Annotated in this window: 53 protein-coding genes, 2 tRNA genes and 1 pseudogene (2 of these 56 running past the window's edge); 48 read left to right on the plus strand and 8 right to left on the minus strand. The window is 36.2% G+C overall.

Annotated elements, in window-relative coordinates:
- Nucleotides 1-1,003, plus strand: the 3' portion of a protein-coding gene (locus tag F5ESL0263_RS02260) for a nucleoside transporter C-terminal domain-containing protein (protein WP_074425675.1). Its footprint begins 170 nt before the window's first position; 1,003 of the gene's 1,173 nt are visible here — the last part of the coding sequence; its start codon lies off the left edge, out of view; its stop codon occupies nucleotides 1,001-1,003.
- A gap of 178 nt (nucleotides 1,004-1,181) precedes the next feature.
- Nucleotides 1,182-3,851 carry a calcium-translocating P-type ATPase, PMCA-type gene (locus tag F5ESL0263_RS02265; RefSeq protein ID WP_122034515.1) on the plus strand — a complete coding sequence of 890 codons (2,670 nt, stop codon included), beginning with the start codon at nucleotides 1,182-1,184 and terminating at the stop codon, nucleotides 3,849-3,851.
- 97 nt (nucleotides 3,852-3,948) lie between these two features.
- Here the strand turns inward: F5ESL0263_RS02265 and F5ESL0263_RS02270 are convergent, their stop codons facing one another.
- Nucleotides 3,949-4,392, minus strand: a complete 444-nt coding sequence (locus F5ESL0263_RS02270) for a GAF domain-containing protein (RefSeq protein WP_122034517.1) — start codon at nucleotides 4,390-4,392, stop codon at nucleotides 3,949-3,951.
- A 329-nt stretch (nucleotides 4,393-4,721) separates the two neighbouring features.
- Between F5ESL0263_RS02270 and F5ESL0263_RS02275 the strand changes: the two genes are divergently transcribed.
- The 9 genes from F5ESL0263_RS02275 (at nucleotide 4,722) to F5ESL0263_RS02315 (ending at nucleotide 11,474) form a co-directional block, all read left to right on the plus strand.
- Complete coding sequence (locus F5ESL0263_RS02275) at nucleotides 4,722-5,459, plus strand: amino acid ABC transporter ATP-binding protein (RefSeq protein ID WP_046306293.1); 738 nt, start codon at nucleotides 4,722-4,724, stop codon at nucleotides 5,457-5,459.
- A gap of 11 nt (nucleotides 5,460-5,470) precedes the next feature.
- Entirely contained in the window at nucleotides 5,471-6,286 is an 816-nt protein-coding gene (locus F5ESL0263_RS02280) for a glutamate ABC transporter substrate-binding protein (protein ID WP_122034519.1), read from the plus strand.
- Nucleotides 6,283-6,921, plus strand: coding sequence for an amino acid ABC transporter permease (locus tag F5ESL0263_RS02285; protein ID WP_046306299.1), 639 nt, complete (start codon nucleotides 6,283-6,285; stop codon nucleotides 6,919-6,921). The genes F5ESL0263_RS02280 and F5ESL0263_RS02285 overlap by 4 nt, the downstream gene beginning before the upstream one ends.
- A 16-nt stretch (nucleotides 6,922-6,937) precedes the next feature.
- A complete protein-coding gene (locus F5ESL0263_RS02290) occupies nucleotides 6,938-7,591 on the plus strand; it encodes an amino acid ABC transporter permease (protein ID WP_046306301.1) in 654 nt (217 codons plus the stop codon).
- A 216-nt stretch (nucleotides 7,592-7,807) separates the two neighbouring features.
- Nucleotides 7,808-8,785, plus strand: coding sequence for an SIS domain-containing protein (locus F5ESL0263_RS02295; RefSeq protein WP_122034522.1), 978 nt, complete (start codon nucleotides 7,808-7,810; stop codon nucleotides 8,783-8,785).
- A gap of 10 nt (nucleotides 8,786-8,795) precedes the next feature.
- Nucleotides 8,796-9,611, plus strand: coding sequence for a PfkB family carbohydrate kinase (locus F5ESL0263_RS02300; protein ID WP_122034525.1), 816 nt, complete (start codon nucleotides 8,796-8,798; stop codon nucleotides 9,609-9,611).
- Between the two features lie 15 nt (nucleotides 9,612-9,626).
- Nucleotides 9,627-9,962 (plus strand): hypothetical protein, encoded by a 336-nt coding sequence (locus tag F5ESL0263_RS02305; RefSeq protein WP_233558440.1) that lies wholly within the window; start codon nucleotides 9,627-9,629, stop codon nucleotides 9,960-9,962.
- 91 nt (nucleotides 9,963-10,053) lie between these two features.
- On the plus strand, nucleotides 10,054-10,587 hold the full coding sequence (locus F5ESL0263_RS02310) for a ClbS/DfsB family four-helix bundle protein (protein WP_122034529.1): 534 nt from the start codon (nucleotides 10,054-10,056) through the stop codon (nucleotides 10,585-10,587).
- Between the two features lie 125 nt (nucleotides 10,588-10,712).
- Nucleotides 10,713-11,474, plus strand: coding sequence for a GntR family transcriptional regulator (locus F5ESL0263_RS02315; protein ID WP_122034532.1), 762 nt, complete (start codon nucleotides 10,713-10,715; stop codon nucleotides 11,472-11,474).
- A 77-nt stretch (nucleotides 11,475-11,551) separates the two neighbouring features.
- On the opposite strand, the gene F5ESL0263_RS02320 is transcribed toward F5ESL0263_RS02315, so the two are convergent.
- Nucleotides 11,552-12,298: a CPBP family intramembrane glutamic endopeptidase gene (locus tag F5ESL0263_RS02320; protein ID WP_122034534.1), complete on the minus strand. Its 747-nt coding sequence runs from the start codon at nucleotides 12,296-12,298 to the stop codon at nucleotides 11,552-11,554.
- A 207-nt stretch (nucleotides 12,299-12,505) separates the two neighbouring features.
- Here F5ESL0263_RS02320 and F5ESL0263_RS02325 point away from each other — a divergent pair, with 207 nt between their 5' ends.
- The 16 genes from F5ESL0263_RS02325 (at nucleotide 12,506) to F5ESL0263_RS02400 (ending at nucleotide 30,545) form a co-directional block, all read left to right on the plus strand.
- Nucleotides 12,506-13,354: an aldo/keto reductase gene (locus F5ESL0263_RS02325; protein WP_122034537.1), complete on the plus strand. Its 849-nt coding sequence runs from the start codon at nucleotides 12,506-12,508 to the stop codon at nucleotides 13,352-13,354.
- A 197-nt stretch (nucleotides 13,355-13,551) separates the two neighbouring features.
- Entirely contained in the window at nucleotides 13,552-14,697 is a 1,146-nt protein-coding gene (locus F5ESL0263_RS02330) for a CDP-glycerol glycerophosphotransferase family protein (RefSeq protein WP_122034539.1), read from the plus strand.
- Between the two features lie 3 nt (nucleotides 14,698-14,700).
- Entirely contained in the window at nucleotides 14,701-16,131 is a 1,431-nt protein-coding gene (locus tag F5ESL0263_RS02335; protein ID WP_122034541.1) for an oligosaccharide flippase family protein, read from the plus strand.
- A gap of 2 nt (nucleotides 16,132-16,133) precedes the next feature.
- Nucleotides 16,134-16,832: a glycosyltransferase family 32 protein gene (locus F5ESL0263_RS02340; RefSeq protein ID WP_122034544.1), complete on the plus strand. Its 699-nt coding sequence runs from the start codon at nucleotides 16,134-16,136 to the stop codon at nucleotides 16,830-16,832.
- Nucleotides 16,813-17,286: a SprT family protein gene (locus F5ESL0263_RS02345; protein WP_122034546.1), complete on the plus strand. Its 474-nt coding sequence runs from the start codon at nucleotides 16,813-16,815 to the stop codon at nucleotides 17,284-17,286. Before F5ESL0263_RS02340 ends, F5ESL0263_RS02345 begins: the two co-directional genes overlap by 20 nt.
- 126 nt (nucleotides 17,287-17,412) lie before the next feature.
- Nucleotides 17,413-18,099 carry a MarR family winged helix-turn-helix transcriptional regulator gene (locus F5ESL0263_RS02350; protein WP_122034548.1) on the plus strand — a complete coding sequence of 229 codons (687 nt, stop codon included), beginning with the start codon at nucleotides 17,413-17,415 and terminating at the stop codon, nucleotides 18,097-18,099.
- Between the two features lie 67 nt (nucleotides 18,100-18,166).
- On the plus strand, nucleotides 18,167-19,918 hold the full coding sequence (locus F5ESL0263_RS02355; protein ID WP_122034550.1) for an ABC transporter ATP-binding protein: 1,752 nt from the start codon (nucleotides 18,167-18,169) through the stop codon (nucleotides 19,916-19,918).
- Nucleotides 19,919-19,981: 63 nt separating this feature from the next.
- Nucleotides 19,982-20,068: transfer RNA gene (locus F5ESL0263_RS02360), tRNA-Leu, on the plus strand.
- A 155-nt stretch (nucleotides 20,069-20,223) separates the two neighbouring features.
- On the plus strand, nucleotides 20,224-20,871 hold the full coding sequence (locus F5ESL0263_RS02365) for a glycoside hydrolase family 73 protein (RefSeq protein ID WP_122034552.1): 648 nt from the start codon (nucleotides 20,224-20,226) through the stop codon (nucleotides 20,869-20,871).
- Between the two features lie 79 nt (nucleotides 20,872-20,950).
- Nucleotides 20,951-23,197: a DNA helicase PcrA gene (pcrA, locus tag F5ESL0263_RS02370; RefSeq protein WP_122034555.1), complete on the plus strand. Its 2,247-nt coding sequence runs from the start codon at nucleotides 20,951-20,953 to the stop codon at nucleotides 23,195-23,197.
- A 43-nt stretch (nucleotides 23,198-23,240) separates the two neighbouring features.
- Nucleotides 23,241-25,253 carry an NAD-dependent DNA ligase LigA gene (ligA, locus tag F5ESL0263_RS02375; protein ID WP_074425650.1) on the plus strand — a complete coding sequence of 671 codons (2,013 nt, stop codon included), beginning with the start codon at nucleotides 23,241-23,243 and terminating at the stop codon, nucleotides 25,251-25,253.
- Nucleotides 25,254-25,266: 13 nt separating this feature from the next.
- Entirely contained in the window at nucleotides 25,267-26,406 is a 1,140-nt protein-coding gene (locus tag F5ESL0263_RS02380) for a CamS family sex pheromone protein (protein WP_122035595.1), read from the plus strand.
- A gap of 12 nt (nucleotides 26,407-26,418) precedes the next feature.
- On the plus strand, nucleotides 26,419-26,721 hold the full coding sequence (gene gatC, locus F5ESL0263_RS02385; protein ID WP_122034557.1) for an Asp-tRNA(Asn)/Glu-tRNA(Gln) amidotransferase subunit GatC: 303 nt from the start codon (nucleotides 26,419-26,421) through the stop codon (nucleotides 26,719-26,721).
- Nucleotides 26,721-28,160 (plus strand): Asp-tRNA(Asn)/Glu-tRNA(Gln) amidotransferase subunit GatA, encoded by a 1,440-nt coding sequence (gene gatA / locus F5ESL0263_RS02390; protein WP_122034559.1) that lies wholly within the window; start codon nucleotides 26,721-26,723, stop codon nucleotides 28,158-28,160. Before gatC ends, gatA begins: the two co-directional genes overlap by 1 nt.
- A gap of 3 nt (nucleotides 28,161-28,163) precedes the next feature.
- The gene (gatB, locus tag F5ESL0263_RS02395) at nucleotides 28,164-29,594 is read left to right on the plus strand and encodes an Asp-tRNA(Asn)/Glu-tRNA(Gln) amidotransferase subunit GatB (RefSeq protein ID WP_046306345.1); all 1,431 of its coding nucleotides are present in this window, start codon (nucleotides 28,164-28,166) and stop codon (nucleotides 29,592-29,594) included.
- 30 nt (nucleotides 29,595-29,624) lie between these two features.
- On the plus strand, nucleotides 29,625-30,545 hold the full coding sequence (locus F5ESL0263_RS02400) for a diacylglycerol kinase family lipid kinase (RefSeq protein ID WP_046306347.1): 921 nt from the start codon (nucleotides 29,625-29,627) through the stop codon (nucleotides 30,543-30,545).
- Nucleotides 30,546-30,605: 60 nt separating this feature from the next.
- Here F5ESL0263_RS02400 and F5ESL0263_RS02405 read toward each other — a convergent pair whose 3' ends face one another.
- Both F5ESL0263_RS02405 and F5ESL0263_RS02410 read right to left on the minus strand, forming a co-directional pair.
- The gene (locus F5ESL0263_RS02405) at nucleotides 30,606-31,613 is read right to left on the minus strand and encodes a choloylglycine hydrolase family protein (protein ID WP_122034562.1); all 1,008 of its coding nucleotides are present in this window, start codon (nucleotides 31,611-31,613) and stop codon (nucleotides 30,606-30,608) included.
- 226 nt (nucleotides 31,614-31,839) lie between these two features.
- On the minus strand, nucleotides 31,840-32,553 hold the full coding sequence (locus tag F5ESL0263_RS02410) for a Bax inhibitor-1/YccA family protein (RefSeq protein WP_122034564.1): 714 nt from the start codon (nucleotides 32,551-32,553) through the stop codon (nucleotides 31,840-31,842).
- A 174-nt stretch (nucleotides 32,554-32,727) separates the two neighbouring features.
- Here F5ESL0263_RS02410 and rlmD point away from each other — a divergent pair, with 174 nt between their 5' ends.
- The 4 genes from rlmD (at nucleotide 32,728) to F5ESL0263_RS02425 (ending at nucleotide 35,764) form a co-directional block, all read left to right on the plus strand.
- Nucleotides 32,728-34,074, plus strand: coding sequence for a 23S rRNA (uracil(1939)-C(5))-methyltransferase RlmD (rlmD, locus tag F5ESL0263_RS02415; protein WP_122034566.1), 1,347 nt, complete (start codon nucleotides 32,728-32,730; stop codon nucleotides 34,072-34,074).
- Between the two features lie 435 nt (nucleotides 34,075-34,509).
- Nucleotides 34,510-34,686 carry a hypothetical protein gene (locus F5ESL0263_RS08670; RefSeq protein WP_158593015.1) on the plus strand — a complete coding sequence of 59 codons (177 nt, stop codon included), beginning with the start codon at nucleotides 34,510-34,512 and terminating at the stop codon, nucleotides 34,684-34,686.
- A gap of 335 nt (nucleotides 34,687-35,021) precedes the next feature.
- On the plus strand, nucleotides 35,022-35,402 hold the full coding sequence (locus tag F5ESL0263_RS02420) for a YbgA family protein (protein WP_122034568.1): 381 nt from the start codon (nucleotides 35,022-35,024) through the stop codon (nucleotides 35,400-35,402).
- Nucleotides 35,399-35,764, plus strand: coding sequence for a TIGR02328 family protein (locus F5ESL0263_RS02425; RefSeq protein ID WP_122034570.1), 366 nt, complete (start codon nucleotides 35,399-35,401; stop codon nucleotides 35,762-35,764). Before F5ESL0263_RS02420 ends, F5ESL0263_RS02425 begins: the two co-directional genes overlap by 4 nt.
- Nucleotides 35,765-35,908: 144 nt before the next feature.
- Here the strand turns inward: F5ESL0263_RS02425 and F5ESL0263_RS02430 are convergent, their stop codons facing one another.
- Nucleotides 35,909-36,367 (minus strand): DUF3021 domain-containing protein, encoded by a 459-nt coding sequence (locus F5ESL0263_RS02430; RefSeq protein ID WP_122034572.1) that lies wholly within the window; start codon nucleotides 36,365-36,367, stop codon nucleotides 35,909-35,911.
- Nucleotides 36,364-36,798, minus strand: a complete 435-nt coding sequence (locus tag F5ESL0263_RS02435) for a LytTR family DNA-binding domain-containing protein (protein ID WP_122034574.1) — start codon at nucleotides 36,796-36,798, stop codon at nucleotides 36,364-36,366. Before F5ESL0263_RS02435 ends, F5ESL0263_RS02430 begins: the two co-directional genes overlap by 4 nt.
- A gap of 226 nt (nucleotides 36,799-37,024) precedes the next feature.
- Here F5ESL0263_RS02435 and F5ESL0263_RS02440 point away from each other — a divergent pair, with 226 nt between their 5' ends.
- The 8 genes and pseudogenes from F5ESL0263_RS02440 to F5ESL0263_RS02475 all read left to right on the plus strand — a co-directional run bounded on the left by F5ESL0263_RS02440 (nucleotide 37,025) and on the right by F5ESL0263_RS02475 (nucleotide 45,694).
- On the plus strand, nucleotides 37,025-37,591 hold the full coding sequence (locus F5ESL0263_RS02440) for a DNA-3-methyladenine glycosylase I (protein WP_122034576.1): 567 nt from the start codon (nucleotides 37,025-37,027) through the stop codon (nucleotides 37,589-37,591).
- 470 nt (nucleotides 37,592-38,061) lie between these two features.
- Nucleotides 38,062-39,468, plus strand: a complete 1,407-nt coding sequence (locus tag F5ESL0263_RS02445; protein ID WP_233558441.1) for a DUF2075 domain-containing protein — start codon at nucleotides 38,062-38,064, stop codon at nucleotides 39,466-39,468.
- A 266-nt stretch (nucleotides 39,469-39,734) separates the two neighbouring features.
- Nucleotides 39,735-40,868 (plus strand): MFS transporter, encoded by a 1,134-nt coding sequence (locus F5ESL0263_RS02450; RefSeq protein WP_255409597.1) that lies wholly within the window; start codon nucleotides 39,735-39,737, stop codon nucleotides 40,866-40,868.
- A gap of 111 nt (nucleotides 40,869-40,979) precedes the next feature.
- Nucleotides 40,980-41,370 (plus strand): annotated as a pseudogene (locus F5ESL0263_RS02455) (YbaK/EbsC family protein).
- 136 nt (nucleotides 41,371-41,506) lie between these two features.
- Nucleotides 41,507-42,418, plus strand: coding sequence for a PRD domain-containing protein (locus F5ESL0263_RS02460; RefSeq protein ID WP_158593016.1), 912 nt, complete (start codon nucleotides 41,507-41,509; stop codon nucleotides 42,416-42,418).
- Nucleotides 42,387-43,772, plus strand: coding sequence for a PTS transporter subunit EIIC (locus F5ESL0263_RS02465; RefSeq protein WP_122034584.1), 1,386 nt, complete (start codon nucleotides 42,387-42,389; stop codon nucleotides 43,770-43,772). Before F5ESL0263_RS02460 ends, F5ESL0263_RS02465 begins: the two co-directional genes overlap by 32 nt.
- Nucleotides 43,772-44,275, plus strand: a complete 504-nt coding sequence (locus F5ESL0263_RS02470; protein WP_122034586.1) for a PTS glucose transporter subunit IIA — start codon at nucleotides 43,772-43,774, stop codon at nucleotides 44,273-44,275. Before F5ESL0263_RS02465 ends, F5ESL0263_RS02470 begins: the two co-directional genes overlap by 1 nt.
- Nucleotides 44,276-44,278: 3 nt before the next feature.
- Complete coding sequence (locus F5ESL0263_RS02475; RefSeq protein WP_122034588.1) at nucleotides 44,279-45,694, plus strand: glycoside hydrolase family 1 protein; 1,416 nt, start codon at nucleotides 44,279-44,281, stop codon at nucleotides 45,692-45,694.
- A 59-nt stretch (nucleotides 45,695-45,753) separates the two neighbouring features.
- Here the strand turns inward: F5ESL0263_RS02475 and F5ESL0263_RS02480 are convergent, their stop codons facing one another.
- Nucleotides 45,754-46,569: a MurR/RpiR family transcriptional regulator gene (locus tag F5ESL0263_RS02480; RefSeq protein ID WP_122034590.1), complete on the minus strand. Its 816-nt coding sequence runs from the start codon at nucleotides 46,567-46,569 to the stop codon at nucleotides 45,754-45,756.
- 140 nt (nucleotides 46,570-46,709) lie between these two features.
- Between F5ESL0263_RS02480 and F5ESL0263_RS02485 the strand changes: the two genes are divergently transcribed.
- From F5ESL0263_RS02485 to F5ESL0263_RS02530, 9 genes are all read left to right on the plus strand, one after another.
- A complete protein-coding gene (locus F5ESL0263_RS02485) occupies nucleotides 46,710-47,402 on the plus strand; it encodes an N-acetylmannosamine-6-phosphate 2-epimerase (RefSeq protein WP_122034592.1) in 693 nt (230 codons plus the stop codon).
- Between the two features lie 16 nt (nucleotides 47,403-47,418).
- Nucleotides 47,419-49,491, plus strand: coding sequence for a PTS transporter subunit IIABC (locus F5ESL0263_RS02490; protein ID WP_233558442.1), 2,073 nt, complete (start codon nucleotides 47,419-47,421; stop codon nucleotides 49,489-49,491).
- 349 nt (nucleotides 49,492-49,840) lie between these two features.
- Nucleotides 49,841-51,025 carry an amidohydrolase family protein gene (locus F5ESL0263_RS02495; protein WP_122034594.1) on the plus strand — a complete coding sequence of 395 codons (1,185 nt, stop codon included), beginning with the start codon at nucleotides 49,841-49,843 and terminating at the stop codon, nucleotides 51,023-51,025.
- Between the two features lie 212 nt (nucleotides 51,026-51,237).
- Nucleotides 51,238-52,239: a D-2-hydroxyacid dehydrogenase gene (locus tag F5ESL0263_RS02500; RefSeq protein ID WP_122034596.1), complete on the plus strand. Its 1,002-nt coding sequence runs from the start codon at nucleotides 51,238-51,240 to the stop codon at nucleotides 52,237-52,239.
- Between the two features lie 120 nt (nucleotides 52,240-52,359).
- Nucleotides 52,360-53,067, plus strand: coding sequence for a GH25 family lysozyme (locus F5ESL0263_RS02505; protein WP_122034598.1), 708 nt, complete (start codon nucleotides 52,360-52,362; stop codon nucleotides 53,065-53,067).
- Entirely contained in the window at nucleotides 53,064-54,305 is a 1,242-nt protein-coding gene (locus F5ESL0263_RS02510; RefSeq protein WP_122034600.1) for a DEAD/DEAH box helicase, read from the plus strand. The genes F5ESL0263_RS02505 and F5ESL0263_RS02510 overlap by 4 nt, the downstream gene beginning before the upstream one ends.
- On the plus strand, nucleotides 54,302-55,630 hold the full coding sequence (locus tag F5ESL0263_RS02515) for a PTS sugar transporter subunit IIC (protein ID WP_122034603.1): 1,329 nt from the start codon (nucleotides 54,302-54,304) through the stop codon (nucleotides 55,628-55,630). Before F5ESL0263_RS02510 ends, F5ESL0263_RS02515 begins: the two co-directional genes overlap by 4 nt.
- Before the next feature lie 51 nt (nucleotides 55,631-55,681).
- Nucleotides 55,682-55,754 (plus strand) — tRNA-Arg (locus F5ESL0263_RS02520).
- 721 nt (nucleotides 55,755-56,475) lie between these two features.
- The gene (locus F5ESL0263_RS02530; RefSeq protein ID WP_122034608.1) at nucleotides 56,476-57,381 is read left to right on the plus strand and encodes an NHL repeat-containing protein; all 906 of its coding nucleotides are present in this window, start codon (nucleotides 56,476-56,478) and stop codon (nucleotides 57,379-57,381) included.
- Nucleotides 57,382-57,603: 222 nt separating this feature from the next.
- Here F5ESL0263_RS02530 and F5ESL0263_RS02535 read toward each other — a convergent pair whose 3' ends face one another.
- On the minus strand, nucleotides 57,604-57,671 hold the 3' portion of the coding sequence (locus F5ESL0263_RS02535) for a DUF2188 domain-containing protein (RefSeq protein WP_046306385.1). The gene runs 169 nt beyond the window's last position; the window shows 68 of its 237 coding nt (coding positions 170-237); its start codon lies off the right edge, out of view; it ends in the stop codon at nucleotides 57,604-57,606.

Below are 57,671 nucleotides of genomic sequence, written 5' to 3' on the forward strand. Positions count from 1 at the left end.
TAGTTTAAACATTATCAGTCAGTCTAGTAGTAAGGGTGTAAACTTCGTTTTCGGTGATTTAAAAAATCCTGGTGCTACTTCACAATTTTTCTTAAATGTCTTATTACCATTGATTTTTATTTGTGCACTGATTGAATTGTTGCAGTATTTGCGTATTTTACCTTTTATTATTAAATATGTTGGTAAAGTTCTGAAAAAGCTGTTCCATATTGATGAAATTAATGCGTTTACGATTTTAAGTTATCCTTTTGTAAGTAATGGTGTTTTTGTTCCTTTTAAGGATCAAATGAAAGACATGTCACCAAACCAATTATTTACACTATCAATTTATACTTTATCAAATACTACAGTAACAATGATTGCTTCATATATGCATATTATTAAATCTGAATTTATTATTGTTGCTTTGATACTTAACCTCTTCACTTCGATTATTGTTGCTAAAATAGTTGCACCATACGATATTTCGCAAGTTAATTATGAAATTTCGACTAAGAACACTAATCAAAAGTCATTGATTACGCGGTTGATTGACAGCATGAACCTTGGATTTAAACTGGCAATTAACATTTCAATCTCAATTATTGGTTTTGTTTCGTTAATTACTTTTGTCAACATTATTTTCAAATCAGTTTGTGGTAAAACCTTAACGGCCTTAATTGGTTATGTTTGTGCTCCTGTAGCTTTTATCATGGGAGTAGATCCACATTCAATTGTTAGTGCTGGTACAGTTCTGGCTACCAAAGCATTTACCAATATCTTTGTCGCGATAAACCAAATTAATATGCACGCAGTTCCGCTTAAGACGCAAGCAATCGTTAGTGTTTTCTTGATTTCTTTTGCTAACTTACCAAACTTGGGTACTACCTTAGGTATCATGCATACAATGGTTGACGAAGAGCATGGTGAAGCTATTGCAAGTCATGCATTAAGACTATTTTTGGTGGCAACAGCAGTCAGCATTCTTAATGGGGCATTGGCTGGTCTATTTTATTCATTTTAATTAGCTTTCTCCTTGTTAATCTGAAGATTTTTATTTATAATAAAAACATCATAAGGGAGTAACAGCAATTACCTGCGATAAGCCCAACAACCGAAGATATACTTCTGGACTTATCTTAATTAGTGAGACTTGTGTGTGTTAAACATATAAGTCTCTTTTTTATTTTTAGGAGGAAAAAATGCCCCAAAATTTTTATAATCAGTCAGTTAAAGATATTGAACAAGAGCTTTCAACATCTTGTGAAAATGGTTTGAATTCGGAGCAAGTAGAGCAGCTTCAGGAAAAATATGGTCCTAATAGTCTTGCTGGTAAGAAGAAAACCAGTATGTTGCAACGTTTTATTGCACAATTTAAGGACTTTATGATCATTGTTTTGATCATTGCTGCGCTTTTATCAGGCTTTGTCGCTCAAGAGTGGACAGACGCTGCGATTATCATGGTTGTTGTTATCCTGAACGCTGTTTTAGGTGTTTTCCAAGAAACTCGTTCTGAAGAAGCAATTAATGCTCTGAAAAAAATGGCCACGCCAAATGCACACGTGCGAAGAAATGGGCAAGTGGTTGAGATTCCAAGTACTGAATTAGTACAAGGTGATATTGTCTTACTTGAAGCTGGTGATGTCGTTCCAGCAGACTTGCGTTTGACAATTACTAAGAGCTTGAAGATTGAGGAGTCTGCATTAACTGGGGAATCAGTACCTGTTGATAAAGAGCACGACCAAATTAATGAGGATAAAGTTGCTTTAGCCGATCAGGATAATATGGCGTTTGCCAACACCAATGTTACCTATGGTCGTGGTGAAGGAATTGTCACTGAAATTGGGATGAATACTGAAGTCGGTAAAATTGCCACCATGCTTAACAATACCGATGAGACGGATACACCACTTAAGCGTAACCTTAACCAATTAGGTAAGACATTAACAATTATGATCTTGCTGATTTGTGCGGTTGTTTTCGTTGTCGGTTTCTTTACCAAGCAGGGTACAGAGCCAACACAAAAATTAGCAATTGATATGTTCTTAGTTGCAGTTTCGTTAGCAGTTGCGGCAATCCCAGAAGGATTACCTGCAATTGTTACAATCATTTTGGCGCTTGGAACGCAAGTAATGGCTAAGCACAATTCGATTGTGCGTAAATTACCTGCAGTTGAAACTTTGGGTGCAACTGATATTATCTGTTCAGATAAAACTGGTACATTAACTCAAAATAAGATGACAGTTGAGCAGGTCTACTATGACAATGAAGCTCATCAAGCAGACCAGAAGATTTCTGAAGATAACCCTACGTTGTTGTCAATGGTTTTAGCTAACGACTCTAAGCTTGATGACACAAATAGATTGTTGGGAGATCCAACTGAGACGGCACTTATTCAATATGCCTTAGATCAAAAGATTGATGTTCATCAGCTACTTGACCAGCACAAACGGGTTCAAGAAGTTCCTTTTGATTCTGGCCGTAAATTAATGAGTACGGTTAATGAAAATGGTGGACAATATTTTGTTGCTGTTAAGGGAGCACCTGACCAATTACTTAAACGAGTTACTAAAATAGAAGTTAATGGCAAGGTAGAACCGATTTCTGCTGAACAAAAAGAAGAAATTTTACTTTCTAACCAAAAAATGGCAAGAAGGGCCTTAAGAGTCTTAGGTTTAGCGTATAAAACAGTTGATCAGCTATACGATGCTCCTTCTACTGATAACGTTGAACAAGATTTAATTTTTGTCGGCTTGGTTGGGATGATTGATCCAGAAAGACCTGAAGCTAAAAAAGCGATTGCAGAAGCACATGATGCAGGAATCAAAACAGTTATGATTACTGGAGATTTCCAAGTGACCGCACAAGCAATCGCTGAGCGACTTGGAATTCTAAAACCAGGCCAGGATGAACGCGTGGTTACTGGTGCTCAACTTGATGAAGTTAGTGATGAATACTTGCAAGAACATGTACCTGATTACAGTGTTTATGCTCGTGTTTCGCCAGAGCACAAGGTTCGAATTGTTAAGGCATGGCAAGCCCGTGGTAAAATTGTTGCGATGACCGGTGATGGTGTTAATGATGCCCCTAGTTTGAAGCAAGCTGATATTGGTATCGGCATGGGTATCACAGGTACTGAAGTTTCCAAGGGTGCCAGCGATATGATTTTGGCCGACGATAACTTTGCCACAATCGTTGAAGCTGTTAAGCAAGGCCGTAAAGTTTTCAGCAATATTCAAAAGGCAATTCTGTACTTGATGAGTTGTAATGTTGGTGAAGTTTTGACAGTGTTCATGATGACAATGCTTGGCTGGGACATTTTAGCACCCGTTCAACTTCTTTGGATCAACCTTGTTACTGATACACTACCAGCTATTGCGCTTGGGCTAGAACCAGTGGAAAAAGGTATCATGAAGAGGGCACCACGTGGTCGGAAATCCAATTTCTTTAGTGGTGGTGTTTCTAGTTCAATCGTCTACCAAGGAATTTTGGAAGGTATTTTAGTTTTAGCAACTTATCAATTAGGCTTGAAATTTGGTCCTCATGTTAACAGTGCTAACTTACAGCATGCAGATGCGTTGACTATGGCATTCTTGACTTTAGGATTAATCCAATTATTCCATGCGATTAACTCAAAATATATCCATCAATCAATCTTTTCTAAGCATACACTTACAAATAAATGGTTTAACTGGGCTATCCTTATTTCAGCAATAGTAATGGCCGCAGTAGAATTACCATTTATGACTAAGTTCTTTGATGTTACAGAATTAAATGGCATGCAATGGTTAATTGTCTTAGGTGCAGGAACTTGTATGATTATCATTGTCGAAATTGTTAAATTCTTCCAACGTCAAGCTGGACAAAAATAAAATAGCAAAAAGAATAACTAAAAAACTGGTAAATTACGCTATAAAAGTAGTAGTTTACCAGTTTTTCTTTGGCATTTATTAATTTTAAAAAGTTAGTTTAAATACAGTAGGCAATTTTAGTTAGGTATTCAGCATCAATATCATCAAAACGTGCAAAGTCCTTGCTATCAAGGTCTAAGACAGCAATCAAATCTTCATTTTTCGTAATTGGTATAACAATTTCTGAATTAGTAGCAGCATCGCAAGCAATATGGCCAGCGAACTCATGAACATTAGGAACAATTTGCGTTTCTCTTGTTTTAGCGGCTGTACCGCAAACACCTTTGCCTATTGGAATGTGCATGCAAGCAACAGGACCCTGAAAAGGTCCCAAAATTAATTCATGATTTTGATAACGATAAAAGCCAGCGTAACTGACATCAGGCAGATTATTAAACAGTAGGGCACTGATATTACTCATATTAGCAATCAAATCGTGCTCATCTTCAAGTAGACTTTGTGCTTGTTTAAGTAGCAGGTGATAACGTTCAAGTTTGTCCATTAGCTTTCTCCTTTTTGACTAAGTCTAAACTAAGTATGTAGCTTTTAAAAGTCAAACAAAGTATTTACTTTTTGATTTCAAATGTGTAAGATTGAACAAGCCGTTATAAAAAAGCTATAATGAAATGTGTAGTAGGGTTAAAATCATTGCTAATATAAGATTTAACAATGATTTGGTACCTAAGATACTTTGTGATTTGTAAGAAATAAATTACAAAATTGTATAAATTTTCATTAAAAAAGGTGTATAATTTTTAAAAATCTTAACGGCTATAGTAAAATGGTCTCAATGACTTATTTTATTGCAAGATAATGAAAGGGGCGATAACAATGTCGATGATAGAGTTCCATGACGTGCAAAAATATTATGGCCATTTTCATGCACTGCACGACATTAATTTGGAAATTGATGAAGGGGAGACGGTGGTTTTAATTGGACCATCAGGTTCAGGTAAGAGTACTTTAGTACGTACCGTGAACGGCCTTGAAACAATCCAAAAAGGTCAGTTGATTGTTAACGGTCATGATTTGTCTGATCCAAAGACTAACCTTAACATTCTTCGAAGTGATGTTGGGATGGTTTTCCAGCACTTTAACCTGTACAAAAATAAAGATGTACTTGAAAATATTATGTTGGCACCAAGAATTGTTAGCCATATTCCAGAAGAAGAAAACAAAAAACGAGCAATGGAACTGCTCGAAATGGTTGGTCTGGAAAAATGGGCACACAATATGCCTTCACAAATTTCAGGTGGTCAAAAACAGCGTGTTGCCATTGCTCGAACATTGGCCATGCGTCCTAAGCTTATTCTTTACGATGAACCAACTAGTGCGCTTGACCCAGAAATGATTGATGATGTTTTGCAAGTTATTAAGAAAGTTACAAATGAGAGCGGAATGACATCCTTGATTGTTACCCACGAAATGGGCTTTGCTAAAGAGGTTGCCAACCGAGTTATCTTCATGGACCAAGGTCAAATTGTTGAAGATGAGAATAGCGCAAGTTTCTTTGAACAACCTAAGACAGTACGGGCACAACAATTCTTGAGTAAGATCATCTCTCACTAAGGAGGCCGATTATGAAAAAGAAATTTTGGTTGCTTCCTTTACTAGCATGCGTATTGATGCTAACTGGATGTGGTAAGAGCTTAAGTGATCAATCTGTTTTAGATAATGTTAAAAAGTCTAATACGATTACTTGGGGTGTTAAAGGTGATGTTAAACTTTTTGGCTTGATTGATGTCCGTGATGGTCAACAAAAAGGTTTTGATGTTGACATGGCCAAGGCAATTACTAAGCGTATCTTAGGACCTAAAGGCAAGGCAGAATTTGTCACAACCACGTCACAATCAAGAATACCGCTTTTGAAGAATGGTAATGTCGATGCAATAATTGCTACGATGACGATCACTCCAGAGCGTAAAAAGATTATTTCATTTTCACACTCATACTTTGATGCCGGTCAGTCAATATTAGTTGCTAAAAATTCCTCAATTAAAAGTGTCAAAGATTTAAATGGTAAGACTGTTATTGGGGTAGTTGGTGCTAATTCAGTAGACAACATTAAAAAGATAGCTCCTAAGGCAAAAGTGATTGAACTACAAGATTATGCTCAAGCTATGAATGCACTGAAATCAGGACAAGGTGATGCTTTGACTACTGATAATGGTATCTTATTTGGGTTAGCAGTTCAGAACCCAGGCTATGAAGTTCGTGGTGGAACTTTCACTGTTGAACCTTATGGTGTTGCGGTTAATAAGGGACAAACCGGATTTACTAAGGCTGTTGACAAGGCAGTTCTTGAGATGCAGCACGATGGTGAATACAACCGCTTAATCAAAAAGTGGTTTGGCGATGTTCCAGGATTTAAGTATAAGGAGCTGTATCGCCGATGATTGATATTTTTACAAGATTTAGTGGTCAATTATTTGTTGGTTTAGGCTGGACGATACTTTCAAGTGTGATTGCATTATTCTTCAGTTTGATTATAGGAACTGTATTTGCAATTATGGAAGTTGTTCCTAGTAAAATAGCTCGCTTCATTGGACGTGCATACGTAGAAATATTGCGTAACATTCCACTGCTGGTAATTACGATGTTCTTCTATCTTGTAATTCCAAAATATGTGATGAAGATTAATGGCTTTACTGCAGGAACAATTGGTTTAACGCTTTATACTTCTGCATTTATTGCTGAAACGATTCGTTCAGGAATCCAATCTGTTTCTGGTGGACAAATGGAAGGTGCTCGTTCTACAGGTATGACATATTGGCAAGCAATGCGTTACATTATTTTGCCACAAGCATTTAAGATCGTTATTCCACCACTTGGAAACCAGTTTGTTAACTTAGTCAAAAACTCATCAGTTCTTGCCTTCGTTGCAGGATTTGATTTAATGTACCAAGCAAACTCAATTGCTTCGACTACATTTGACCAGATTAACAGCTATTTAGTCGTTGGGGTTTTGTATTTGATTGTTACATTACCACTTAGCTACTACATGCAGTATTTGGAAAAGAAATTAGCCTGAGAGGAGGTTCAGTGAAATGCAAAATTGGATTAGCGCCTTTTCATGGCTAAACGTGCACTTTCTATTAATGGGCCTTTGGGTTACTATCTATATTTCAGTAATTTCAGTTATTTTGAGTTTCATTATTGGCTCAATTTTGGGAATTATTAGATATTCAAAAATCAAGTTTGTTTCAAAAATCGTTGGTTTTATAATTGATATTATCCGTAACGTGCCGTTACTTTTGATTATCTTCTTTACCTACTTTGGCTTGCCAAACTTTGGGTTAAGACCAGAAACGATTCCAGCAGCAGTTATTGCAATGACGGTCTTTGAATCAAGCATGATTGCAGAAATAGTTCGTTCAGGAATTCAATCAGTTTCTACCGGACAAATGGAAGGTGCAAGATCAACGGGAATGTCCTTTGTTCAAGCATTATGGCATGTTGTATTGCCACAGGCATATAAGAACATGATTCCAACAATTATTAGTCAATTTGTTTCGCTAATTAAGGATACTTCGTTAGCAACAATTATCGTTGTTCCAGAAATGATGCAGCATGCACAAGTTATTTATGGACAAAATTCTAATTATATTTTGCCAATGTTTGCTGCTTTAGCAGTACTATACTTCATCGTCTGCTTTACACTTTCAGTGATTGGCAACGTAATTGGAAAACATTTGACTTAAAATTAAATATTTTGATTTATTTTCTTAAAAAGGATTTCACACTGTGAAATCCTTTTTTTGTGTGTTTTTGCTGATATAAAGCATTTTATGACTAAGTATCCAATTATAAATAAGCGATTAATTAGATTTTTTTTAGAAAAAGTATTGACAGATTAAAAATATACACTTATCTTATTATATAACATCATATAACAATTAATAGATGAGAGGTAAACAATGAAGAAACAATATCAAGACGAAATAACAAATGCGATTAAGGCCTGTCAAAAGATTGACGGCATCAATCATATTTATTTTGCGGCATGTGGCGGTTCAATGGCTTTCATGCAACCAGCAGAGTACATTATTAACCGTGAGTGCGATATTCCTGCAACTATTTTGCCATCACGTGAATTTACCACACGTGATCCCCATGACTTGGGTGAGCATAGTGTAGTTGTAACCTGTTCTCACTCAGGTAGTACCCCAGAAACTAATGAAGCTGCCAAATTTGCTAAAGAAAAAGGCGCTTTAACAATTGGAATTGCCTTCACACCTGATTCAGACTTGGAAAAGAACTCTGATTATACTTTGCATTACAGTTGGGGAAAAGGTACAGACGCTTCTGATTTAAACACCGGTGTACTTTATGGCTTTATTTTTGGTCTGTTAAAGGCTGTGACTGGTGATGCTAAGTATGACAAGGGCTTGCAAGCACTTGACGACTTGGAAGCAATTGCTGAAAGAACTCGCCAACAATTCGGTGATACAACTAAGAAGTGGACTAGTGAGTTAAAGCGTGAGAAATTGATTTATGCAATTGGTTCAGGCATTAACTTGGGTGAGACATACTCATTTTCAGCATGCTGGCTCCAAGAAATGCAATGGATTAACAGTAGCTGCATTGATTCAGCAGAATATTTCCATGGTCCTTTTGAAATTACTGACTTTGATGTTCCTTTCATTATTTGTGAAGGAATGGGTGTTACTCGCAAGATGGATCAACGTGCAGTTGATTTTGCTAAGAAGCACAGTGATAAAGTTTATGTAATTGATAATGCAGACTTTGATATGCACGAAATTGATGACGATTTTAAAGAATATTATTCACAGATTCTTTCAGGTGTAGTCTTCCGTCAACTTGCTGAAGGCTTTTCATATGAAAGAGGTCATTCTCTAGAAGCTCGTCGTTACATGTGGCATTTAGATTATTAGTGTTAGTCCAATGAAGATAATTTCAATTGGAGATAATGTAGCTGACACCTATGTTAAGCAGAGAGTTTATTTTCCTGGTGGAAATTGCGTCAATGTTGCTGTTGATGCAAAAAAAGCTGGAGCAGAAGTTTCTGCTTATCTCGGCATTTTAGGTAATGACGATCGTGCTAGCCATATTGAAGAATCATTAAAAGAAGAGCAGGTTGAATTAGTTAACTGTCGTAAAGTTTATGCTCCTACGGCGCAGCCGCGAGTTTTCCTAACTGCTGAAGGGGATCGAACCTTTGAAGCAGGTCCGAAGAATTCAGGCTTACACTTATTAAACTTACGATTAACTCCTGATGACTTTACAACAATAGATGGTTTCGATGTTGTTCACGCAGGAATTGATTCTGGAATTGATGAGTATCTACCAGAATTACATAAACGAGTAAAAGTTTCCTTTGACTTTTCCATTTCTCGGGATAAGGACTACTTTAAAAAGACACTTCCTAATGTTGATTTTGCATTTTTCTCTGGGTCTGATATGAGTGATGATCAAGCTGTAGAATTTGCCAAAAAATATTTAACCTTAGGTCCAGAAGTTATTGTTATTACAAGGGGAGAAAAACTCGCATTTTTGTTAACTTCACAAGAATCTTATTACCAAGAACCGCAAAAAATAAAAGTTGTCGACACGATGGGTGCAGGTGACAGTTTTATTGCTGGTTTTCTAGTTTCTTACTTAGATAAGAATAATTTAGTATTAGCGGCAGAAGCTGCAAGCAAAAACGCTGCAGTTACCTGTCAATTATCTGGAGGCTTTGGTCACCAGAAATCTTTTTAGAAAAGAGTGATGAACATGAAAAAAGGTGCAGTACTTGCTACAGCAGCCGTTGCATGCTTCGGAATACTATTTATTGCGCATGATTTGGCAATGGTTAAGCACATTTCAAGTCACATTGGCGCTATTCACTTAGGTCACATCGTTGAGTCAGGTCCTACAGACGAAATCTTTGATCATCCAAAGCATCCTTATACTAAGAGTTTGTTGACCGCAATTCCGATTACAGATCCGATTGCTGAGCAGAAAAAGCAATTGTCTGATTATCATGCACATCGGCATCAATATGTAAACAAGACGATGGTTGATCTTGGCAATGGGCACATGGTTTTGGATGATGGCTCATGGTCGTAGAAGCACTGTTAAATAACAATTGCAAAAGTTTACTTATTTAATTATACTTGGCTGGTCGAAACGTAAAACAAGTTTATAGGAGAGTTTATCAATGGCACGACCAACAAATAAAACTGATTTAATTGAAGCAAGTAATACAGCGTATCAAAAGATAGTTGATTTAATTGCTTCATTACCTGAAGAGGCACGTACAGCTGACTTTGATTTTGATACTAGTAAGTTAAAAGAAGCACATTGGAAACGCGACCGCAACGTTAGAGACGTATTAGCCCATTTATATGAATGGCAAAAATTATTAATTGACTGGATTGATAGTAATCAAGCTGGCAAACCAAAAGAATATTTACCAGAGGGCTATAATTGGCGTAACTATGGCGAAATGAACCAAGAGTTTTGGAAGAAAGATCAATCAATTTCTCTTGAAGAAATGGAAGAACTACTTGCTCAAAGTCATAAGAAAACAATGGCTTTAATTGACTCCTATACCAATGATGAACTATTCCAAAAGAATGTTTTCCCATGGACAGGCAATAATGCTCTAGGTACATATTTTATTGCCAATACTTCTAGTCACTATGAATGGGCTTTAAAGAAGCTAAGAAAATATAAGAGATCTTTAAAATAAGATAGCGAAAAAACCGTTAGCACTTTGGCTAGCGGTTTTCCTGTTTTTAATAATAAAAAGTAAGCACTTAGTGTTTGTTATTTCAATTTTAATTTAGTAATATTGTGGTATTGAGGAGTGTTGTAATGAGACCTGATGAGACAATTGAAACAGTAGTTCCGCTTTATCGCAAGATATATCTTGATATTAAAAAGCAAATTCAAAATAATGAATTAAAGCCGGAACAAAAATTGCCTAGTGAACAGTACTTGTGCCAAAAGTACAATGTAAGTAGGATAACAGTTCGTAAGGCTTTAAAGTTGTTAACCGAGGAGCGATTAGTTGTTACCGTTCAAGGTAAAGGCTCATATGTTAATGCTAAGAAGATGATAGGTAAGTTAGACCAGATTCAAGGCTTTTCAGAATTTGCGCTTTCGCTTGACAAAAAGAGTGAGACCAAAATTTTGAAACGTGAAATCATCAAGAACGTCGACATTGCCAGGAAATTAATGTTACCTGATGATGCGGATTTAATTTACATCAAACGACTTTCTGAAATTGAAAAAACACCTTTGGGGATAGATGAAGCTTGGTTATCTGCTGAGCGGTTTCCTGATTTGCTAGTTAATATTAACTCTGACTCTTCTTTATATGAATATCTTGAACAGAAATATCATGAATTACCAGCAAATTCATATCGTGAAATTAGTACAAGTCTGCCAACTGCAAAACAAACTAGTTTGCTTAAACTCGATAAGGTAATACCATTATTTGAGGTTAATAAGACAGTTTATAATCAATTCGATCAGCCATTGGAATTTTCACATTATGTGGTTCGTGGAGATGAAATGACTTATATCATCAATTCGAATGTTGACGGCAAATTTCGCTTAAACAGTAAAAAATAAATTGATTTTAATAATACAAAAAGGCAGCCAGCTGAATAACTAGTTCAGTTAGCTGCCTTTTAATTACTAGATTATTTTTATTTCGTAGCCAGTAATAAAATCAAAAATGATAATGTGTCGAATAAAAAGTGAACTAAAAAGCTAACCCAAATATTATGAGTTTTTGTAAAAGCCCAGTTTAGAACTAACCGTGTAAATGCTAAACCTAAAATGACATAGCTAAGGTTATAATCGTATGTTGATAGATGAAGTAGCGCAAAAATTAAAGTAGAAGCAATATTGCCCCATAATAGCGGATGCGGCAACTTTGCAGAGGTAGCCAATTGCGTGACTGCCAATAGTGGCATAATTGCCAAGAACTCTTCACCTAAAATTTGGATAGCGCTACTAAATCTTTGATAAAGGAAGATAAGCCAGACGTGTGGTGTTTTCATTGTTAAGCCAGCTGCGGCATTACCAGAAACAGATCCGAATAGCTTTTGCGCAATCATCCCCGATAAAACAGAAATAATGTAAGCTAAAATAAAGAAAGCTAGAACCCAGAGCCACTCTTTTGCCTTAAGACCATGAAATAGGCGGTGCCATCTATTACCAGTAGCTAGTTGAACACCCAAAATTTGAATTCCAAGAAAAAGCGTAACTATTAGTATTTGAAATATACCACTTACAAAAGTTGGATGGTTTTCATCAAAGATTAAAAAGTCTGGGATTTGGATACCAGGCATCATTAAACAGCAATAGGCTAGAAGGTTTGAGCCCAGAATTATTAGCCATTGTTTAAATGTTAATTTAGTTGAATTGATATTTGTAAAAGAATTATTCATTTTTACCACCTCTTACTAGTCTCATTTTATTGACTATATTGTTGAAATACAATTTCCTTGCTTGTGTAAAATGCACAAGCTTCAAAAGATAAGAAAAGGAATTGTGGGACTTCTTCAGAATTCTGATTGTTATCGTTTACAATAAAGAGTGTGCTAAAATCAAAAATGAGTAGTATGCAAATAATATTTGCAGAAAGGAGCTATTTTATGAAGACTGTTACAATTGCTCATCATGAAGTCCCTGCTTTAGGGATTGGTACATGGGAAATGGGTGATAAACCAGAAATAAGAACTGAAGAAATTGCTGCAATTCGTGCTGGGCTTGATGCGGGTTTACGCGTAATTGATACGGCTGAGATGTATGGCAATGGTCGTTCTGAAAAGTTGGTAGGTGAGGCAATCAAAACTTACCAACGGTCTAATATTTTCTTGATTTCTAAAGTGTTACCTTCAAATGCGTCTGCAGAACATATGAGACGAAGTCTAGAAAATAGTTTGAAGCGACTTCAAACAGATTATCTTGATTTGTATCTTTACCATTGGCGCGGAGCAATACCATTAGAAGAGACTATTGCTGAGTTACAGTCTTTACAAGATGAAGGCCTTATCCATGCTTGGGGTGTTTCAAATTTTGACTTAGCTGATATGGAAGAACTATGGCAATTACCCAGCGGCCGTAATTGCGCTGCTAATGAAGATTTATATAACTTGGAAACTCGAGGAATTGAATACAGTTTGCTTCCTTGGCAAAGAGAAAAGAAGGTTCCTTTAATTGCATACAGCCCATTGGGACGAGGTGCAAAAATGGGAAGTACAATGATGAAAAATCAGGCAGTCTTGCAAATTGCTGAGCAACATCATGCAACTGCTTATCAAATTTTATTAGCATGGGTAATGCAACAATCAGATATTTTAGCAATTCCTAAAAGCAGTAGCTCAGAGCATTTATTGTCTAACGTAAAAGCATTGGAGATTGAATTAACTCAAGAAGATTTGCAAACTTTAGACCAAGCTTACCCAAAGCCTGATCATAAGGAGCCACTTGCGATTTACTAGGCAATCAACTGGTCTTTTTTGAAAACTAGTGCGTTGAAAATGTAAATGGTAAAGTTTCATTAGTCGATATGAGATTATTTTGATGATGTAAAAATCTTTTTAATGATTAAAAAACTAAAAAATAAAACAAAAAAGCTTGAGTTCACTCAAGCTTTTTCTGTACTCTTATACTAAGTAAGAAATTGGGAAGTTAAATAATGAAGAGTTTTTTATTTCGATTATATCTGGCATTAATGAAGCTAGTTGCTCGTTTTACGCCAATGCAAGATAATAAAGTAGTCATTCTTAATGGAGCAGGTAGGTCAGGTTCAAATGGCTATTTGTTTGGTAAATATTTGGAAAAAAACCATCCAGAATATGAAGTTACACTTGTTGAACCATGGCCATCTTCGCATTTACCGCTTAAGACTTGGCGCGAAATCGGCGCGGCTAAATTTGTTTTGACCACACACCAGCCATTTAAAGTTCATGCTAAGCAGATTAATATCCAGTTTTGGCATGGTATTCCACTTAAACGAATGGGAATAATGGCAAATAATACTACTAGAAAAACGGATCAGCGCAACGCCAAATTATGGCAAAAAAATGCTGATATTGTTTGTTCAAGTAGTGACTTATACGAAAGTCTGATGAGTGCGTGCTGCGGCATTGAAACTAATAAGTATCAGAAAACTGGCTTTCCTCGACTCGATGCTTTGAAAAGTCCTGCCATTAGCAAAAAGCAGTTATTGATGGATTTGTTTAAAGTTGAAGATGCTGATGCCAAAATTGGTATTTACATGCCAACATTTCGCTATGAAATGGAAGACAGTAAGATTATGAGACAGGTTGAACAAGGCAACTTTTTAACGCTGGCTGACTTTGATATTGAACAATTGAATCATAATTTAAAACAAAAGCAGCAGTATTTAATTGTTAAATTGCATCCGTATGAAATGCGCTTATTTGAAGATCTGCATAGTAATTTTTCTAATATTACCTTTCTTAACAATGATTATCTCAACCAGCAAAATGTTGATCTGTACGAATTGTTAGGCAATACTGATTTTTTGATTACTGATTACTCGTCAATTTACTTTGATTATTTAACAATTGATAAGCCAATTATTTTCCTCACCAACTATTTACAGCAATATGAAGAAAAGCGTGGTTTACTAATGGGACCATATGAAGATGTTGTCCCTGGAATATGTGTGAAAACCCAGCAAGAGCTTTTAGAAGCATTGGACAAACCTGACCAGTTTCAGCAAAAGCGACATTATTGGCTAAACCTATCCAACCAAGTTCAAGCTGATTCAAATTGCGAAAATGTAGTTAAGTTAATGAAGAGCATTAGAGGGTAAGTTGTGAAAAAAACTTTTTTAAATATCTTGTATAATGCGGTTTACCAAATTTTCCTTGTGCTAGTGCCGTTAATTACGGTGCCATACTTGTCGAGAATTTTAGGTCCCAAAACTTATGGTATTTATAGTAATGTTAATAATATTGTCCAGTTCTTAATGATCTTTTGTACATTATCAGTTTCATATATTGGAATGAGGACAATTTCGCAAACACGAGCATTTAAAAGCCCACAAGAATTAACTGAAGCATTTTGGGGCTTATGGTATTTTCAAGCATTAGCTGGCTTGGTTACGATTCTAATTGTTGTTTTAGTTGCGTGTTTTTTCCATATTAAGTATTGGCAATACATCTTGTTGATGGTGCCATATTTAATCTCAGCTCAAGTTGATATTTCATGGTTTTTCCAAGGATTGGCAGACTTTGGCCGTGTTGTTTTAAAAAATACGGCGGTTAAACTAGTTTCAGTTGTTTTGATTTTATTATGGGTTAAACAGCCAGGCGACTTGTGGAAATATATGTTGATTATGTCTGTTTCAACGATGCTTGGTTCATTTGTGTTCTGGTTTGATATTCGGCACTATGTTGGGGGACCAGTTAAGCACTTTTATCAGTATCAAGCGACAATTAAATCCATTATTACATTATTAATTCCGCAAATTGCAACACAAATCTATACTTCACTTGATAAGCCGATTTTAGGTCTTTTCCAAAATTCAACTCAGGTGGCCTACTACGACAATTCTCAACGTATATCAAATATGGTTTTGGGAGTTGTTACAAGTATTTCACTAGTTATTATGCCCAAAATGGCCGGTGAAGGTAAAAAAGAGCAGCGTGTTATTCTAAAAAAATCGCTTGAAGCAACCGTCATGCTAGGAACATTGTTTGCAGTGATTATCATGGCGAATACAAAAGAATTTGTTCCTTTCTTTTTTGGTCACAAATTTATTCCGATGACGCCGTTAATGTTCTTCTTTGCTTTGACAATAGTGATGATACCAACTGGGGGTGTTTTTGCTAATCAGTTCGCCTTGGCAAATCATCGTGACCAAGACTATGCCATCCCGGTAATAGTTGGTGCGATTCTCGAAGTAGTTCTAAGTTACTTCTTGGATAGATTGTATGGCGCAACGGGTGCGATGATTGCAATTTTGATTACTGAATTCATCGTTTTGATTTTGCGGTTGTGGATAGTGCGTGACGGATATGATTTTAAGTATTCCTTTAAAGAGATTCCGAAATATCTGTTGATAGCTCTGATTGTCTTAGTAGTGGGGATGCTTATTCCGCAGCTTGTTTCGTCAGCCTTTTTCAATATGGCTATCAAATCAATTGTAATGTTCATCCTATATTTTGCCCTTATGTTCCTATTTAAGCTTGATTTTAATCAGGACATTATTATGTTAGTTAAGAAACTTTTTACTAGAGGTTAAAAATGATTCCGAAAATAATTCATTATGTTTGGGTTGGAGGCAATCCTAAGCCCAAAAATATTCAGCGTTGTTTAAAAACTTGGCGCAAACACTTGCAGGACTATAAAATTATCGAGTGGAATGAGGATAATTTTGACATTCATGAAAACAAATACGTTGAACAAGCCTATCAAGCAAAAAAATGGGCCTTCGTTTCCGACTATATTCGTGCCAAGGCTGTTTATGAATACGGCGGCATTTATTTGGATACTGATGTACTCGTCCTTGACGATTTGACAAGTTTGCTTAATAATCGCGCTTTTGTTGGTTTTGAAAACAAGGACAATCCTTTTACGGCAGTTTTTGGTGCTGAAAAACACCATCCACTACTGAAGGATATGCTGACCTATTACGATGATCGCGACTTTACTTTCGATCGAGCCGATCAATTGGCTGGTGTTAACACGGTCTCTGTTTCGGATATTTTAAAAAACAAGTATGGTGCTAAGCCCAACAACCAAGAACAAGAGCTTAAAGAGGGAATTCATGTTTACCCAGATGGCGTCTTATGCAACCCATCAGCTGATTCTAAGACTATCCATGTATTTACTGGTACGTGGATGGAGGGTGAGAAGCCACTAAAAAGAAAACTTGTTACAGCGTTCAAAGTAAGAATTAAAACGCAAAAAGAGGCGGCGCTTTATGCCAAACTCTTCAGGTGAACTAACTGAAGCAGAATTGCAGGAATTAGTTGAACATGTTTCGCTGACATCATTTAACCGTCCTTTTCTGCATCAAGTTAAGATTAATCGGCGAATGACGACAACAGGGGGACGCTATCATTTAACTGATCATCATCTTGAGATAAATGCACATTTTTTACAACCGCAATACCATGATGAATTAGTTGGAATCATTAAACATGAACTAACACATTATCATTTACACTTGCAAAACCGCGGTTACCGCCACCGTGATACCGATTTTAAGTTATTGCTGAAAAAAGTTGGAGGCAGTCGCTACGCACCTGATATCGGATTACGCAGAAAGCAAAAACCCAAATTTGTTTATAAATGCCAGCAGTGTGGCCAAAAGTTTAAACGTGTTCACCGCATTAACGTACGCCGCTATGCTTGTGGTAAATGTGGAGGCACTTTAAGGCTGTTAAAAAGCTAATTTAAAAATAAAGTTATCGTTTTCATTGATTTTGTTTGACAAATTGTTAGGTGCCAAACTATAATTAGATTATAGAAATTAGGTACCTAACAAAAATAAAAATAGAAGAACAAAAGGAGTTTTATCATGAGTCAAACAAGTGATAAGTTAATGAAGCAACTTTATTTTATTATGCGTGCCAGTCGCTACTTTATGTTTGAGAATAAGCAGCCTATTTCTGGTCAAAAACGTGTCTTGGCAGTCCTTAGACTTGAAGATGGCCTAACCCAAAACTATTTAGCTGAAATTCTGGCGCTTAAACCTGGATCCTTAGCTGAACTTTTAAAGAAAATGGAAGCTAAGGGCTCCATTCGACGTGAGACAGATGAGCAGGATAAACGAGTTAAACGGGTTTATCTAACTGAAGAAGGCCGAGAAGAAGCAGCTCGTTTAGACGAATTAAAGAAGGCCCAAGATACAGGTTCATTTTTTGCTGGTCTAGATGAAGAAGAGCAAACCCAATTTAGCCATTACTTGGAAAAAATAGCTGATGGTTGGGACGAGGACTTTAAGCAACATGCGCAAAAGTTTGTTGATCCAACTGTGCGTATGAAAGCTTATAGCAAGTGGCGCAAATATGCTGAAAATCACGATTACTCAAAAGAAGAGATGAGAGATCTCTGTCACCGGATGCATGGTCACCATCATTATCGTGATCACTGTCATGATTATAATAGTGAAGATTTTAAGAAATACTGTGATTTTGACAAAAATTGGCATGGTGACCGCGACTTTTGGCGTGAATTTTGGCATAATGAAGATAACGAATTGTAGTTAGAAAAAAGAAAAAGTTTTTCAGTAATTGAAAAGCTTTTTTTAATTAAGAAAGTCGGTACTACTAATGACATTTAAGTCTGACCAAACTAAGACAAAAACGGTTAAAATGAAAGACTTTTTACAGCTTTTAAGAGGATTAAAAGTGAAGAAAGGACTCTTTGCCGCCGGTTTGCTTTTCAGTTTAGTTACGAGTGTAGCTAACTTACTATTGCCATTATTGACACGTAATTTGGTTGATACAAGTAAGTGGAATAAGTTCAATTACCGAAGTATGGTGTTAATCATTGTTGTTTTTGTTGCTCAGCTAGTTTTGGGTACACTTGGTGGTTATATTTTGCGCTACTTCGGTGAAAGTGTCGTAAAAAGCTTACGTGAAAAACTTTGGTCGCACCTGCTAAAATTACCGATTTCTTATTTTGATGAAAATAAGGCTGGGGAAACTAGTTCACGTCTTGTTAATGATACTGGGGTAATTAAAGACTTGATTGCTTCACAATTTCCCAACTTTATTACCGGTGCCATCCAACTGCTTTTTTCCTTAATTATTCTCTTTGTGATGGATTGGCAAATGGCGGTCTTAATTTTTACAATTGTGCCGGTTGTCATTTTGATCCTTTTTCCGGTCGGTCGTATTATGGCGCGACTTGGACGTAAGCTGCAAGCTGCAACAGCTGAATTCAACGGTGATGTCAGTGAGAAATTAGCGGAAGTTCGACTAATTAAATCAAGTAACGGCGAAAAGTTTGAAGAGCAAAGTGGGAAAAAGATGATTAATAAGATCTTTAACATCGGAGTGATCGATGCCCGCGTTGAAGCAATCTTACAGCCAATTATGACAACGCTGATGATGGCAGCATTTGCCGGCATTTTAGCTTTTGGACTTATTCGTGTCGGGCAAGGTTCATTAACAAGCGGATCACTTGTTGCCTTTTTACTTTACTTGTTTAATGTGATTGCGCCATTTGCCAACTTTGCAACCTTCTTCTCGCAGATTCAAAAAGCTTTAGGTTCCACCGAACGGATCCAACAAATTTTACAAATTGAACCAGAAAAAAGTTACTTAAGTCAGCCGACAGATATAGCTAATCAAACTTTGAAGGCAGAAAACCTGAGTTTCAATTATGAGACAGATGAACCGGTTTTAAGTTCAATTTCGTTTGTTGCCAAGCCCAATTCTGTAATTGCTTTTGCTGGGCCAAGTGGCGCAGGAAAGTCGACCATTTTTGCCTTGATTGAACGCTTTTATCACCCGACAACTGGTCAAATTTTGATTGGCAAGCAAAATATTGATGAGATTGAACTAGCGAGTTGGCGTTCACAAATTGGTTATGTTTCGCAAAATAGCGCTATTTTCTCTGGTACGATTAGAGATAATTTGGTTTATGGACTAGATCAAAAACTGACTGATGAGCAGCTTTGGCATGGGTTAGAGCTTGCTTATGCCGATCACTTTGTCCGTGCTTTTCCGCATCAATTAGACACTGAAATAGGTGAACGAGGCATCAAATTATCTGGTGGACAAAAACAGCGAATTGCAATTGCACGTGCATTTTTGCGCAATCCCAAGATTTTGATGTTAGATGAAGCAACTGCTAGTTTGGATTCTGAATCAGAGCGCAAGGTGCAACAGGCACTTGACCAATTAATGACAAATCGTACCACGCTAGTCATTGCCCACCGGCTAGCCACAATCGTGAATGCTGATCAAATCTACTTTATTGAACATGGTCAGATAACAGGCCATGGTACGCATCATGAATTAATGAAATCACATCCTTTATATGCGCGCTATGTTAATGAACAGATGGTTGATTAATAAAAAAGACTGCCAGAAAGTCTTGTGCAAAACTTCATTTTGAGGTATAGTATTGAATGTGTTGCGGGCATGGCGGAATTGGCAGACGCGCAAGACTAAGGATCTTGTGATCGCTTTTTGATCGTGGAAGTTCGAGTCTTCTTGCCCGCACTAATTAATGGAGCTTCGGCTCCATTTTTTGTATCCGATAAAAGCACCTTTACTAAAAAGGTGCTTTTTATTTTAAAAATTAATTATATTGCACATTTTTATGTCCGAAAGAGGTTATACTAAAAAGTAATAACTAAAAGAGTAAGGGAATTTCTATGCCAAAAAAACGTAGGGGCAAAAAGCAATCAAATTTTATTATTATTTTGCGAACATTTATCATCTTATTTGTTTTAATTATTGCTTTTGTAGCGTTTAGATATTATCGGCGGCAAGCAATTCAAACGGAGCAAATTAGACAAGAGCAACTCGCCCGTGAAGAAGCTAGACAAAAGATTATTAGGCAGCACAAAGCATTTATTAAAGAAATTGGACCAATTGCAAAGGAAGTTGATCAGGAATTTGAGTTACTTCCAAGTATTACAATTGCCCAGGCATGCCTTGAGAGTGACTATGGTCAGAGCAGTCTGTCACAAAAGTACAATAATCTGTTTGGCGTGAAAGGCAGCAATCCGAATACTTCAGCGATTTTGAAGACAAAGGAATATCAAAAGGGTAAGTGGATTGTCGTGAAGGCACGCTTCCAAATCTATGACTCCTATGAAGCGTCAATTCGTGCGCATGCTCGGCTTTTCCAAAAGGGTACTACTTGGAATAGTCAGCAGTATAAGCATGTTCTAGCTGCTAAAAACTATCAAAAGCAGGCACATGCATTAGTTCAGGACGGCTATGCCACAGATCCTGATTACGCGACCAAATTAATTAAATTAATCGAGGAGTACAACCTTGATCGTTTTGATAAATAACAGGTATTCTTGCTAAAAGCTGCCTGCTTTTTTGGTACAATGAATTAGTTACATAATTTTATTTGTGAAGGGAATTATAATGAGCGAAGAATCGATTTTGGCAGGATTAAATCCGCAACAAAAAGAGGCCGTAAAAACGACAGAGGGTCCACTCTTGGTTGTGGCTGGTGCAGGCTCAGGCAAAACCTCCGTATTAACAAGACGAATTGCCTACTTAGTAGAAGAAAAACAAGTCCTGCCTTGGAATATTCTGGCAATTACTTTTACCAATAAGGCAGCCAGCGAAATGCGCGAGCGTGAACAGAAACTCCTTGGTCCTGCCGCAAATGATATTTGGATGTCAACTTTCCATGCTTTATGTGTCCGTATTTTACGGCGTGATTCAGATAAGATAGGTTATGGTCGTAATTTTTCAATTGCGGATTCAGCCGAACAATTGACTTTGGTTAAGCACATTGAAAAAGAACTGAACATTAATCCTAAAATGTATGAACCCAGAGGTATCTTGTCTGCCATTTCAAATGCTAAAAATGACCTTTTAACGCCACAAGCATTTGAGGATAGTGCTGCATCACCTTTTGAAAAAATGGCTGCTAAAGTCTATCAGGAATACCAAAAACGGTTGAAACATGACCAAATTATGGATTTTGATGATTTAATTATGCAGACATTGGTTCTCTTTAAAAAAGATCCTGAAGTTTTACATTATTATCAAAATAAATTCCGTTATATGCTCGTTGATGAGTATCAGGATACTAACCAAGCACAATATGAATTATGTCATGAATTAGCGGCACAATATAAGAATATCTGTGTTGTTGGTGATGCAGATCAGTCTATTTATGGCTGGCGTGGCGCCAATATGGAAAACATCATGAACTTCGAAAATGATTACCGCGATACTGGGGTTCAAACTGTCAAATTGGAGCAGAACTATCGCTCAACTGGTCATATTTTGTCCGCAGCCAACGCAGTAATCGACAATAATCGTAATCGCAAGAAAAAGAACTTGTGGACTGACCAGGGCGATGGCGAAAAGATTACTTATTACCGTGCCCAAAGTGGTGACGATGAAGCCCACTTTATCATTTCCAAGATTCAAGAAGAAGTTGATGATAATAACCGCTCCTACAAAGATTTCGCTGTTTTATATCGGACCAATGCCCAGTCAAGAACAGTCGAAGAAGCTTTTGTGAAGTCAAATGTCCCATATCAAATTGTGGGTGGTCACAAGTTCTACGATCGAAAAGAAATTATGGACATCATGGCTTATCTCAAGCTGGTTGCTAATCCAAACGATTCAATGAGTTTTAACCGTATCATCAATACGCCAAAAAGGGGAATTGGCCGTGTTAGTGTTGACAAGTTTATGGATGTCGCACAAGGAAACAACTTGTCATTGATTGACGCTTTTAAGCACATTAATATATCAGGTATTTCAACCCGTGCTGCAGCTAAAATGAGTGACTTTGGTGCTAAATTACGTGATGCAATTGAATATGCCAAAGATCATAGTGTTACAGGCCTAACCGAAAAGATTTTGCAGGATTTTGGCTATACAGATGCGCTTAAGGCAGAACATACAATTGAAGCAGAAACAAGACTAGAAAACTTGGATGAATTTCTTTCAGTTACTAAACGTTTTGACGATCAATATGAACCTGAAGAAGATGATGCTAACGCTTTAAGTGACTTTTTAGCAGAAGTTTCATTGTTAAGTGATCAGGATGATTTAGAAAATAATGATGATCAGGTCGCATTAATGACCTTGCATGCAGCTAAAGGTTTGGAATTCCCAGTGGTCTTTTTGGTAGGGATGGAAGACGGATTATTCCCACTTTCTCGTGCTCTTTTAGAAGATGATCAATTAGAAGAAGAACGCAGACTTGCATATGTTGGAATTACTAGAGCCAAAGAAAAGCTCTTTTTGACCAATGCTTATTCCAGAATGATGTTTGGCCGGATGCAAAACAACCCACCTTCAAGATTCTTGGAAGAAATTGACGTCGATGATCTTGACATGCAAAACTCAGTTCCAGAGGGTGTAGGAAATAGTGATTTTCAAGTTCAAACCGCTCCTTTTGCTAACGTTGATGAACGTGCGCGTGCTCAAGTTTACACACCAAAGGCAAAACCTGCTGGTGGTGCAATTGGTGCCGAAAAGAAGGGCTGGAATGTTGGCGATCAAGTTGAACATAAAGCTTGGGGTCACGGCGTTGTAACGAAAGTTAACGGCGAAGGCGAAGACATGGAGCTCGATATTGCGTTTCCAAATAAAGGAATTAAACGCCTTCTAGCAGCATTTGCTCCTATTAAAAAGGTATAATTAAAGCGAAAAACATAAATAAAAATTAATCAGGAGGAACAAAATGGCAGACTTAACTCTTGATGAGGCTAGAAAAGAAGTTGCTTCCCTCAGAGATAAACTTGACGAATGGGCTAACGCATATTATTCCAATGATGCACCAGAAGTTGAAGATAATGTATATGATCAAAACTATCAGCGTTTGGTCGAACTCGAGCAACAGTTTCCCCAACTCGTAACGCAGGATTCAATTACTCAGCGAGTTGGTGGACAAATCGGTAGTGAATTTACTAAAGTAACGCACAAGATTCCTATGCTTTCAATGGGTGACGTTTTTTCGAAACAGGAATTACGTGAATTTGATGAACGGGTGCAAAAGCAAGTTGGTCATGAGGTTGCATATAACGTTGAGCTAAAAATTGACGGTTTATCAATTAACCTTGAATATCAAGATGGTAAATTAATGCGGGCTTCAACCCGTGGTAATGGCCAAGTTGGAGAAGACGTAACGGCTAATGCACGTTTTATTTCCGACATTCCACAAACCTTGCCTGAAAAACTCACGACAGAAGTGCGTGGAGAGTGTTACATGGGAAAAGAAGCTTTTGCGAAGTTAAACCAAGAGCGTGATGAAAAAGGCGAAACAACTTTTGCTAATCCACGTAACGCTGCTGCGGGTTCATTGCGCCAACTTGATGCCAATATTACTAAGCATCGCAATCTGAGCACATATATTTACACTTGGGTTAATCCGCCTGAAGAAATTACGAGCCAACACCAAGCAATTGAAAAAATGACGGATCTAGGCTTTCACACTGATTTAACAGGTCGTCGCCTTTCGAAGATGGATGAGATTTTTGACTTTATCGACGAATATACAGCTAAAAGAGATTCACTTGCTTATGGGATTGACGGAATTGTTTTAAAAGTTGATGACCTTGGTTTACAGAGTGAATTGGGCAACACGGTTAAAATTCCGCGTTGGGAGATTGCCTATAAATTCCCGCCAGAAGAACAGGAAACTGTGGTTCATGAAATTAAATGGACGGTTGGTCGTACCGGTGTTGTAACGCCTACTGCTATAATGGATCCAGTACAACTTGCTGGAACAACGGTCTCGCATGCCGTTTTGCACAACGCAGATTTGCTAAAGCAAAAGGATGTGCGAATTGGTGATACCGTTATGCTGCACAAGGCAGGAGATATCATTCCTGAAATTTCCGAAGTTGTGCTAGCCAAACGACCTAAGGATTCTGAACCATATCCAATTCCTACTGAATGTCCATCTTGTGGCGAGAAATTGATTCACTTAAAAGATGAAGTGGCTTTACGTTGTGTGAACCCATCTTGTCCAGCACAGATGGAAGAGGAAATTACACACTTTGCTTCTCGTCCAGCAATGAATATTGATGGACTAGGTCCCAAAATTGTGCGTCAACTGATTTCTAACGATCTTGTTCATAACGTAGCAGATTTATATCACTTGCAAGCAAGTGATTTGGCTAAACTTGATCATTTTAAAGATAAGTCTATCAATAATCTGTTAACAGCAATTAATAATTCAAAGCGTAATTCTGTTGAACTTTTGCTTACTGGTCTAGGAATTGATCATGTCGGTGCAAAGGCAGCCCGTTTAATTTCGCAAAAGTTTAAAAATATGGCAAAGATTATGGAAGCTGACGTGCAAGAGGTTGCTGCTATCGATACAATAGGTATGACAATTGCTGAATCGCTAACAACCTACTTTGCTCAGGATGAAGTGGTTGAACTAGTTAAAGAATTGCAAGCTAGTGGTGTTAATATGGATTACTTGGGTGAAACAGAAGAACAAATTGAAGACATTCCTGACAATTACTTTAAAGGTAAAACAGTTGTCTTAACTGGAACACTATCCCATTTCACGCGGAGTGAATTTACGAAAAAATTACAGGCTTTAGGTGCAAAAGTGACTGGTTCAGTTTCAAAGAAAACCGATTATGTAATTTATGGTAAGGATGCAGGTTCTAAGTATACTAAGGCCCAAAAGCTTGGTGTAGCGTTATTAACTGAGGAAGAAGCAGTTGCTCAAGTTAAATAAAGGAACAATTAAAGTGAAAAAGTATTTACAGATAATAGCAGTTTTAGGTGCGGCACTTAGCTTGAGTGCTTGTGGGAATCTGAAAAATTCCAATTTGGCTAATAATGCCAAAACTTCAACAAATACGAATACTAAAACCTATCAAACCACTGAAACTGGTAACAATGGCTATACAGTATTGTTAAAAAATGGTCACTATGTAACTAGTCCAATTACTGGTTTAACTGCAACTAGTAATGATAATTCAGTTGATACGCGTGAACTTGAACGTGGATTGGTTCAAATTTCGAAGGGTGTATATTCACCTAATTCTTATGTTTTCCAAGAGGGACAGTATATTAATACGACTGTAGCCAATGATTGGCTGGGACGTAAATCGAAGAGCAATCCTTTAGGGCTTAATCCTGAACTTGGTTCAAAGAAAAAATATAATCCATATTATCTTGAAGAAATAATTGAACAAGACTTTTTGAATGGTTCAGGTTCAAGTTATCACATTGCGGGGATGAGCATTGGCTTAGCAATTAATTCGGTTGATTATTACCAGAAGAAAAAAGATGGTCCTGAATATCAAATGGCCATTTCACGTTCAAACCAAAAGCAATATGGGCAAAAAATAGCCCAAGAAGTTGTGACACGCTTGCGCAAGAAAAAAGCTTTGAAGAATATTCCAATCACAATTGGCCTTTTTTCAAAAGAGAGTAAGGACTCACTGGTCAGTGGAACTTACTTTTTGAGCGGGACAGCGGCTGCTAATAGTAGTAAAATATCTAAATGGAAAACTATTAATACCCAAACAGAAGTGTTACCGACGATTGGTGGTAAAAAAGCAATCAACAGTAACGATGCATCCAGCTTTAACAGTTTTAAAGAATCAATTCAAAATTATTTTCCAAATATTAGTGGTGTGACAGCATCATTGCGTTATGAAAACGGAAAATTGGTTCAAGAAAATATTTCAATTACTACTCAATTTTATGGTTATGAACAGATTCAGAGTTTTACTCGTCTTGTTCTGTCCACGGCGAAAAAATATCTGCCTAACAATGTTCCTCTTGAAATAAAGATCGGTTCTGTTAATGATGTTCAAGCCTTGGTTGCGAAAGAATCAGGAGATAGTAGTTATCAAGTCCATATTTATGGCGGCGAATAAGGAGGTATATGCGTGGAAATTACAGAAGAAACAATTAAGCACGTTGCGGGATTGTCGCGACTTGAAATTGATGAAAAAGAGATAGGTAAAGTTACTGAGCAAATGAGCTCAATTATTAACATGGCTGATCAATTATCAGAAGTTGATACTGATGGTGTTGAAGAAACAGTGCAAGTAGTTGATCGTGACACTGTGTTTAGAGAAGATAAACCTGAGCACTGGGAAACTCGCGAAGAATTAATGAAAAATGTTCCTGAACAGGCCAACGGCTTTATCAAGGTTCCTGTAATTATTAATAAGGATGAGGACGAGTAATGAACTACTTAAACGAAGATATTGATTCATTAAATGAAAAACTTGCCCAAGGAACTTTGTCTGCAGACAAATTGGCGCAAGATACCGTTGAAAATATTAAGAAGACCGATGAAAAGCTAAATGCTTGGATTACAGTTCAAGAAGATGCAAAGCCGGATGAAGACTTGGATTTTGCTAATAATAAATTAGCTGGTATTCCAATTGCCATTAAGGACAACATCATCACTAAAGATGTCAAAACAACTGCAGCTAGTCATATCTTGGATAACTATATTCCTGTTTATGACGCAACTGTTATTGATCGCTTGAAGAAGGCTCATGTCACCTTCGTTGGTAAGACTAACATGGATGAGTTTGCTATGGGGTCCTCAACAGAGCATTCATATTTTGGTGCTACCCATAACCCATGGGACTTTGATAAGGTTCCAGGTGGTTCTTCTGGTGGTTCAGCTGCAGCTGTTGCTGCTGGTCAAGTAGTTGCTTCACTAGGTTCTGATACTGGTGGTTCAATTCGTCAGCCTTCAGCTTTTAACGGTATTTTTGGTATTAAACCAACTTATGGTCGTGTTTCACGTTGGGGTCTTATTGCCTTTGCTTCATCACTTGATGAAATTGGTGTTATGAGTAAACGTGCAAAGACTTCAGCACAAGTTCTTAACGTTATTGCTGGTGCAGATGATCATGATTCAACTCTTTCCACAAGAGCAGTACCAGACTTTACAGAGTACATTGGTAAGGACGTTAAGGGCTTGCGTGTTGCCGTGGTTAAAGAATACATGGATGCCGTTGATGGTGAGATGCATGAAGTAATCCAAAAACAAATTGATGTTTTAAAGGATGCTGGTGCAATTATTAATGAAGTTTCATTACCATTAACAAAATATGTTGTTCCTGACTACTACATTATTGCTTCAAGTGAGGCTTCATCAAATCTTCAGAGATTTGATGGTATTCGTTATGGTTACCGTGCTGAAGATGCCAAGAACTTGTTAGATGTATATGTAAAATCTCGTTCAGAAGGTTTTGGCGAAGAGGTTCAACGTCGTATTTTGCTGGGCTCGTTTGCTTTATCAGCTGGTTCATATGACCGCTTCTTTAGACAAGCTTCTAAGGTTAGAACATTGATTTGCAATGACTTTGACAAGATTTTTGCTGATAACGATGTAATTGTTGGGCCAACCACAACTACCCCTGCATTTAACATTGGTAGTGAAATTTCTGATCCAATTAAAATGTACAATAACGACATTTTAACCATTTCTGCTAACTTGGCTGGAATTCCAGCTGCTAGTGTGCCTGCTGGTCTTGTTGATGGCATGCCAGTTGGTTTGCAAGTGATGGCTAAGCGCTTTGATGAAGGTAGCATTTTCCAAGTTGCAGACTTCATTGAACGTAACAATAAGTTTTATGAAAAAACACCAGCTGGAATGGAGGATTAATTAATGAACTTTAAATCAACAATTGGATTCGAAGTCCACTTCGAATTAAAAACTAAGAGTAAAATTTTCTCACCTTCACCAGTTAGTTATGGTGCAAAGCCTAACACAGAAACCAACGTAATCGACTGGGGTATGCCTGGTGTCTTACCATACGTTAATAAAGATGTTTACCGTTTGGGAATTATGGTTGCTTTGGCAACGCACTCACATATTTTGCCAACAACACACTTTGACCGAAAGAATTACTACTACCCAGATAGTCCGAAGGCATATCAGATTACGCAGTTCTTCCAACCACTTGCTCGTGATGGCTATGTTGAAATCGAAGTACATGGTAAGAAGAAACGTATTGGTATTCACGAAATGCATATTGAAGAGGATGCCGGTAAGAACACTCACGGAACTAACGGTTTTTCATATGTTGACTTAAACCGTCAAGGTGTTCCACTTCTAGAAGTTGTTTCTGAACCTGAAATTTCTGATCCTGATGAAGGTTATGCATATTTGGAAAAATTGCGTAAAATTGTTCAATTCACTGGTGCTTCCGACGTTAAGATGGAAGAGGGTTCAATGCGTGTTGATACCAACATCTCAATTAGACCTGCCGGTCAAAAAGAACTTGGTACCAAGGTCGAAATGAAGAACCTTAACTCTTTTGAACACGTACGTAAATCACTTGCATACGAAGAAAAACGTCAAGCTCAAGTTTTGCTTTCAGGTGGTCGAGTTCAAATTTCTACTCGTCGTTTCGATGAGGCAACTGGTAAAACTGTTTTGGAGCGTGTTAAGGAAGGTGACGCAGATTACCGTTACTTCCCTGAACCAGATATTGCACCTGATCACATCAGTGATGAATGGATTGAAGAAATTAAGTCCAGCTTACCTCGTTCGGCTGAAGAACGTTACAACCAATACGTCAATGAATTCGGTTTGAAGGAATATGACGCAAATGTTCTTCTTCAAACAAAGGAAAGTTCTGACTTCTTTGATAAAACTGTTGCTGCCGGTGCTGATCCTCAATTAGCAGCCAACTGGATGAACACCCAAGTTAATGGTTACCTAAATGATAACCGTGTTGAACTTGCTGACATTAAGTTGACTCCAGAGAACTTGGCAGCAATGATCAAGTTAATTAAAGATGGTACCATCTCTTCCAAGATTGCTAAGAAGGTCTTTGCTGAAACAATTGCTAACGGAACTGATCCGAAGAAATATGTTGAAGATCAAGGAATGGTTCAGTTATCTGATACTAGTGTCTTGGAACCAATGGTTAAGGAAGTCGTTGATAACAACCCACAATCCGTTGAAGACTTCAAGAACGGTAAGGATCGTGCAATTGGCTTCTTAGTTGGTCAAATCATGAAGCAAACTCGTGGTAAAGCCAATCCTAAAGTGATTAACCAATTGCTAAACGATGAATTGCAAAAACGTTAATGTCAATTTTTAAGTAATAAGGTAGTAACTATGACTAAAAAAGCAAGATTAATCTATAATCCTGTATCTGGTCACGAACAGATGCCCAAGAATGTCGCTGACATCTTAGACGTGTTAGAGCAAGCAGGCTATGAAGCAAGTGCTTATCGAACAACACCTGAAAAGCAAAGTGCTCAAAAAGAAGCAACGCGTGCAGCCAAAGCTGGCTTTGATTTAATTGTTGCAGCTGGTGGCGACGGCACAATCAATGAAGTTGTTAATGGGATTGCCTTTTTGGAACAGCGTCCAAAAATGGCGATTATTCCTGCAGGAACAACTAACGACTATGCTCGTGCATTACGCATACCGCGTGATAGTATATCAGGTGCAACTAAGGTCATTCTCAATAATAAAACCCGTAAGATGGATATCGGTGAAGCAACATTTGGTGAGGATAGACAGTATTTTGTTAATATCGCCGCTTGTGGCTCGTTAACAGAACTAACTTACGATGTTCCTTCCGAAGTTAAATCAGCTTTGGGCTATACTGCATACCTAATCAAGGGAGCAGAGATGTTACCTCATTTGACTGAAAATGAACTACGTCTTACCTATGATGCTGGTGTGTATGAAGGTAAATTATCAATGTTATTATTGGGTATGACCAATTCAATTGGTGGTTTTGAACAAATTATGCCTGATGCAGAGCTTAGTGATGGACTGTTTCAATTGATTATTGTTAAGCCATCTGAGCCAGTTAAATTGTTGAAACTGATGGCTTTAGCCATGAACGGTAAGCACGTTGATGATCCGGATATTATTTACACTAAAACACGTAGCTTAAAGATTGAGCTTGTAGGTAAAAGCTTAGGACAAAAGCTACCAGTCAATCTTGATGGTGAAATTGGTGATTACTGTCCAGTTACTTTTAAAAATTTACAGCAACGAATTGAATTCTTTGTTGGAGAATAAAACGCAAATATAAAAAAGATCGCTCATAAACGAGCGATCTTTTTTATTGCTTATTTTTAATTAATTAGCGTAATCAATGTCTTCTTTTGGTTGAACCTTGAATTCACGATAATCAGTTTCTTTTTCCAATTCAGGAGTTAATCTTACACATCTGATTCGTTGGTTGCCGTAAGTTGCATAGTAGTAACTTCTTGATTCAGCACACATATAAGCAGTGTAGCAAGTGTAGTCAAAGGTGTCGTCTGTAGTAACAACAATTCCACGAGGGATGCTAACTGATTCCAAAATATGGTGAGAAAGAGTAACTGCTGAAAGTTCATCTGCTGGTTGCTCAACATTATTCTTCATGAAAGCTGTTCTGACAAAACGTGAAACTGGTGTAAAGTCACCAGGTAAGCCAAATGTTCCTGAACCTTGACTGAAAGGTTTCAATGTTTTACCCAAAAACTCAATATCTTCATGTTGCTTTGGTTGAACAGATAAGTAGTTACGTAAATTAGTTTCATGCCAGTGGTAGTCAGGACTGTTAGTCATAACACCGATTGAGTCTTCAATAACATGAACACCATCTTTTTCTGGTTCAACAATTAAACTCTTGCCTGAAGTATCGGAGAAAATGAAGTGTAATGGTGGAACTACTTTCAAAGTTACACTAGCTTCATTAACAATTGAAATCTTCTCGTCGAACAACTCTTTAACTTCTGCAAGTGAAGCAGCTTGAGACAAAACAGCTGAAATTACTTTGTCTGGTGAAACAGCCCAAGTGTTGTCTGTAGCCTTTTCCTTATAGCTTGCATAGCCAGGGAAGTATAGGACACCAGCAGTAACACCAGCGTCGTTAACGCCATCACAAGTTACTGGTGCATTATCAACTTCCTGAATGCTACCCATACCGATAAAAGCATGCTTACTAGTGATTTCTTCTTTATCATCATAAGAAACGGCAAAAGTTTTGTTTTTTGGGACAAAGACAACTTGTTCTGCCATTTCCATCATAAAGTCCATTGTTCGTGACAATAGGTGTTTATGATCCTTTGTTTCCAGTGTAAAGCTACTACAACCAATCATATTGCAACCTCCTGCTTAATTAGCTTTATAAAAAATATTTATATAAATTAATGTATATGTTAAAAGTATAAGAGTGTTGGTGACTTAATTCAAGCTATATTAAGAAAAACATTAAAGAAAAATAGCAATTTACTCATCATAATTGCATATGGAATTTTTGGAAAATAAAAAAACTTTGCCACCTGATTAAGTGACAAAGTCTTTAAATAGTTAGGTTAGCTTCAAATTAGTTATTGCTGCTATTGCCGCTACCACCAAAAATTTCTAATAAGAACATGAAGATGTTCACGAAATCAAGGTAGAGTTGCAATGCGCCAAGAACAGCTAAGCCATTAGTTGAAACTTGATTGCCGTATTGGCTATAAATGATTTTCATTTTGTTAGCATCACTAGCAACTAAACCAGTAAAAATAATTACACCAATAAATGAAAATACGTATGTAACTGCTGGGCTGTTTAAAAACATATTAACAAGCCAAGCTACTAAAAAGCCAGTTAAAGCTGCACCCAGATAGGCATTCCAATTAGATAGATCTTTCTTGGTAAATGTACCAAAGAGAGCCATTGCAATAAAGACAGCTGCTGATGAAACAAAAGCAGTAGTAATTTGAGAGCCGGTGTAAAAACCAGCAATTAATGCGAACTCAAAACCATAGATAATAGATAAAATGGCCAACATAATCATGCTAGCGATTGGACTACGGTTAGCATTAAAACTAATTCCCATTGATAAACCAAGTGGAACTAGCAAAATGAGCCACATCATAGCTACAGGCATATTCATTACTGCAGATCTGAAAACGGTCATTGTTAAGTAAGCCGCTAAGGCCGAAATCAATACGGCTACAGCCATTAGTGAATACATTTTGGTTAAAAAGCCATTGGTTTCAGAAATACTGTGAATTTGTCGCTTATTAGAATTAGTATCAAAATCGTTCATAATTAACGTCCTCTCTATATAAGATTAATAATAAACCTAACACAGTTTGAGTAAAGAGTGAAGCGATCTTGCTGTAAATTAAATCAATGTTAAGAATGAGCAATGCCGTTACTTTAACCAGTTTTTTTTAGTAAAATAGTTATGTTAATTATTGTTTGTAAAAAAGGACAAAAAATGGAAAAAAATCAAATTATCGATTTAGAAATAACTGACTTATCTTATGAAGCAATGGGTGTAGCCCATTATGAAGGCATGACTGTCTTTGTCACTAATGCCCTGCCAGGTGAGACAGTTAAAGCCAAAATTTTAAAGGTCAAAAAGAACTTTGCTTTTGCTAAAATTGAAGAAATTGTAAAGGAAAGTCCTGACCGAGTAAACATTAAGCTTAACCAGTGGGTTCAAACAGGGTTAGCATCTTTAGCACATATCAAATATGATAAGCAATTAGAGTTCAAACGTAACCAAGTAGTGAACTTATTGAAAAAGGCACACTTAGATGATGTAGAAGTAGGCGAAACTTTGCCTAGTCCTGAAGAAACGGGCTACCGTAACAAGGCACAGGTTCCGGTAAGAGAAGTTAATGGACAACTTGAAATCGGCTTTTTCAGACGTCATTCGCATGATTTAGTGCCGCTAACTAATTTCTTTACCACTGATCCGGAAATTGACCGTGTTTTGGTTGCAGTTAGGGATATATTGCGTCAGTACCGCGTACCTGCATATGATGAAGTGCACAACAAAGGTGAAGTACGGTATTTAGATGTTCGTCGGAGCAAGGCTACTGGTGAAATCATGGTGATTTTAGTTTGCTTGCATAAAGATTTTCCTCAGTTACCAAAAGTAGCAGAGGCTATTAAACAAATTGATGGTGTCACTAGCTTAGTATTGAATTATAACCCGAAGAAGACCAACGTTATCTTGGGTAAGGTAGATTACTTAATTTTTGGTAAACCACAGATTACTGATCAAATTGGTGATGTGAAGTTTAGAATCTCACCCGAAAGTTTCTTCCAAATCAACTCACTTCAAACTCCGCGTTTATATGATTTAGCTATCAAAAAGGCTGAACTGGCTTCCGATGATGTAGTCGTCGATGCATATTCAGGAATTGGTACGATCGGTTTGACTGTTGCTAAGCATGTTAAGGAAGTTAGGGGAATTGAAAGTGTCCGTGATGCTGTCAAGGATGCCAACAACAATGCTGAACTGAACAATATCGACAATGCTAGATATGTTGCTGGTAAGGCAGAAGAGGTAATGCCTAAGTGGGCAGCCAAAGGGATGAAAACAGATGTGATTTTTGTTGATCCACCTCGAAAGGGTTTGACTTCAGAATTTATTGATGCCGCTGTTAAAACAAATCCAAAGAAGATTGTTTATATCTCATGTAACCCCGCAACAATGATTCGTGATCTGCAAGAATTGCAGGAACATGGCTATAGTTTTGAACGTATTGATCCAGTTGACATGTTTCCGCAGACACCTCATGTCGAAGCTGTAACGGTGCTCGAACGACAATAGAATTATAAATCTTTGATTTTAAGCACTTTTATAAGCAAAGATGATTAAATCCGAAATAAAGAGATTTAATGTGCTGATGTTTATAGACCTAGTAAGTGGGAAAACAACAAACAAAAATCAAATATTAAAGTAAAAGTAGCCATTGGCATACTTTATAAAAGCGCTTTTTTAAAAAGCGTTTTTTTTTTGTACCAAAATTAAGTTAATAAAATCAACGGGAAGAATATATAGATAAGCTTTCAAGAGTTGCTTACTATGACAACACTCTAGTATTGTTAATTTATTGTTAATTCTGCTGCAAGAAGTAGTAAATTGGAATTTTTAATAATAATATACATAGTACTGAACCAGATGATTATATCTATGATTGTTGCTTAAATATTAAAAAAATAAAGTAGTTTCCGAGATATGATAAGAAATCAGTAGAAATTACAATTGGCAAAAGGAGAGAATAAAATGGGCTTTTATGTAATGATTTTTTCAATGTTAATAGGTATTTTTTTAATAGCTTTAGGAATTATTCGTAGAAAGAGAAGCGCTTGGTATAAAATTTTGATTGCAGTAGGAGTGTTATTAGTTCTTTTTGCGATTTATTTAGGATTTCCTAAATAATGAACTTTAAGTAATATAAAGATAACTGCTATATAAAATATATAATATTCTGTATTCTATCTTTTAAATACGTCTATGAAAGACAGTAGTTTGCGCTACTGTCTTTTTTTCTATACTCATCTTTTAAGTTTCCTAAAATCTGTGAAGTAGTAATTAACATGATGGAAGATAAAAAAGATACAGATAGATAACGCAATTTTTAATAAGATAAGCTGAGTTAAAATTATACTTTAGTTCCTATCATTTGTATCTAGAAGGTATTTAGCTATAAAATTCAGTCAGATGAAATTCAATTATAAATTGGAGACAATTCATGAAAGACTGAGGCTATCAAAATGGATAAATGGCAGGAAAAATGGGCCTACAACAAATATTGGGTGATGGCGCGATCGCAGCAATGTTATGAACAGATCAGATTACTAGCTAAAGATAATGAATGGTCAGCTCAAAAGAATGCTGAATTTGAACGCTTATTAGAAAAGGCTGCAGGTCAACCATCAACAGTTAAAACGTTAACTAATGCTTACCAACATGTTTGGGGCTACTTTAAGAAGATTGCGACAACCTCAGAAAAGCAAACCTATTTACAGTTATTACAAGAATTATCGCCTCAAAATGATGATTTAGGTCCATTTTTAAAACATTTAACTGAAAAGTATCAAGTTTCTTATTTATTAAACTCACGTTTAATTCAGGAGTGCAAAGAAAGATCATGAGATTATGGCATCAAGATTTAATTTGGCGGTTGCCTAGGCAGCAGTTATTAGGACAACATCGTGAAATTGCAGCTTTACGAGGCCAAGGATGGGGCAAAAATCATGCCACTGTTAATTATGTTTTTAAATATTCGCCGTATAAGCTGTACCAGTTTCATCTACTAGTATTAGCTGAAATGCAACGACGCCATTACCATCCTGATCTTAATTGGTTTGATCCATACTATCGCGGGCAATATTGCCCTAGGTATGAAACATTACCAGCTATTCCATGGACTGATCCAATTTATCCAGAGCATGATGATACTTATTTACAAATCTGTTTGGATAATTTGCACCAAAAAGGCATCGACTTGTATTAAGTTTGACGTAATTAAAGACAAGAAAAATCACTTAAGAGATTAAATGAATCATGATGAATTTTATCTAGATTACTTTGAAAAAGCATAAGTAAAAAAAGTCGAGCACTGCGACATAAGTGCTCGACTTTTTATTTTGTAATTAAATTACTTTTCTTTGATTTTTTGGTTAATGCTTTTAACGTCTTTTACAGCCTTATGGTAACTGCAATACCAGATAATAATATAGATCAGGATAAAAACTATAGTAAATTTTGATAAGTTAATCAAGTTTAATGGAACCCAGCCAGCTAAGAGGGCTAATGGAACAAAGCCAAGGTAGTAGGTAAAGAAGTTAACTATCGTCTTTTTTAGTACTGACCATTGGCTAATACTAAAAATAAAACTACCAAATCCGAATAGCGCTCCAGTTACCGCCCATAAAATGACTGAGACGGTAAAAGCATCAAGCGAATTGCTAAATTTTGACGTAAAAGAAGGATCTGATGGAAGGTAAATAGAGTTTCGTGATAGATAATTACAGATAATGGAAATTGCTAAGCCTATGAAGATGCCTTCAGTAGCAAACATGTATAAATGATAGATAAATCTTTTAACGCTTTTCATATTCCTAACCTCTCTTTCAAGTTTTTAATATTTCTGCGAGAAATTTGTACGCGATGATTGTTGGTTAAAACAACATCAATTAATCCGTTATCAAGTATTTCAAGGTGATCGATATGCTGATAATTAAATACAGCGCTCCGGGATGCTTCAATGAAGTAACTCGGCAAATTAGTTTTTAGATTTGATAAGCGGTCATTATAAGATAGCTGCTGCTTTTCAGTGAAAACTGAAATATCACGGTTGGCTACTTCCAAAGCATAAATGTCCTGATACTTAACTGGAATAATCTGTGACTGGTAATGACACCAGATTGCATCATCACTTTGTGCTAATTTCTGTAAAAAATCATTGATCTCGGGTGTGATTTTTCTGAGCCACAACTCACCGTGCTCTTCTTTTAAGTTGGGATCAACGTGACAATTAATTTTCATGTTTAAGCTCCTTTCTGCTACCCAGTATAATAGATAAATTTTGTTTTTATTTAGTAATACTTCAAATGGTTGGAAAAGTGTCAATAGTGGTTGGAAAAGCGGGAATATTGGATTTTGACTTTAGAAATAAAAGATAGTTTGAGCACATGAATATACTAAAGTATAATTTAAAATGAGATTAGTTTTAACTATTTATGTTAAGAAAAGAAGATGGGAATACTTATAGATGACACAGGAAATTAAACGTTGTGATTGGGCAACAAAGAATAAAATAGAGCAGGAATATCATGACACAGAATGGGGAATTCCTGTACATGACGATAGACAGTTGTTTAAAATGCTAGTTTTGGAAGGAAAGCAAGCAGGACTGAGCTGGACAACAATTTTAGCTAAAAAAGAAACTCTCTGTGAAGCATTTGATGACTTTGATCCTGCAGCTTTAGTTACTTATGACGATAAGAAGAAGGCAGAGCTTTTACAAAATGATGGAATTATCAAGAATAAGCTAAAAATTAACGCTGCTATTAGCAACGCCCATGCATATTACGATGTTTGTGAACAATATGGTTCTTTGGACAATTACCTTTGGTCATTTGTTGATAATAAACCTATTATTAATTCTTGGAAGAGTACCAAAGAAGTGCCAGCAAGTACACCATTATCAGATAAATTGAGTAAAGATTTAAAGAAACAAGGTTTTAAGTTTGTTGGATCAACAACAGTTTACGCATTTATGCAATCTGTTGGGATGGTGAATGACCATCTTGATACATGCTCTTTTAAAAACAAATAGTTAATGCTACTAAGTTAGAAGTAAAAAATACTGTTCTAACAGTAAAACGGTATATTTAGTAAAGGGAAAGCAGGTGCATTCAACTGAATAACGAAAATTTACAAAGTCCAGCTATCTTTGAAACCAAATACGATGTAAAAAATGCTAAGGAACTTGAAGCAAAAATTCATGAAGAATATGAAACCAATGATGAAACTGAAAAAATTCTGACTGAGTATCCAACTGTCTACATAATCAATTCTGCTTTATCTAAGAAGGACACGTATGCGGTTTATGTAGGAGAAACAAACGATATCCAGCGGAGAACAATTGAGCATTTAGGAGAAGATCCTAAAGTTCGAGAAGATTTTGCTGACTTTAAGCAATCATCAAATGCCGAAATGTATGTAATTGGTCATAAACATTTTAATAAATCGATGACATTAGATATAGAGAATAGGCTTATGCAGTATCTAAGTAGTGTTCCTGCAGTGTCAAAATTAAATAACCGCCGGTTTAATGATCAAAATAAATATTACGATTCTGAAGAATTTGACGGCTTATTTAATCAAATTTGGATATCATTACACGAAAAAAACGCTAAACTTTTTCCAGATGCTGAAAAATTAAAGACGAAAGCTATTTTCAAGGCTTCACCGTTTAACAAACTTACTGATGAGCAATTGAAGGTCAAGACTAAAGTAATTACTAAAATTGATCAAGCACTCCAAACAGTAAATAGGGATGCCAAAAAAGCTAAACTAGTTTTACTTGAGGGTGAAGCAGGTTCAGGCAAAACAGTACTAGTAAGCAATATATTTTATGATTTAGTTCATGAAAATCGCTTATCAAAAAAGGAGAATTTGAAAGTTTCAGTTCTTGTTAATCAAAATGAGCAGCTTAAAGTATATGAAGAGATTACAGCAAAGCTTTTTCCAAAGGATTCTAAGATTAGAATTATGAAGCCAGCTACATTCATTAAAAATACTTCTACTAAAAAGAGTAAAGATGATATTGTCATCATTGATGAGGCACATTTACTGTTAACTCAAAATAGTCAATCATACAATGGATATGGACAAAAAATGATTGATGACATTTTGGAGCGAGCTCGTGTAGTTTTGGCAGTTTTTGACCCGAATCAAGTGTTATCTATTGACTCTATAATTGATAATGATTACCTAGAAAAAATTGTTAATCAAACACATGGCGAAGTTGTTAGTCTAGAAAAGCAGATGAGGATTGATGCTAGTGACAAAACGATTAACTGGATTCGTACTCTGATTGATGATGATAAAATTTTGCCAATTCCAAAGGATCCAAAATATAGAATAAAAGTATTTGATGATCCGAAAAAAATGCAAGACGAAATTACTGACATAAATAAAACTCAATATAATGGCATAAGTAGAATGGTTGCAACGTTTGACTGGAAATATTCAGGTGGAAAAGAAAAGCCTTCATCTGAACAGAAGTATTGGAAGGTGTCAGACGGGAACTGGGAAATGCCTTGGAATTATGAAATAAAAAGACGCGATCAATATGAAAAGAAGCATCATAGCCACACTGTAAAATACAGTGATTTACCTTGGGCAGAAAAAGATTATACGATTGGAGAAATCGGTTCTTTATATACTGTTCAGGGCTTTGACCTAAATTATGTTGGTGTTGTTTTAGGACCGTCAGTAAAATACAGAGATGGAAAAATAATTCATGATTTCAATGAAAGTAAAAATAAAAAGGCAACTAACAAATTACATTCAAAGACAAGTTATGCTGATAAGTTATTAAGAAATGAATTCAATGTATTACTAACTAGAGGTGTGCATGGCTTATATATTTATGCTGTTGATAAAGACTTGAGAGCGGCTTTAAAAAAAGCGGAAGATAGAAATTAGTGTTAATAAAGCATCAGGCTGTAGTTAGTCTGGTGCTTTTCTTTTCAAGAGCATAGTCAATTTTACTTATTTTGGTAATTATGCTAATCTGAATTTAATTAAATCCTTATAAATAAACAGCATTTTTAAGTATAAATTCAATATTATAGAAAGAAGATAGTGAGGCTATTTTAGCTACTAATAAACAAAATGAAGATTAATAATACAATTAATACTATCTCTACACTACATTTACTAATCTAAGGTTTTCCAGAATTGTTAGCATTTTGTTTGTAGTACAAGTATTAAAACTAAGTTTGGTTCAGTTTGCGCTACTAGAATCAATTTTTATGTTTGCACAATTTTTTTCTGAAATACCAAGCGGAGTTTTAGGTGATCTGTTTAAAAACAAAACTGTTGTTTTGACTGGTTTAGCCGTTTTAATTACAACACCACTATTAACGGTTATGGCAATGTTTTGCCCGAAAAATATTATTTTCCCTTTACTTGCTGTTTCTTTTGCATTGGAAGGAGTAGGAAATGCACTGCTGAGTGGTGCGGATGAAGCACTTTTTTACGAAGGTATTCGCGAAGATGGGGATGAACAGCTCTATGGCAAAATACGAGGTAATAGGCAGTTAATCGGCTCAATTGTTTTAGGCATTGCAACTGCAGTAGGAGGTTACCTTTTTACTCAAAACGATAAATTCCCATACTTGTTTCAATCACTTTTTCTATTAGGTGCAGTGGCCGTTATTGTTTTAACTAAGGAATCTAAAAAAATTGAAAACGTGGATCATGAACACGAGACATACACTGATATGTTAAAAAGTATTTTATCAGTTTTTAGAGATATGATTCATTTTTCAAACATCCTGTTTCTCTTTGTATTTATGATTATAGTAACTGCAGTTGTAAATGCAGTATTTATGTTATTGCCCAATTATATTTCTAAATTAGGTTTTGATGCTTCTGCTAATGGGGGTGTCTTTATGATTTATAGTTTTGCTGGTGGGTTAGTAGCAACTCAATCTTACCGATTGGTAAAAATGAAGTTTTCATCTTTAACGATTTTAATAATTGCTGTTTTACTAGCCGCAACAGGATTAGAAATTCAAGGCTCGAAATATTTGTTTTTACTAGGTGCTGGCTTATTATATATCGTTTTAGACATCCTTGATCCAGTAGTGATGCAGATGTTAAATTTATGGGTATCAGACAAATCCAGGGCGACTTTTATTTCGGGACTGTCATTTTCTACTAGTTTAGTTACAATGATTATCAATCCGGTTATTGGTGCAGTGATTCAAAAATACGGCACAATAAATATGCTCATTGCCGTCTCGTTGATAACGGTTATGATGATTGTAACTGCATATTTATTAATTATGCGGACAAATAAAAATCAAAATGAAAAATAATAGATTTTTGAGGTTTTCTAAATGAACAAAAAAGAAACTTTACAATATCTTGATCAATTGGGAATCGAATATGAGATAGTTGAGCACCAAGCCGTTTTTAATATGGCAGAAATGGAAGAAATTTCTCTTCCTCATCCTGAGTCAGACGCTAAGAACTTGTTCGTGCGAGATGATAAAAAGCGCAAGTATTACCTGCTGACCGTAAAGGGTGATAAGCGAGTAAACTTAGCTGAGTTTCGCAAGCAAAATGATACCAGAAGGCTTTGCCTCACCAGCTGACTTAAAAGAAAAACTTGTTTTGACTCCAGGTTCAGTTACGCCCTTAGGCTTGTTAAATGATCAAAAGCATGAAGTATCATTTTATTTGGATGAATACTTTACAGACCAGCCTAGAATTGCTGTTCATCCTAATGATAATACTGCAACGATTTGGTTAAATCCCCAGGACTTGCTTGCAGTGGTTAAAAAACAAGGAAATTCAATTAAAGTGGTGGGAATGTAATTAGAAAAAGCGCTTGCAAAAATTATTTGAATATCATATACTTAATTACGTTAAATAAGTTGTAACTGAATTTTCAGGCAACATCGAACATTAATTTGTTCGGTGTTGCCTTTTTTGTTTTTCAAGGGGGTGAATGATGAAAGACATATTTAAAATTACTCAAGTACTAAATAATAATGCTGTTTTTGCGACGAATTTAAAACGAGAAGAGATGATTTTAGTTAGGCAAGGCATAGGATTTAATGGGAGAAATAAAATAATTGTTGATTCTCCAGATATTCAAGTTTTTTCTCCACAGACAGAAGTTGAAAAAGAGAGGTTTGAACAATTTATCAATGAAATCCCGTTTGAGTATATGCAATTCACGATTGATACTGTCAATTTAGCAAAGTCCAAATTGAAGTTAAGCTTTTCAAATGGATTAATTTTTACATTAGCCGACCATATTAGTTTTGCTGTTGAGAGATATAGGAAACATGCTGATTTTGACTATATGGACAATGAAGAAATAAAGCAGTTTTTTCCGGAAATTTATAAGTTTAGCCAGAAAACTGTTAGATCAATAAATAAAAAATTTGATGTTGCCTTGAATGAAAGTGAAGCTGTGGCTATTACATTTCACTTTGTTAATTCAATGATAGTTGACTCACATACTAACCAGAAAAGTATCACCGACACAAAACAAATTTTTAATATAACTTCAGATATTATGAAAATAATTGAGAGTAATTATGGAGGAAAAATTGATCGTAGATCAATTAGCTATTCAAGAATGATTGTTCATATTAGATATTTGGTAACTAGTATTTTGCAAAATAGTTCGATCAATGACTCAGCAATTAGTAAAAAGCAAATAGAAAAATTGTTGAATTCCTACAGTGATTCTAAGATTACAAAAATAACTAAAGAGATTGGTGATTATTTAAGGAAAAAGCTTAATTATGATTTAACCGAAGAAGATCAACTCTTCTTAGATATTCATTTAACACGTCAAAGATTAAAGAAGGAGACGAACAATGAAAATAAATATCAAACAAACGGCGGATAAAATCGTCGATTTGGTAGGCGGAACGGATAATATAAGTTCATTTACACATTGTTTAACGAGACTAAGGTTTTATTTGAAAGATCCAGATAAGGCTCAAACGGATGAAATTAAGAAAATTCATGGGGTCTTAGGTGCACTTTATAAAATGGGTCAGTATCAAGTTGTTCTGGGAGAAAACGTTGGTTCAGTATTTGATTATATTGAAAATAACTATCACATTAAAAGTGAAGAGTTAACAGGAGTGGACCAAGAAGCGGTTGCTAAAGAAGATAAGAAAAAGAGTAAAAATATTTTTCAACGTGTGATTGAGTTTATTTCTAGTTCAGTTACACCGTTCGTAACAGTAATTTATGGTGCTGGAATGCTTCAAGTATTTCTGTCTTTAGCATCATCAATTTGGCCTAATATTAAAACAAATGATACTTATTTGATGTTCTATTGGCTTGCGCAAACAGCTTTTTACTTTATGCCAATACTAATTGCATATGGAACAGCAAAATATTTAAAAGGTAACCCTGTTTTTTCAATGACAGTTACTGCTGCTCTGCTTTATCCAGAATTTATGAAATATATTGGAGCAAGTAAAACTTTAACTTTGTTTGGTATACCTGTAATGGCTAATAGCTATGCAAGTTCGTTGTTACCAGCATTATTAGTATCAATTTTGGTGGTATATCTTGAGCGCTTCTTTAATAAAGTTGTTCCGGGAGTTTTACGTGCAGTTTTTGCACCAATGTTGACACTGGCAGTTGCTATGCCAATTGCTTTCTTGGTCCTAGCTCCTTTAGGATCAATTCTAGGTAATTATGTAGTCCAGTTCTTTGTTTGGCTTTATGCTCACCTAGGTGGAATAACTTTAGGTCTCTTAGCGGGTTCTTTACCATTCATTATTATTGGTGGAATGAATATGATGTTCGCCCCATTTATGGTGCAGAACCTATCTTCCTTAGGTTACGATGCTATTTTTCGCCCAGCATTTATCATGCATAACATGGCAGAAGGCGGGGCTTGTTTAGGTGTTGCAATAAGAACGAAAAATAAAGAATTAAAAACAGACGCAATTAGCTGTGCAATCAGTGCAATTGTTTCTGGTGTTACTGAGCCAGCGCTATACGGCATTACTTTAAAATGCGGCACCTTAAAATATGTAATTGGCAGTGCAGCAATTGGAGGAATTTTAGCTGGTTTCCTAGGTGCAAAGGCATTTGCAATGGGCTATTCAAGTATTTTAGCAATTCCAATTTTTGGTAAAACTATTGTTGCAGTTTCTATTTCAATTGCCGTTACAATTGTTTTATCAATGGTATCTACAATTATATTTGGCTTTGATGATTCATGGATTGAAGAGCAATAATGATGAATTTATTTAGTAAACTTAAGCAAAAAAAAGAAGATCAATTACCAATAGATGATCTAACTGCAATGATTTCGGGGCATCTAATTAATATTGAAGATGTTAATGATGAAGTTTTTAGTCAAAAAATGATGGGAGATGGTTTTGCAATTATTCCCGACGGCAATGTTATTGTTGCGCCAGCTCCAGGCATAATTTCTTCTGTTTATCCCACCGGACATGCTATCAACATTAAGTTTGATAATGGTGTTGATGCAATTATTCATATTGGAATTGATACAGTTGAATTAAACGGCACAGGATTTAAAAAGAAAGTATCAGCTGGTCAAAAAGTTAGACGTGGAGATGAACTAGTTGAACTAGATAAAAAATCAATTCCGTCAAGGGTTGATTTAACAACTATGCTAATTTTTCCAGAATTAAAAAATCAACAATTAAAAAAAGTAACACCGAAAAAAGTTACTGAAGGTAGTAGCATAATCGGTAAAATTGAAAGCGAGTAAAAAATGATTAAAAAAGTAAGACATGAATTTCCTAATGACTTTTATTGGGGTGGAGCAATTGCAGCAAATCAGGCTGAAGGAGCATGGGATGCTGATGGTAAAGAGCCATCAACGGCCGATATTAAAGCTGGTGGCTTTTTTGGAGGGTTAAAGCGAAATGCTGATTTTTATCCTACACATGAAGCTATAGATATGTATCATCGTTACCCTGAAGATTTTGAACTATTTAAAGAAGCTAATTTTAACATCTTTAGAACATCAATTAACTGGACAAGAATTTATCCAAAAGGGATTGAGGAAGAGCCTAATGAAGCTGGGCTGAAATTCTATGATAATTTCTTTGATTCAATTCGCAAAAATGGAATGGAAATTATGATTACAATTTCCCATTATGAAACTCCACTTTACTTGGTAGATCACTATGGTGGTTGGGATAATCGTGAATTCATTGATTTCTATATGAAATTCGTTAAAACGATTGTGGACAGATATAAGAATAAAGTGAAGTTTTGGTTGACATTTAATGAAATCGGAAATGCAGCAGTTAAGCCAATTTGCTGGGATGCAGCTTGTCTAGATCCTGAAAGTCCCAATTTGTTACAAAGAATGTATCAGGCAGCACATCATCAATTTGTTGCTAGTTCATTGGCTGTTAAATATATTCATGAGAATGCACCACAATGCAAAGTTGGAGCAATGATTGCCTATAAAACAGTGTATCCATACACTTGCAAGCCTGAGGATGTTTTAGCTTCAAAAATGGATAACCGAAAAGAGTACTTTTTCTCCGATGTACAAGTTAGAGGTGAGTATCCTAACTATATTTGGAAATATTTTGAAGAAAATAATATTAACGTCAAAATGGAAAAAGGCGATGAAGAACTAATTAAAAAAAACACGGTTGATTTTATTACATTTAGCTATTACCGTTCGCGGGTAATTTCAGCTGATTACGAAGAGCCAGCTGAAAAAACAACTGATTCATTAGAAGGACTTGTAAATCCATATTTGCCAAAAACTGATTGGGGTTGGTCAATTGATCCTACGGGTTTAAGATTGGCATTGAACGATCTTTGGGATAGATATCAAAAACCAATGTTTATTGTTGAAAATGGTTTAGGAGCAAAAGATACAGTTACTTCAGACAACAAGATTCATGATTCATACAGAATCGATTACATGAAAAAACATATTGAAGCCATGAAAGATGCAATCGCTGATGGAGTGGACCTTCGTGGCTACACAATGTGGGGACCAATTGACATTGTAAGCAATGGTACTGGTCAGATGTCAAAACGCTATGGAATTGTTTATGTTGATCGAGATGATAAAGGTAATGGATCAATGAAGAGAATGAAAAAAGATAGTTTTTACTGGTATAGTAAAGTCATCAAGTCAAATGGGAAAAATCTAGATTAAAACAAGGTTATTGTAAACATTAAAAAAAACGCAGACTATTTAGTCTACGTTTTTTTAGTTTAGATTTCTTTTTTAAGAATTTCAGGTAAGACTTTTTCCTTTATTTCTCGCGTATCAATTTTTGCATATAATTCATAGCCACGAGCGAGTACATCACAAAGATACAGCTGTGAGACTTGGCCAGAAACTGAACCAATACTAGTAAATTCGCTGACAGCTGTTTGAAGTTGGACGTCACCTAGTTCTGCAATTGGTGAATTAAGATCATTTGAAATTGTGATAATGCCAGCACCATTATTTTTAGCTAACTTAAGCGAGTCATATGTATCTTTAGTATGGCCAGATAGTGATAATCCTACGACAACGTCTTTTTTACTTAACAAAGAGCTAATTTGGACTTGAAGGTGGGGATCAACTTCTGCGTGAGCAATTAAGCCTATCCTGAGCCAAGTCTTAGCAAAGTCGTTGGCAGATTCACCGGAATGTCCGACGCCAAAAAGATAAACCCTTTTTGCTTTGCTAAGTAATTTAACTGCTGCTTGCAATTTTTCAGGCACAATCAAATTCTCTGTTTTCTTTATTGAATCAACTAATAAGTTGGCGCTGTCAGAATAAAATTCACTCTTATTTTTATTCGTGTTGCTTTGCGTCATTGACTCTTGCGCTAATGCGATTTTTAAGTTGGAAAAACCTGAAAAGCCTAACTTTTTGCATAGACGAATAATTGTTGCATCACTGGTTTGAGTATTTTCACTAAGCGATTTGATTGTGTCATAAATTACCCGTTCTTGATGAGTAGCAATATAACTAGCTAATTTTGCTTCTGATTTAGTTAGATGATCTTTATTTTGATTGAATAATTGTATGAAGTTCATTAATGATAATAATCCTTTTGCTTTTATTAAAATTATAACAGCTTTTTTCAAGAAAACGATTGCAATTATAGCTCTAAAATAATAATATTGTTTTTGGGAGGAAAACTTCAAAATTTATTATTTTTGGAGTAAAAGTACGTATGAAGAGAAAAGATTTTATCGATAAAGTCCACGGAGGTCTAATTGTCTCTTGTCAGGCTTTGCCAGGAGAGCCACTCTATACAGAAAAGGGTGGAGTAATGCCGCTAATGGCGAAAGCTGCACAAGAGGCTGGTGCCGTTGGAATCAGAGCAAATACAATTAGAGACATTGATGAAATAAAGGAGGTCGTTGACTTGCCTATTATTGGCATTATCAAACGCGACTATCCACCAGAAAAACCATATATAACGCCAACAATGAAAGAAATAGATGAGTTGATTGAAACTGGTGTGGAAGTTATCGCCTTTGATTGTACTTTGAGGCCAAGACATGATGGGAAGCAGATAAATGATTTTATCAGTGAAGTAAAAAATAAATACCCAGATCAACTGTTTATGGCAGATGTTTCTAATTTTGAAGAAGCAAAGAATGCATATGATTGTGGAATGGATTTTGTCGGCACGACTTTAGCTGGCTACACAGAGGAAAGCGAAAATATAAATGGACCAGATTATGATTTGATTCAAAAAATTGTCGCAGCAGGTATGCCTTTAATTGCTGAAGGTAAGATTCATACACCAGAAGAACTAAAGAAAGTAATTGAAATAGATCCCGTAGGAATTGTTGTAGGTGGTGCAATTACAAGACCACTTCAAATTGCCAAGACATTTACGGATGTTTTTAAAAGTTAACTAAGGAGGATTAAAAATGACTAAGAATAATAAATTTTCTGCAATTGGTCAGTGGTTTACCCAGTTAGGACAAGCCTTTATGCTACCAATTGCAATTCTACCAGTTGCTGGGTTGTTGCTTGGACTTGGTGGAGCGTTGACAAATGCTGCAGCAGTTTCAGCTTTTCCAGTATTGAATCAAGCATGGCTACAAAACACCTTAAAGATTATGAATTTTGCTGGAAATGCAGTTTTCAGTAATCTTGCATTAATTTTTTCAATTGGTTTGGCTGTAGGTCTTGCTAAAGGAGATAAAGGGACAGCAGGTCTTGCAGGTGGCGTTGCTTACTTGGTATATACTGCCACTATTTCCGGTTTATTACAGTTGTTTAATCCTAAGAACACAATTGACACTGGTGTTTTGGGAGCAATTGTAATTGGCTCGGTAGTTGCCTATCTTCATAATCATTATCGAAAAATTGAATTACCACAATTTTTAGGTTTCTTTGGTGGTTCAAGATTTGTTCCAATTATTTCATCAATTGTAGCAATCTTTATTGGAGCAATTTTCTATTTGATTTGGCCTCCTATTCAGGGTTGGCTGACAACAGCTGGTCATGCTATTGCTGCAATGGGTAGTTTCGGAAGTTTCCTTTATGGCTTCTTATTGAGACTAACTGGAGCCGTTGGATTGCACCACACGATTTATCCAATGTTTTGGTATACCGCTTTAGGTGGAACGGCTGAAGTTGCTGGAAAAACAGTTGTTGGTGCACAAAATATTTTCTTTGCCCAATTAGCAGATCCTAACTTCCATGGTTTGTTTACTTACGGAACTCGCTTTTTTGCTGGTCGTTTTGCCACAATGATGTTTGGTTTACCGGGTGCAGCTTTAGCAATGTACTTTTGCTTACCAAAAGCTAACCGTAAAAAAGACGGTGGACTTTATCTTTCAGGTGGTTTGACTTCATTTTTAACAGGAATCACTGAACCATTGGAATATTCATTTTTATTTGTTGCTCCATGGCTCTACTTGATTCACTCATTTTTAGATGGTTGTTCATTTTATCTTGCTGATATTATGAATATTAGAATTGGTAATTCATTCTCAGGTGGTTTAATTGACTATCTTTTATTTGGGGTTTTACAAGGAAAAGACAAGACTAATTGGCCAAATGTATTGCTAATTGGTGTAGTTTGGTTCTTCTTATACTTTGCAGTTTTCACATTTTGTATTAAAAAATTCCACGTTAATATTCCTGGTATGCAGGATGACTCAGATAATGAAGAAACTGTTGTTAATAATGATGTCGCACAAACAGGTGACAAGTTATATGATGAATCAACTCAAATAATTGCTGCCTTAGGCGGAGCAAGCAATATTAAAACAATTTCTGCATGTGCTACTAGATTGAGAATTGCACTAAACGATAATAGTCAAGTTAATGAGAAAGTCTTCAAGCAATTGGGCTCCCCCGGTGTACTAAAAGTTGCTGGTGGAGTTCAGGCTATTTTTGGTGGAAAAGCAGATCTTTATAGCCAGGAAATCAATGACATTTTGGCTAATCCCAACAGTAAACCTGAGGCTAAAAAGATAGATTCTAGTATAAAAGAAGTAGAGAATTCAAATACAGTAAAAAATACAAAAGTAAGTTTTGCTGCACCTGTTTCTGGTACGTATAAGGACCTTTCGGAAGTTGATGACGAAGTGTTTTCTAAGAAGATAATGGGCGAGGGTTTTGCAGTTGAACCCGATAGTAATAGAGTCTATAGTCCTGTAAACGGACAGGTAGTTTCAATTTTCAATACTAAGCATGCTATTGGCTTTAAGACTGTTGAAGGTTTGGAAGTTTTACTTCATCTTGGAATCGATACTGTTGATTTGGAAGGTAAGCCTTTTACAATCAAAGTAAATGAAGGTGACCAAGTAACACCAACTACTGAGTTAGTAGAAATGGATCGTAAGCAAGTTACTGATGCAGGTAAAAAGACAACCGTTATAACTGTAATCACTAATTCAGCTGAACATGTCGGCAAAGCTAAAGATCTTGTTAAATCAGGAACGGCTGTAAAGGCAGGCAAAAAAGTGTTTGAAGCCATAACTAAATAAGCCAACTAATTTTAACTAATGAGCTATTGACACATGCCAATTTAGATGCTAAATTAAAATATAATTAAATATTTCATCTTGAGAAGCAGAGTAATTTTCTTGGTATCGTGAAAGAGAGCTAGCATGTGGTGAAAGCCAGCCGATAGCAGTTAATGAACATGGGCTTTAATTGATGACTAACGGTGATAGTTAGCCGTTAGCGGCGCTGCAGCCGTTATAAATGCAAGCTATTGATTGATAGCTAGTGAGTTTTATTACGTGAGTAATAAAAAAATTAAAGGTGGTAACGCGAAGCACTCGTCCTTATATTAGGGATGAGTGCTTTTTTATTTAGTTTGGAGGATTTCAAATGTCACAAACAGCTTATATCAATGCCAATATTTATACTGGCGAAGATGATCAAATTCATGCAAACAACTACTTAGTAGTTGATGATGAAAGTGGAAAAATTACCAAAATTGGTTCAGGTGAAATACCTCAAGTGGATAAAACTGTTGATTTAGCAGGAAAATTTGTTATTCCTGGTTTAATCAACTGCCATACGCATGTTGTGATGGATCCACAAACGGCTGATGGTGGAACAGATAACAATGAAGTAGCTGCAGTAGTTCAAGCTTTAAGTAACTTGCATGACTTATTAAAATCAGGTGTAACGTACATTCGAGAATGTGGAAGCAGTTATGATGTTGATATTTATTTAAGTAAGCTAATTGAGCAGGGCAAAGTTACTAAAGCACCAGAAATTTTACCTTCTGGTCGACCATATTCAATGACTGGTGGTCATGGCGACATGCCTAATTTTGGACATTTGGTAGATTCACCTGATGAAATGCGCAAAGCAGTCAGACAAGGAATCAAAAGAGGCGCTAAAGCAATCAAGGTAATGGCAACTGGCGGTGTCATGACTGAAAATGACTTCATGGATGACCCACAGTTGAGTGAAGAAGAAATTCATGTTGCTGTAGAAGAAGCTCACCACAAAGGCTTGACGGTTGCTGCACACGCTGAAGGCAATCCAGGAATCATGAATGCCATTAAGGCAGGTGTTGATAGTATTGAGCATGGTTTTTACGTTAACGATGAAGAAATCAAGCTAATGCTTGAGAAGGGTACATATTTAACACCAACAATTGTTGGTGCTTGGGCCTTTATCGAATATGCGCCAGGTAAAATTCCTGATTGGGAAATGAACAAAATCGCAGCTGCATGGAAAGATTTGCGTGGTAACATTACTAATGCTAAAAATGCAGGAGTTCCAATTACTTTGGGTACAGATGCAGGAACGCCATTTAACGACTTTACAATGACGCCTGAGGAATTGCCACTTTTGGTTGAGCAAGGCTTTACTAACCATGAAGCATTACAAACGAGTTATAATTCTGCCAAATTAATGAAAATTGATGATGAATATGGTTCACTAGCTGAAGGCAAATATGCAGACTTCCTTGTTTTGGATGAAAATCCTTTAGAAAAGATTGAAGCAGTTGTTCAAAAAGATAAGGCTGTTTACAAAAAGGGTCGTCGAGAGTATTAATTTGCTTTCATACAGATAAATGCAAACATTGAAGGAGATTACGATAATTAGTAATCTCTTTTTGCTTTTAGCGAAAAAAGAGTTCAAAAGCTGTTTAGGTTATTTGGTCCATAAAAGTAAATCAGGATTTGTTCAAATAAATCTTTAATTTTTTACTAATCTTAGATAGAATAGTAGATATCACAATTTATCCAAAAAGGGAGGATTATTTAATGAAGGCCTTACTATACAGTATGACCCCTGAACAAAAGGTTTACGTTGACCAGTGGAATAAAGAACATCCTGACGATGATCTGCAAACTACTGATGATGATCTAGATGCAAAGACAGTTGAACAAGCTGAAGGTTTTGACGTTGTTAGTGTCTTGCAAGTTTTTGATCTTGATGAGGAAGAAGTTTATCGCAAATTAGCTTCGTATGGCATAAAACATATTGCATTACGCTCAGTTGGCTATAATATTGTTAACTTTGATTATGCACATAAATATCATTTACTTATTACTAACACTCCTGCATATTCGCCACGAGCAGTTGCTGAAAACACCTTAACTTCTGCAATGTACTTGTTACGCAAGTGGGGCCCAATCTTGAAAAATGAACGGGAAGATTTGAATTTTGTGCGTGAAGCCAACTTGATGAGTGACGAAATTTATAATCAAACCGTTGGTATCATTGGTGTAGGACGCATCGGGAGCGCCACAGCTGAAATTTTTCATTCATTAGGTGCACGAGTTATTGGTTACGATATTGTTGAAAATCCTGCCAATGAAGCTTTTCTCGAGTACACGGACTTTGAAACGGTTATTAAAGAATCCGATATTTTATCTTTGCACACGCCATTTACACCTGATTTAGAGGGTATGATAAGCGCTAAGGAATTTAAGGAAATGAAAAACACAGCGGTATTAATTAACGCTGCACGTGGACCTTTAGTTGATAACAAAGATTTAATTGCTGCTCTGAAGAATAATGAAATCGCTGGCGCATCGCTTGACGTTATGACTGGCGAAGAAGCAATTGTTATGAAGAAATTCAATGACATTTCAGAATTGCCAGAAGACTATCAAGAATTGGTCAAAATGCCAAATGTTGTTTTCACACCGCATTCTGCATACTACACTAAGACTTCGGTTAAAAATATGGTTAACCAGAGTATGACCGATGCTAAACGTGTTTTAAGTGGTGAGAAGCCAGTATATCCAGTTGATGAATAGATGAAATCAAGAAAGACTAACTTTTGTTAGTCTTTTTTTGTCCTGGTATCATATTTTGTTATTGTCAATTATAATAAAAATATTGGTATAATAACTAATAGATAAAGGTCGGAGATCAGGATGGGTAGATTTCATCACAAATATACGTTGCCAGCAATTGTTTTACTGTTAATAGTTGCAATTGGTGGACTTGTAGCAGGTGTACTTAATTTTCGCAATCAAACAACACTGCCTTCCGATTCAAATTCAAGTGCAATTGGTGTGGAACTAAATCAAACTTTTGGATATGTTGACCTGCATGAATTACAAGATCACGGTATTTCGTTTGTGTATCTCAGAAGCACGCAAGGACGTTCATATTTTGATGATGATTACTTATCTTATCGCGATCAGGTGTTAGGCACCAAAATGGCTTTTGGCACCAGTATTGCTTACAGTAATGAGTCTACACCGGAACAGCACTATCAATATTTCATGAAGAAAGTCGGTTTGAACACAGGCAGCTTACCAATCTTGATTGAACCTGCAGTTGACGATCATAGTAACCACTATCTGGAACAGATGGCTCAATTTGTCAGAATGCTGGAAAACCATGGCAAATTAGTCATGGTTGATGTTAATATCAGGTATAAACCGCTTTTTCCTGATGGAACTTTATTTATTACTAATGGTAAAAAAGCACCAAGTAAGATGAAATATTCTTTTTGGCGCTACACTAACAACGGTCGCGTAAAATCGGTTAGCGGCTTAGAAAATGGCGTTGCAATGCTCGCATATAATGGGACAGTAACGCAGTATAAACAACGATATGGACAGTTAACACAATAATGAAAAAAGAAATCGAAACAGTTTTAACTAAATTAGGTTTTAAAAAACCAACTTTAATCCAACAAGAAACTAACCAGTTAATTAGTGAGGGTGAAAGCTGTATTGCGTTGGCCAAAACGGGAACGGGAAAAACGTTGGCATATGCTTTACCGACGCTTGAAAAAGTCACCAAAGGTGAGCCGAATAGTTTGATTATTTTTGCACCTACAACAGAGCTTGCAGTGCAAATCAGACATGCAATCAATCCTTTTATTCACGCTTTAGATCTTACTGGAATTACGTTGGTCGGTTCAGGTAATCGGCAACGACAGGAAGACAATTTAAAGAAAAAACATCCTGAAGTTGTTGTCGCTACTCCAGGACGTTTCTTTGACTTTTTTTCAAGTAACCGTATTAAAGTTGAACAAATCAAAACTTTAGTCATTGATGAGGCTGACGATATTCTTGAATTCAGCAAAATGGAATTGCTAAGTTCATTAGGACAAAACTTATTACCGCATGCTCAAATTTTATTATTTGGAGCAACTGAATCAGAGATTACGCAAAATGCAGCTGAATTGTTTGATCGTCCTTTTAAACTGGTTGATGTGCGGGCGAAGCAAAGCACAACAGTAAAAAATTATTTTCTGCAGGTTGATAATGCTCATAAAATTGACTTCATTCAGCGTTTAATGCGGTTGGATCACTTTAAAGGGATTTTGTTTTTCGATTCCAATCAGACAATGATGCGTTTTGCTGGTATCCTTGGTCATACCAAAACCAAATTTGGTTTATTAGCAAATGAGTTTGGTAAGCAAAAAAGAGAGCAAGCACTCAGCGATTTTAAGGCTGGTAGAACACGACTTTTAATTGCAACAGACCTAGCTGCTCGCGGTTTAGATATACCTGGAGTAACCTATGTAATAAACTATGATATTCCTAGTGAAACAAATACCTACTTGCATCGCGCCGGAAGAACCGGACGAATGGGAGCCAAGGGTTATGTCGTAACACTTGGGGATGACCATGATTTGCGTGATCTCAAAAAGTTATTAATAGATACAACACAAATTGAGCGGGTTTATTTTGCTAAACACAAGTTGTCGACCGAACAGCCAAAGGAACAAGAAGTAGGGGCCAAGGCTGCTACAAAGACAGTTCAGCCTGAGCAGCCTACTAAAAAGAAAAAGCATAAAAACAAGAATCGTAAGAATAAGGGATATCATCCACATTATTTAAAGAAAAAGGAGCAAAAATGAGTCGATTAGTAGCCTGGTTAGAAGACTACATATTACCACTAGCAAATAAACTGGCGCAGACCCATTGGTTAGTGGCCTTACGTGATGCATTCGTTTCTGTAATGCCAATTACGATTGCTGGTTCACTTGCAGTTTTGATTAAGAGCTTGATTGAAGCTGCGCGAGTTAACTTGGGCTGGGAAACCTTTGCCTGGTTGATGAGTCCGCTCGCTTTGATTAGCAATGTGGTTTGGCGAGGAACCTTTGCACTTTTTGCACTCTTTTTATCTATGTCACTTGGCTATCATTTAGCTAAAAGTATGGAAGTTGATCCAATTGCAGGGGCAATTGTTTCCTTGTCTTCCTTAGCAATGAGCATTGCCAACTTAACCAAAATGCGGGTAAATGGTCGGACTATTTCAGTTAAGCACACTTTTGACATTTCGCAGTTTTCTACTACCGGAATTTTTACTGCAATCTTGTTTGGTTCAATCGGTGTTTCAATTTTTGCCTTTTGTGTAAAAGCACGACTTAAGTTGAATATGTCGGTTACTTTACCATATGCAGAACAAATGGCGCTTGATTCATTGATCCCGGCAATTATTGCCATCTTTTGTGTCGGCATGATCAATTTTGCTTTTCAGACAATTACTGGTACTTATTTTGGCAATTGGCTATTAAATTCCATTCAAACACCGCTTGTAAAATTGGGTCAGGGCTTTGGTATGGTCTTGCTGGTGACGCTGTTTGTCCAAATCTTTAGTTTCTTTGGACTTAATGGGCTGGGAGTCTGGGCTCCAATCCTTGATTCAATTTGGTTAACAGCCCAGAATGTTAACGTAACTGCGGTACGTAACGGTGAACCTGCTTCTTATCTCTGGGTTAGGGGCTCATTTGATGCCTTTGCTTGGTTTGGTGGCGCAGGTGGTACTTTGATGTTAGTTGTAGCGATTTTGCTGTTTTCTAAACGGAGTGATTACCGCACGATTGCTAAAGTTGCATTGGCCCCAGCTGTTTTTAACATCAACGAGCCAATTGTTCTTGGATTGCCAGTCGTGCTTAATCCAGTTTATTTCATCCCCTTTGTTTTAGCTCCAATCGTCAATGTTGCATTTTCATATTGGGTGACAATGCTGGGCTTGGTAAATCCGGTACAAGCTGCGGTTCCTGCAGTTGTGCCGCCAATTATTGGACCATTCTTAGCCTGCAATTATGATTGGCGTGCAATTGTTTTGTGTATTATTAACATGTTAATTGCGCTGGCAATCTGGACGCCCTTTGTTTTTGCGGCAGATAAAATTGCGGATTCAAACAATCCAAGTCCATATTTCACACGGCAATATTAATCTAAAAAAATTGGCTTTTATCAACTAAATTTGGTAAAGTTAATTTGTTGCGACTCTGTAGTTCATCTGGATAGAACAATGGTCTCCTAAACCGTAGAGGTGAGTTCGAATCTCACCAGAGTCATGAAAAATGAGAAACGTTGAAAATGAAAAACTGATTTCCAAGTAGGGAACCAGTTTTTTTGTTCTGACTAGTTAATTGTAGTAGTGATTATCAATTGTTTTTCCAATTTATTTTGATTATAGAGAATAGAAAAATTGGGGGTCATTATTATCATATTCACGCCAATTATGATGAAAATATGCTAGAGTTAGCTCCACTTCAAGTTCTGATATTAAAACTAGAACAAATAGATTGTGTAGGTGGAGAGAATACTCAAGCACCGTACATCGTTGCAAAGAGTAACAATTGACTATGACAAACGGAATGATTTCAAAATGGCGCTATATAAGTGATTTAGTAAAATACTTAAACTTAAGCACTGTTTGGAAACGAGTTAAAGGTAAATAAATGGAAAAATCCATGTTGTAAAAAAGCATGGATTTTTTGTTATGCAATATTTAATTGACATGGAGTTAACTCCAGCAGATAGACTACTATTATAAGAATCTACAAGAATAGGAGGCTTTAGATACTGGAGCACCAGTTTTCGAACAAATGAAATAGATCCACCAATACGAGTTACAACTCAAACAGTGTTTGAGAAAGTGACTGATGGTGATGCTAAATACGATTATGACAAAATAGTTAGCAGAGTAAATAGGGATAGTTAAATTTATCCTTATGACAATAAGTTTTATTATGCAATGATGCTTTACAAGAACATAACAGGAGATTTTTAAAAATGATGAAGCGCTTGGCTAAAATAACAGTCTTATTAGGTCTACTAGGCAGTTTAGCTGCTTGCACAAACGACATGGGACTAGGTGACGTGGAACTAAGCACCAAAGTTTACAGTAAGAAAAAGAAGACCAAAAAGGTCAAAAAAGTGAAAAAGGCAAAAAAAGGCAGTCAGAAAGGGGACCAAAAATTGAAACTGATTAAAAAATACACAGGCTTCTCATCTCCAACAGCAATGGCAATTGATAAAGAGAATAACCTTTATGTCTCAAACTGGGGTGGAGATTCAGTAACAAAAATATCGAGCAATGGTGAAAAGTCAAAATTTGTAACTGGCATGAGTTCACCAGCAGGATTAGCTTTCGACAAGAGTGGCAATTTGTATGTATCTGACTATAGTGCTGATGTCATTCTTAAGGTAGATAAAAATGGTAAAAAGACTACTTTTGCTAATAATTTGAGTACACCAACAGGTATCTCATTTGATAAAGCAGGGAATTTACTTGTTACTAACCGTGGTAGTGATGAAATAGTAAGCATTGATCCTCAAGGTAAAAAGACCATTGTTTCGAATAAAATGCAGACTCCAGTTGGAGTGGTGGAAGATTCTCAAGGCAATCTTTTTGTCACGAACTATGGTGGAAGTGTGCTCAAAATTGACACCAATAAACAAGTCTCAGTATTTTCAAAAGGTTTTGCAAGACCAGGTGTTGGCATCGACATTACAGCTAAGGGCGAGATAATTGCCGCTGACAATGGTGGTGATTGTGTCAGAAGAATTGCTAAAGACGGTTCAACTGAAGTTATTGCTGATAAAATTGGTGGTTGCGTAGGTGTGCGTGCTCATAATGATCAACTTTATGTATCAAGCTGGTCAGATGGTGCGGTATATGTTTACTCATTAAATTAACGGAGCCACTAATTTTAAGTATTAAAAAAACTGATTTCCGATTTGGAAATCAGTTTTTTTGTTATATATAAATAAAGAAAAAGTGTTCTATTTGGTTAATTAAAATATTAACTTAAATAGGTTTTGAGAGTATCAACTATTATTTAATGCTGTAACCATAATGAATGAGAATATAGAAGTCACTGTCATCTATTAAAGTTGATTTAAGTTCAGCTATTAAAGTCAGCCTTTTGTTTTACGACTATCATGACCATAAGAATCTTTCAAATTAATTTTACCATCTCGTTTTT

This window comes from Lactobacillus sp. ESL0263 (assembly GCF_003692845.1).
Classification (GTDB): domain Bacteria; phylum Bacillota; class Bacilli; order Lactobacillales; family Lactobacillaceae; genus Lactobacillus; species Lactobacillus apis.

Excerpts from the sequence above, each read along its gene's own strand:
- F5ESL0263_RS02265 (WP_122034515.1), top strand. The coding sequence starts at position 1,182 with ATGCCCCAAAATTTTTATAATCAGTCAGTTAAAGATATTGAACAAGAG.
- F5ESL0263_RS02270 (WP_122034517.1), bottom strand. The coding sequence starts at position 4,392 with ATGGACAAACTTGAACGTTATCACCTGCTACTTAAACAAGCACAAAGT.
- F5ESL0263_RS02275 (WP_046306293.1), top strand. The coding sequence starts at position 4,722 with ATGTCGATGATAGAGTTCCATGACGTGCAAAAATATTATGGCCATTTT.
- F5ESL0263_RS02280 (WP_122034519.1), top strand. The coding sequence starts at position 5,471 with ATGAAAAAGAAATTTTGGTTGCTTCCTTTACTAGCATGCGTATTGATG.
- F5ESL0263_RS02285 (WP_046306299.1), top strand. The coding sequence starts at position 6,283 with ATGATTGATATTTTTACAAGATTTAGTGGTCAATTATTTGTTGGTTTA.
- F5ESL0263_RS02290 (WP_046306301.1), top strand. The coding sequence starts at position 6,938 with ATGCAAAATTGGATTAGCGCCTTTTCATGGCTAAACGTGCACTTTCTA.
- F5ESL0263_RS02295 (WP_122034522.1), top strand. The coding sequence starts at position 7,808 with ATGAAGAAACAATATCAAGACGAAATAACAAATGCGATTAAGGCCTGT.
- F5ESL0263_RS02300 (WP_122034525.1), top strand. The coding sequence starts at position 8,796 with ATGAAGATAATTTCAATTGGAGATAATGTAGCTGACACCTATGTTAAG.
- F5ESL0263_RS02305 (WP_233558440.1), top strand. The coding sequence starts at position 9,627 with ATGAAAAAAGGTGCAGTACTTGCTACAGCAGCCGTTGCATGCTTCGGA.
- F5ESL0263_RS02310 (WP_122034529.1), top strand. The coding sequence starts at position 10,054 with ATGGCACGACCAACAAATAAAACTGATTTAATTGAAGCAAGTAATACA.
- F5ESL0263_RS02315 (WP_122034532.1), top strand. The coding sequence starts at position 10,713 with ATGAGACCTGATGAGACAATTGAAACAGTAGTTCCGCTTTATCGCAAG.
- F5ESL0263_RS02320 (WP_122034534.1), bottom strand. The coding sequence starts at position 12,298 with ATGAATAATTCTTTTACAAATATCAATTCAACTAAATTAACATTTAAA.
- F5ESL0263_RS02325 (WP_122034537.1), top strand. The coding sequence starts at position 12,506 with ATGAAGACTGTTACAATTGCTCATCATGAAGTCCCTGCTTTAGGGATT.
- F5ESL0263_RS02330 (WP_122034539.1), top strand. The coding sequence starts at position 13,552 with ATGAAGAGTTTTTTATTTCGATTATATCTGGCATTAATGAAGCTAGTT.
- F5ESL0263_RS02340 (WP_122034544.1), top strand. The coding sequence starts at position 16,134 with ATGATTCCGAAAATAATTCATTATGTTTGGGTTGGAGGCAATCCTAAG.
- F5ESL0263_RS02345 (WP_122034546.1), top strand. The coding sequence starts at position 16,813 with ATGCCAAACTCTTCAGGTGAACTAACTGAAGCAGAATTGCAGGAATTA.
- F5ESL0263_RS02350 (WP_122034548.1), top strand. The coding sequence starts at position 17,413 with ATGAGTCAAACAAGTGATAAGTTAATGAAGCAACTTTATTTTATTATG.
- F5ESL0263_RS02355 (WP_122034550.1), top strand. The coding sequence starts at position 18,167 with ATGACATTTAAGTCTGACCAAACTAAGACAAAAACGGTTAAAATGAAA.
- F5ESL0263_RS02365 (WP_122034552.1), top strand. The coding sequence starts at position 20,224 with ATGCCAAAAAAACGTAGGGGCAAAAAGCAATCAAATTTTATTATTATT.
- pcrA (WP_122034555.1), top strand. The coding sequence starts at position 20,951 with ATGAGCGAAGAATCGATTTTGGCAGGATTAAATCCGCAACAAAAAGAG.
- ligA (WP_074425650.1), top strand. The coding sequence starts at position 23,241 with ATGGCAGACTTAACTCTTGATGAGGCTAGAAAAGAAGTTGCTTCCCTC.
- gatA (WP_122034559.1), top strand. The coding sequence starts at position 26,721 with ATGAACTACTTAAACGAAGATATTGATTCATTAAATGAAAAACTTGCC.
- gatB (WP_046306345.1), top strand. The coding sequence starts at position 28,164 with ATGAACTTTAAATCAACAATTGGATTCGAAGTCCACTTCGAATTAAAA.
- F5ESL0263_RS02400 (WP_046306347.1), top strand. The coding sequence starts at position 29,625 with ATGACTAAAAAAGCAAGATTAATCTATAATCCTGTATCTGGTCACGAA.
- F5ESL0263_RS02405 (WP_122034562.1), bottom strand. The coding sequence starts at position 31,613 with ATGATTGGTTGTAGTAGCTTTACACTGGAAACAAAGGATCATAAACAC.
- F5ESL0263_RS02410 (WP_122034564.1), bottom strand. The coding sequence starts at position 32,553 with ATGAACGATTTTGATACTAATTCTAATAAGCGACAAATTCACAGTATT.
- rlmD (WP_122034566.1), top strand. The coding sequence starts at position 32,728 with ATGGAAAAAAATCAAATTATCGATTTAGAAATAACTGACTTATCTTAT.
- F5ESL0263_RS02420 (WP_122034568.1), top strand. The coding sequence starts at position 35,022 with ATGGATAAATGGCAGGAAAAATGGGCCTACAACAAATATTGGGTGATG.
- F5ESL0263_RS02425 (WP_122034570.1), top strand. The coding sequence starts at position 35,399 with ATGAGATTATGGCATCAAGATTTAATTTGGCGGTTGCCTAGGCAGCAG.
- F5ESL0263_RS02430 (WP_122034572.1), bottom strand. The coding sequence starts at position 36,367 with ATGAAAAGCGTTAAAAGATTTATCTATCATTTATACATGTTTGCTACT.
- F5ESL0263_RS02435 (WP_122034574.1), bottom strand. The coding sequence starts at position 36,798 with ATGAAAATTAATTGTCACGTTGATCCCAACTTAAAAGAAGAGCACGGT.
- F5ESL0263_RS02440 (WP_122034576.1), top strand. The coding sequence starts at position 37,025 with ATGACACAGGAAATTAAACGTTGTGATTGGGCAACAAAGAATAAAATA.
- F5ESL0263_RS02460 (WP_158593016.1), top strand. The coding sequence starts at position 41,507 with ATGAAAGACATATTTAAAATTACTCAAGTACTAAATAATAATGCTGTT.
- F5ESL0263_RS02465 (WP_122034584.1), top strand. The coding sequence starts at position 42,387 with ATGAAAATAAATATCAAACAAACGGCGGATAAAATCGTCGATTTGGTA.
- F5ESL0263_RS02470 (WP_122034586.1), top strand. The coding sequence starts at position 43,772 with ATGATGAATTTATTTAGTAAACTTAAGCAAAAAAAAGAAGATCAATTA.
- F5ESL0263_RS02475 (WP_122034588.1), top strand. The coding sequence starts at position 44,279 with ATGATTAAAAAAGTAAGACATGAATTTCCTAATGACTTTTATTGGGGT.
- F5ESL0263_RS02480 (WP_122034590.1), bottom strand. The coding sequence starts at position 46,569 with ATGAACTTCATACAATTATTCAATCAAAATAAAGATCATCTAACTAAA.
- F5ESL0263_RS02485 (WP_122034592.1), top strand. The coding sequence starts at position 46,710 with ATGAAGAGAAAAGATTTTATCGATAAAGTCCACGGAGGTCTAATTGTC.
- F5ESL0263_RS02490 (WP_233558442.1), top strand. The coding sequence starts at position 47,419 with ATGACTAAGAATAATAAATTTTCTGCAATTGGTCAGTGGTTTACCCAG.
- F5ESL0263_RS02495 (WP_122034594.1), top strand. The coding sequence starts at position 49,841 with ATGTCACAAACAGCTTATATCAATGCCAATATTTATACTGGCGAAGAT.
- F5ESL0263_RS02500 (WP_122034596.1), top strand. The coding sequence starts at position 51,238 with ATGAAGGCCTTACTATACAGTATGACCCCTGAACAAAAGGTTTACGTT.
- F5ESL0263_RS02505 (WP_122034598.1), top strand. The coding sequence starts at position 52,360 with ATGGGTAGATTTCATCACAAATATACGTTGCCAGCAATTGTTTTACTG.
- F5ESL0263_RS02515 (WP_122034603.1), top strand. The coding sequence starts at position 54,302 with ATGAGTCGATTAGTAGCCTGGTTAGAAGACTACATATTACCACTAGCA.
- F5ESL0263_RS02530 (WP_122034608.1), top strand. The coding sequence starts at position 56,476 with ATGATGAAGCGCTTGGCTAAAATAACAGTCTTATTAGGTCTACTAGGC.